The organism is Lactobacillus sp. CA30L, assembly GCF_059900845.1.
The window spans coordinates 230,686-286,465 of the sequence record NZ_JBWXGB010000002.1 but is presented as its reverse complement, the minus strand read 5'-3'; the positions used below and the strand labels follow the sequence as shown (position 1 = coordinate 286,465).

Genomic DNA, 55,780 nt, shown 5'->3' with positions numbered 1-55,780 from the left:
AAGTCGCCGTGAGACACAATCAGAACCCGCTGGTCATTTTGGGTCAGGCTGCGCAGAACCGCAATTGCCCGCACCATCCGCTCATCCAGCTCTTCCTTGTTCTCGGCTAAATGGCGAGGATCGGCCTCCTTGGTGGCCTCGCGGAATTCATAGATGCCAACCCGGTTGATAATCTTGGTGACGTCCCGCTCCGGGCCAACTCCAGCAGCCTGGGCCACCCGCTCCCAGGTGTCTTCAATGTCATCGCCCTCAAAAGAGCCAAAAAAGACCTCGCGAAACTCTGGCAATTTTTTGATTTTGCCGATTTCTGAAACGCGGTTAGCGTCCTTCATCAGGTGGACCGTGTCGATTGCCCGCTTCAAGTCGGAGGAATACATGTTGTCAAAGTGAATCTGGCTAAGTGCCAGTGCCGTCTTTTTCAGATCGTTTATGCCCTTGACGGTCAGCGGCGAATCGCACCACCCCTGAACCTTGTTCAACTGGTTAAACATCGTTTCGCCGTGCCTAATTAAGTAAACTTCTGTTGCCATTTGCATTCCCCTTTCTCGTCCATATCGTTGGTAAATGATAACATATCTCACCTGTAAAATAAACATTACGGCGCCCCGCAGACGGGCGTAATTTAGGACGGTGCAACCAGACAATCAGGAACAAGCGGCGCTGATTCTGCCAGGCACAAAAAAGCCAGCCGTGGTGCTGACCCATTGAATTCACAACAATCTTAGTTTAACCGCAGACCGCGTCCTTAATTGACCGCTTGTCTGATATCCGGCCATCGTCAAGTTCATAAAAGTCATCGGCAATCGACCTGATTACCCGGTCATCGTGGCTGGCAAGCAGAATCGTCCGTCCTTCTTGGCGCAATCTAAGCATCAATTTTTCAAAAACTGCAATCGATTCTTTGTCCAAGCCGTTGGTGGGTTCGTCCAGCACCAGCAATTCCTGCTTCTCCATAAAAGCCTGGACAATTGCCAGTTTTTGCCGCATGCCGAGGGAAAACTTTTTCACCCGCTTGTCCTTAACTTCGTCCAGACCAAAGACCCTCATGGCCGCCAGAATTTCCGTGGTCCCCACCAGGTTCTTGATGGCCGCGAGGTACTGCAGGTTCTTCAGTGCCGAATAGGAACTGATGAAGCCCGGCGTCTCAATGATTGCACCGACATTGGCCACCCGCGGACTGTTCAGACCCACCCTTTGCCCCTTGAGCGTGATTGTCCCGGCGTTGACTTTGACAAGGCCCAGAATGGTGCGAAACAGCATGGTCTTGCCCGAACCGTTCGTCCCGATGAAGCCCGTAATGCTGCCCCGCTCAACGGCAAAATTGACGTCTTGCAGCACGGTTTCATTTTTAATCGTCTTAGTTACATTGCTTAATTCTAAAAAGCTCATCGCTTATCTCCTTGTTTCCTTATTTCGTTTCAATCCCCTTGTTGAGCCAGCTCAACCCAAGTCCCGTGGCCAGCAGCCAGCCGCAACTGATCAGGTCCGCTCCCCAGCACAATTGCGTTGTCAACAGCGGCAGGCATCTTGTCTTCAGTGCCAAGGCGATTAGAACAAGCGCGATGCCCGCAAGCTCGCCCAGGACTGGTTCAAGCAGTGAGCACAGCAGCAAGAATGTGGTGAAGGCGGCAAGACTCAAACACAGGCTGCAAAGCAGGTGCAGGCTGGCTGCCCAGGTCATATTGCCGCCCCCGGCAAAGGCCGTGATTACGCCCAAGAACAAAAGGTTATACACAATCGCAAAGGCAATTGTCGTCAACAGGCAATTTTGTAAAATGGTCGTCCTTTTTTCATTCCTGACCACCACCAGGGGATTGGCAGCCAGCAGCTTGTCCTGCAGCGTGGGGAGCAGGTAAAATTCGCCGCCCAGATAATACAGCAGCCAGGCGAGGTTGCCCGTAATTCCGCCCGGGCCAACAAGCGGATAGGTAGTAAAAATATTGTGCTGCAGCGTGAAGCCCTCAATATTGCAGTACTGCCAGCAGAAGAGCAGCTGAAAAAAGAGTACAACCACCTTGCCGGTCCGGTTGGACGTCAGGATTTCATTCCCGTAAACGCGCCACTTCATAAGCGTTCACCCCGGGAAAACTGCCTGCTGCTGAGACCCCAAAAGACCAGCATGAGCCCCCACATGACGAGCGTCTGCAGGATAAGCCGGCGCACATCGCCCTGAAGCAGAAAGTCGCTGTTGATCAGGGCACTGAGTATTTTATTACGGATCAGCGTGGTGGTCAGCAGAACGACTAGTGCATAGACAAGGCCGTTCACAAAAAGATAATTCAGCATGGGCGCCAGCAGGTAAATCAGCAGGATAAGGCTCTGAAAGAAGAGAAGGTTCTCAAAGGCAACTGCCACGGTTAAAACGAGGGGCAGCCAGTAGATTTGGCTAATTGCCGGCTCCGCTAGCAGGAAGCCCTCAAGGACTGCGGCGGAAAGCACGCTGGTCCACAGGCTGCTGAGCAGCAGCCAGCCAATCACCGTCTTGAGCCAGTCTTCTTTTTGTCGCAGCCGAATCTGTTCCAAACTGCTGGGCAGCGGCTGGGCCACGGCAATAAACAGAACGTTAATGAAGGCAATCAGCGAGTAAAAGGAATTGGGCATTAGCAACTGATAGACCGCCGCCCTCTTGCCGAGTCCGCGGGCCAGTCCGGCCAGTGCGTAGAAAGCAACCAGCAATCCCAGTGCAACGAAGCTAATTAGCACAAGCCGGCGTGCATGTGCCTTTAACAAGCGCCTAATTGAAGACATCTTGCTTAACCTGCTTCCACGTTATCAGGGTGATTGCACCGACAATGACCACGAAGTAGCCCAGCAATATGTATATATTATAAAAATAATAATTGCTTGAGTTAGGTGAAAGAAGTGAGTTGAGTGAAGCCTCGACCTCACCAGTCAATCCGCCGAGCAAAACCGTTAAAAACACAAAGACAAAGGCGGTTACAATCTCAATGCCTTTATGAACATCGAAGTATGAAGTGGCTAAGCCCATCAGACCGAATAAGCCACTGAAAACGAAGACAATCACCATTGTGCACAACCAGAACAACAGGATGTGGTGCATGAACAAGTTGTAGCCCCAGCCACTTGGATCAATAATTTGAATATCACGACTTTGGGGAAGATTGGCGATATGATAGTTTAAAAAGAAGTATCCCGCCTCCAGCAGAAGGGGCAAAATGCCCACAAGTCCACCGACCACAAAGGAACTTGCACTAGTTGCCAAAAGATACCGTCTTTTACTTGTTCGGATCAGCAGCCCATCTAGTCGGTGGTTGAGCTTATCCTCTTGGAAAGTAGAGCTGGCGGCTAGACCGCACATTAATGGCAGCAAAAAATAATACATCGTCGAACCTACCCCGGTGAAGTCAAAGCCTGTTAGATGCAAGAAGGCATTGTTTACTACGCGGGTGGCATTCATCTGGTTGATGGTTTTGGCCTGCAGAAGAATAACCGTAAGGCCGATTGCCAGCGCCAGCCAGGTCTGCCAGCGCAGACACATTCTCTGTACCTGTTTTTTAAAAAGCATAATTGATTCCTAGTAATATTAAAAAAGAAAAATACCCAGATAAAGGACATTTTCCTTTTCATTGATAATATAGTTTAGATAGAATCTGGACTCCATTTACCACCTGCATGCACGGTGACAATCTCTAATCCAGCAGTTTTGACACCTAATTTAATGTTTGTTTTGCCATACATTTCATAAGCTCTATTGTATATTTTTGCACTCTGACCCTGCTTTAAGATATACTCACTTGTGTTGATATTTCCACCATTCGCTCTTTCAGTCCAGACTGCAATTTTTCCTTTACCAATGGCAGTTGCTTTTGCATAACTTCTGCTTTTATCCTTCTTCATTCTGCTATTAGTATACATATTTCCCTGCAACCTTGGTAAATTAAAATCCCAGTTACTATCTGTGTGATTGTTTCTCAACAATTCTGAAGTATCTTCTTCTAAGTTACCAGTATCTTCGTTTTCATCAGCTAATACTAAGCCCGAAGATCCTATTGACAGCATTACACCAGCTAAAGCCGATAATATAAATCTCTTTTTCATGATATGCTCTCCCATAACTACTTCTAATTCAGAGTATAGATTATAAATTTGATCAAAATCTCGTAATCTACTTCTCTTACACATTAATAATGAATGCAAAAATTTAGGATCCCTCTACTTTCATTCATTATGGACAGTTTATCATCGCAAACCACAATAAAAATAATATGTTCACTATAGTGAACATATTATTTATTTTTTCCGTAATAATAGTATCATTACAGTAGCTAGACTACTGAATCTGATATATCTGCTTTATTTGCAAAAAAATCTTTTTTGCAATTGTCCTAAAGTGGTTCATACCGAGGTAGTCTAACAGCGAAAAGTAATTGTTAACAATTTGCGTCTCATCTTTTGTATCAATGTAATGCAGCAATTCAAGGGCAAACTTTAAGCGCAGTCTTTCGAAGAAAAACTCATCTTTAATCTTGATTGCATCAATTAGGGGAAGGAGTCTTTGCGCATTCTGATAATCGTCATAGATCAAGGCAAAGGCCGCATTAAGGATGGTCATAAGAGCCGCGCGCTGCCACTTTTCATCGCTTTTATCCTGTTTGTCAATGAACTTAGCAATCAGCATTTTAGTAAACGCGACTACCTTTCGCCCCGGCAGGAGAGACAACGTGTTGCCAAAAATGAATATGTCTTCGTAGTACCACTCATTAGTATTCGACAATATTTCTTCGAGGTGCTCAACGTCACCGGGCAAAAATAAATTTTCCTCCGTGTCGGCCTTCAAGAATTGGCACGCAATCGCCGCACTCAACAGAAGATTTCTGCTGTATGGATTGCTTCTGCTTTGTGTGAGGTACTTAACCGCAATTTTCTTCAGCTTTCGGTCGTCATTATTAATATAAGCGGCATTGATAGCGTCAATATTCGTGTCATTGCCTATTGTATCGTCAACCAGTTCTGTCACTTTGATATTCATTCTTTTTAGCATCGCGACAACCTTGCCAAAGGGCATGTTGCCTTGACCCTTCTCCCAGTAATAAAGCGCCGTTTTGGATGCAACACCGCTCGCAGCAAAATCTAGGCTGTAATTTTTCCCTTCCCTTAATCGTTTAAATCTTTTACCGTATATTTTATCGTGCATGGAGGTACCCCAAATGAAAAAAATATTTATCTATTCTGTTATCGCAATCATTTTTGAAGGTGCTATGGTAACAATTCCCAGGTCGCTTGATCTGCTCAACAACATAATTGCCTGACCGTATCAACTGCAGTTTAACATTGTTGCAGTAAGCGCTGTCAAGCTTTTTTAAACAAAATAGCTTCTAGAGCGTATATGCGTCCTAGAAGCTATTATTTTTTGCAAATGCCATTATTACAACAAGCTTTTTATTCCTGGGCTAATTCCGCTTGTTTCAGTGCAACCCGTTCAGAAATCTTGATGAACGGAACGTAGAACAGCGTGCACACGATAAGAATGATGATCTGCACCAAGACGACCTTCCAATCGCCGGCACTAGCCAGGACGCCGCTTAAAATTGGCGGCGTCGTCCAGGGCACGAGCACACTCAGTGGCTTAACAAAACCGCTGGCCGTTGCGAAATAGCCGATCAGTGATCCAATCACCGGGCTCAAAACGAACGGGATAATCATCGGAACGTTGAAGACGATTGGGAAGCCAAAGATGATGGGCTCGTTAATCTCAAAAAGCCCCGGAACTGTTGCCAGTTTGACAACATCCCTGTACGGTTGATAACGCGAAACGAGCAGCCCCGCAATGATCAAAGCCAGGGTTAACCCCGTACCGCCCATCTGCGCATAAACGGTCACGAAGTCCGTATTGATGATATGCGTGGGCTGCTGACCCGATATTGCCTGGGCCATATTTTCAATCATTCCCACTAAGAGCACGGGGTCAAGAAAGGTGCCGTTGATGACTGTTTGGTGAGCGCCCAGCGTATATAAAAAGTTGCCGAGAGAATAAATAATTAAAAAGCCGGGTAGTGATGTGCCGATTGCCAGTAACGGTTGCTGAACAAAACACGACAGTAAAAAAATAACATCAAAATCAAAGTAAAAGCAGGTAGCTGCAACAAGGCCAAAAATGCTCAAAGCCAGCAGCACCGGGACTAAGGCCGCAAGATCCGCAAGAGCTGCTGGTGGTACTTGAGTCTTAGGGTTAACTGCCGGTTGCATTAATCGGGCTATTCTCATGTGAATTTCTGCTGCAATTAGGCCAATAATGAGCCCCGCAATGACTCCACTCGGGCCTACCTGTTCGAACAAACCAGGCTTTGTGCTAATAGCCGGGTAAGTGCGACTAGCAAACAGCATGATAAATAGTGCTGCACTTGCCGTCAATGCCACCGCAAGTGGATTGGCAAAAGCCTTATTTTGGGCTAAATGATACGCAGCCAGCGGTGCAATCAATATGCCAGCAACATTAATTGTCCCCTTGCAGAGGGCAAGTGCCCAAACGTGAAGCTGGGCTAAAGCTGCACCCTGTAAAATTGTGCTCAAAGCAGCAATAAGCAAAACGGCTAGCCCCGCGACTAGCAAAAAAGGCATCAACGCCGTAAAGGCTGCACGCATTGACCGCAAATGAACCTGGTTGCCAATTTTTACCAACTCTTTTGCATGCTTGTCTGACAAGCGGTGCAGCTTCAATTCCCCCGGGCTGTTTGTAGAACCATTCATCTTAAGTTTCTCCTCGCTGCTACGCCAAATCTTGGCCATCAGAGTGGATAACCTTTTTCAGCCAGTAATAGCTCTTCTTGGGCACCCGCCTCATATCACGCAGATCATGGTTGGTGCGATTCACGTACACCACGCCGTAGCGCTTTTCCATGTTCCCCTGCGAGCTCATAATATCGATCAGTCCCCAGCCTAAATAACCCAGAACTTCGACCCCATCCTGCCTTATTGCATCCTGCATCGCCTTGATGTGCTCCCTGTGGTAATCGATCCGATAATCATCCGCAATTGGGTGCTGACCATCCCAGCTTTCCCGCACGCCTATTCCGTTTTCAATTGGAAAAACCGGCAGATGGTAACGGTGGTAAATCTTGTTCAGAACATCCCTGAACCCCAAAGCATCAATCTGCCAGCCCCACTCCGTGGACTTTAGAAACGGATTGTCCTCCTTGCCAAAATCCAGGTATAAATTTGGCGCCGTACCAGCAGGGACGCGGCTTGCATCAATCGTACTGGAAGCATAGTAACTAAAACTCAAAAAGTCGCTTCTTAGTGCCGCAATTTCTGCTAGCTCCGCTTTCGTATGCGCAACCTTTATCTGCTTATTGCGCACAAAGGCTTTGACCATGGCGGAATATTTCCCGTACGCAAAGGCATCAAGCAGGTTATAATTCAAAAATTCAGCAATTTGGTGCGCGGCAAAAACATCTGCGGGGTTTGCCGTTGCCGGGTAAACCTGGCTGTAAGCCAGCATTCCGCCTACTTTAGCGGTGGTTGTGGCATGGAGATAATTGGCAACGGCCGCATGACAATACATCACGTTGTGGGCAATCTGGCATAAGACGGTCAATGAGTGGTCGCCCTTTACATAACCCGCAATCTTAAAGGCCTCTGAGGTATGGTAAAGGTTCTGCTCGTTAAAGGTAATCCAATACTTGACGCGGTCCTTGAAATGATCAACCACCACCTTGCCAAAACGGATAAAGGCCGCACAAACTTTCTTGCTGCTAAAACCGTTATATTCTTCTGCCAGATGCAAAGGCATATCAAAATGATAAAGGCAGATCATCGGTTCAATGTTGCGCGCAAGCAGGGCATCGACTAGTCTGTCATAATAACGCAAGCCCTCCTCGTTAACCTCACCGTCACCATTTTTCATTATCCGTGACCACGAAACCTGGAACCGGTACATGTTCATGCCCAAGTCTTGCATGTAGTCAAAATCCTCCTCAAAGTGGTGGTAGTTGTCGTTTGCAACGTGCCAATCGCTGGCATCGTTAGCAGCCTTTTTTACGTCATAAACCGATAGGCTCTTGCCGCCCTCGTTCCAGCCGCCTTCCGTTTGCATGCTTGAGGTCGAATTGCCCCAGAAAAATTTATTCATTTTATCTCATCCTTGTGTATTAAGTTTCTAATCGACGCATACTTGCTTTATGCAGTAAAAGAAGCGCAACAGTAGCAGTGAACACCGTTGCGCTTCTTGCGTATTCAACTATTTTGGCCTACTGCCTAGCTCAATGCCCGCAGTGCATTTTTGGCCAAGGCAAAGTTGCCAACGGTTGCCGAACCATTATCCGCAATTGCCGGCATTGTAATATAAGCGGTCAATTCCGGCACCTTTACGTACCCGCTCAGCAGATTTGCAAAATCTTGTCTGACCTTTTGCAAGAACGCTTCGCTGGTCACGCCGCCACCAAAAACAATTTTATCCGGTCTGAGAATCAAAGTGGCTTGCAGAGCCGCCTGGGCCACGTAATAACTCATAATATCCCAAACGTGGTCGGTTAGCGGCACTTCAGGTCCCGGACGCCCCACGCGTGCTTCAAAAGTTGGTCCGGACACCAACCCTTCCAAGCAATCACCGTGAAAAGGACAAATGCCCCTAAAATCGCCGTCATCTGGGTGACGCTTGACTAGTACGTGACCCATCTCGGGGTGCCCCAGTGAACCCACCAGCTTGCCATCAATAATGGCACCGCCGCCAACGCCTGTTCCAATGGTGTAGTAGACGAGCGTATCGACGTCTTCGTTTGACAGCCGTGACATCACGTACTCGCCGTATGCGGATCCGTTGACGTCGGTCGTAAAAAAGAGCGGCACGTTAATCCTTCTTTTGATCATCCCGACTATGTCCGTGTTTTGCCAGCCCTTCTTGGGCGTGGTTGTAATATAGCCGTAATTAGGCGCGGTCTTCCTAATCTCAATCGGACCAAATGATGCAATCCCGAGCGCATCAATCCGGTACTTTTGAAAGTACGCCGTAACTTTGGCCAGTGTCTCTTGGGGCGTGGTTGTCGGTATTATTACCCGGCTCTTCACCTGGTAGTTTTCATTGCTAACAGCACAGACGAATTTCGTGCCGCCCGCTTCAATAGATCCCAGTTGCATTCTTTTTCCTTCCTAATAACTCGTTTTAATCAACATGCTGATTGCCTGTTTAACTTCACCTGGCGAAGTACTTTTGTCAATGATTTTTCTGAAGGTTGAATTGGTCTGCAGGTCAACGATAAAATCAAACAATTTTTGAATGCTTAAGTAATCCTGACGCGCAATCGCCAGTAAAAAAACGTACTTAACTTCGTTTTTTTCATCCCATTGGATTGGTCTGTTCAACCGTGCAAAAGATACTTTTGACTTTTTCGTTGCATACCCTAAAGAGTGGGGGATGGCAATTTTGCCCCCAATTGCCGTGGAATACATTTTTTCACGCTCATAAACTTTCGCCATATAATCCTCGTTGACAACATTTTCAGCCTCCAAATTTTTGATCAGCCTGTTCAAAAGCTCATTCTTCGTCATCTTTTGATCCAACAAGTAGATATTTGCCTCATCAAACAGCTTATCAATCATCCTATAGGGATTGTTGAGGGATTTTAAATAATCAGACAACTGAATAATATCATTATGAAAATTGGCAAGATCGATTTGAATTACCGGAACAGCAGAATCAACAATGGGAACCATCGAAATCAGGAAATCGTTGCCCGCTACCTTGCCTTCCAGATACTCGTTGTAGGTATAAGTGCCCGTAATATCCAAAAAGGAACTAAACTGAGACTGCAGCTTGGCACGCACAAGTGCAGCTGTGGATACCCCTGTGCCACATATTAACGCAACCTTTTTCTTAGAAGTAAGCGTGTCTTGGCGTTCAATCGCGGCGCCGACGTGAAGCGTAATAAACGATAATTCATCATCGTTCAGCTTCAAGCTGAGCATGTGCTCCAGGATTGGGGCCGCATAGGCGGTGATTTCATACGCATACGGAAAGGTCGACAGTATAACCGTCAACAACGGATTTTTCCTGTGCCCGTTCACGGTTTTTATTTTCACCAGGTTGTCCAGGTGCTGGGTCAAATTGATCCGCAACTCCTGATCGTCTAACAAGTCCACCGCAAACTCCTTCTTGATGTTCTGCAAAAAAATAGCTACGGCGTTGGAAATGTCCTTCTTGATGACAACCTTGTTGTCTGACGTCATGCCTTCAGGATAATTCATCGCAAAGTGATAAACCAGGTCATCTTGTTCATGATTATTTAATACAACGTCAAATTCACGCTCGATTTTTTGAATTAACAACGTAATTGAATCAAAAACCGCTTGGTTGATTTTGATTACGCTGCCAGTGTCCAAGTGGTGTCCAAGCTTAATTCGTGAAATTGTCAGGGCAGCGTGCAAAATGATGTTTTTAATATTAATGTCAGCCAGTCGGTAGCTGTAGTGCCGCAGAAAGCCGTGAATAATACGCTTGAGCTTATTGAGGTCAACATTGGCAAAAATGGCCCTTTCTTGTTCGGTAAAGTCAATAATGTAGGCGTTGGTCTTTTTATTGATCAGCTTTGAAATGATGAAATTTCGTTTGGCTGATTCGGACCCCATGACAGAATAATCATCACCATTTTTTACTACTTTTAAGCCCAGTTCGCCAAATTCTTTTTTGATTGTCACCAGGTAGGTAAAAAAGGTGTTGTCACTTATATAAAGCTTCTCCGTAAGGTCAGCAAGACTCACCTTATTGTTGACCAACAAGTACTGTTCCACCTTCATGATGCGCTCACCGGAACTGGTGGCGGGCAGGTCGCTTTTGACTATCTGGCTTAACTTCTGGCGCGTTTCTTCCGTAAGATTTGCAAGGTAGAAGCCAGACCCACGTTTATTTTTGATTTCCACGTTAAAATCACGCAGCTCGCCATTTAATTCTTGAATGTCAGACCTGATTGTCCTCGTGCTCACATTGCACTTTTGCGCCAAAAAAGAAGCGGAAACAAAGTTATTAGCAGACTTATTTAATAAAAACATTAGTATATCACCCAACCGTTTATAAGAAAGTTTCATCTAATCACTTTGATCCTTTTAATTAGTCCGCCACCAGATTTTATATGTGCCTAATCACAGTGAGCATATCGTATGGCTTGATTTTAAAGTTCTGGTCGCACGTTTCTTCGAGCCCGTTAACCTGGGTATATCCTTCATCTTTAAGGTAGGAGACGTCCTTCTCCTTGTCAGTCATGTTGGATAAACGCAGGACCAAGCAGTCTTTAATTGTATATGCGGGGTACAGGGCGGATATTTCAACCTCATTGTTAATCTTTAGCCATGATTCACCCGGCTTAAGCTTAGGCAGCGATGATGAGAACTCAATGTCCCACAGCTTGTTATCCAGCCGATTGACAAACAGATTGTACTTTTGCATCTGGTAGCTGATCGATGGGGCATACCAATTCGACAATACGTGCGCAATATTGCCTTCATCGAGCTCCGTGCCGCTTGGCGCGTACAAGCCAAACTCAAACTCATTCTCACCCAGCTCCTGCGCCATCGGTGTCGGCATCATCACGTGGCCCACCGATGTTGTATCCCCGGATGCCCTTCCCGGACGCCACAACAAGTCGGACTTGCCCAGCTGACCGGTTGTCGACATGAGCGTGATGAAGAGTTCATCCTTGTCTTGTTCATATTCCTTCTGCCCCGTTCCGAAGAAATACAGCCCCCTGGTCGAATCATGCAGACCAACGCAGCGGTCAAAAATATAAATATTCACCGGCTTTTCTACAAATTCATCATTCCAATCCAGGGCAATCGCCTCGTTGCGGGTCTGCCTAAAGCCGCCCTGAATTTGTGCGTGCGCATATTCGGCACTGATGCCCGTTTTCATCCGCAGTCTTAGCCGATGCGATAAAGCCTGGTTATCTATCTTCAGTTTGGCTGCGACCACTTGAGAATTTGCACTCAGACCTAAAACCAACTGATACTTCACATCAACCAGTTGCCGGTCTTTTTCGTCTAGACGGTCCTTCAGAGAATAAGGCAATTGCCAGACGCCCGTCAGGGTTAACCGCTCAATTCCACCCGCACTAGTTTTTTCAAGCCTGCCGTTCCACGGGAGCCTGACTTCTGCATCCCCCCTTAATGGTGAAAAGTCATAGGTATCGCCATCGTTAGCCTGATCATAGAGACTGATAACATCGGCAAACGTCTTGCCGGGGGTAATTAAATCGAATTGGTTATCAGCAAAAACAACTTGAATCTTGTCATTAGCGATAGCGTTTCCCGCGGCCGGCTTTAATTTAGCAACCGGTTTGGCGCTATCCTCAAAGTGAACAACCTGGTAGCCCAGTCCCGCCATTTTTACGGCCAAGCTTACCTTTAGCTTGAAGTAGCCCGGCTCATCCTTAAACTCATATCCGTTCGGGGTTAACTGCATGATGTGCGGACGGGCCTTAGTCTCTTCTTGGGAAATTATTACAGCCCGGTACTCGGCGGGAAACTCAACCTGGTCAGTCCGACTAATGATTTCAACTATTTTGCGCCCGTTAAATTCATACGGATCCGTGTTAAAGACGATCACATCATGATCAGTCAGAGCCAGTCGCTGTGCCAAACGCTTTTTGACGTAGTTTTCTACACCTTCTGCTATTTCAAACGCCTGTTTGAAGCGGTTGTTCATGTCGACCGCCACGTTGTCGGTCACGCTGCCACCCAGTGTGTCATGCGGCTGCAATTTAAATAGCAATTTCCACAGCTTAATGGCTATGCCGTTAGAAATAGGTATTTGTGCAAATTTTGCAATCACCATCAGGGGTTCCAGCCGTCTGGTAATCATTTGTTCCAATTTAAAATTATTACGCTTATTGCGCGCTCTGACCGAAGCAATCGTTCTGTGAACCCGCGAGTACGTTGGGTACCTTAACTCGCCTTGATATTCAGGCAGCTTGCGTGCGCGTAACTTTGCCATGAACTCTGGGTAAGTGCTTATTACCACTTCATGTTTTGAGTACTCATTAACCTTTTTTAATGTTTTAGAAAGGTCATGGATGATATTCATCTGGTCAATTCCCGAGGGAATTAAGACTTCGGCGTTATCACCGTTTAGGGCCTCGAAGTCAATGCCCTTGTCCAGCCTGTTTTTGACAAAGTCCTGCAGGTTGCGCTTAGATTCGAGGTCAATCTGCCCCGTATAGTAGCCCAGTGGGAAGTTGGCCGCAAAAACAGCCTTTCCGCCCAGTGCCTTCCACTTGAAGTAGACCGAGTTGGTCTGGCGCTTGAAGTTAGTGCCACGCCATGATAAGAAATCATGGATATTCACTTGATCCAATATCATTGGCAAGTTGGCGTTGAAGCCGAAGGTGTCCGGCAGGTAGCCGAGCATCATTGGCTCACCGAAGTTTTCCTTAGCATCCAAAATTCCGATAACCAAATTACGCAAGAGCGATTCGGCATTGGGAATCAGCGCATCGGTTTGGGTATACCAGGGACCAATGAAAAGCTGTTTGCGGTTAACCAATTTCCGAATTCTTGCCTGGGCTTCCGGGTGTATTTCAACGTAATCGTCAACAATTGACATCTGTCCGTCTAACGTGAAGTTTGCTTCCGGATGTTCTTCAAGTTCATCAAGCACTTGGGTAAATAGTTGATCGCTTAACACTTGGGCATCTTGAGTCGTAAAATACCATTCTCGATCCCAGTGCGTATGATTGACAAAATATGCTTTAACCATGATTTCTCCTAAAATTCAAAGTAAACTGTTAAAAATTTAGCGTGCGTAACCTCTGGAAGAGTCACCGTTAAGTTCTTAACTTCTAATCGTTTGATACAATTTCCATTTAAGTCGTCTAATTCCACCAGCTTTGGCTTTTGGCCAAACGTAATTTCATCACTAACGGGGATGAATTTGGGGTTATACAACCGCACGTTATGACCAGGACGGTTTTGACTTTTTTCAACCGTGCTGATCGTCAAGTTGCCAGCAGTCTTAAAAAGGCTAAACGCTTCATTATATGAACGCGCAACTGGGTTAAACGGGAAGGTCAGCCGGCCATTTAGAAACTCCGCGTATTCATATATTTGAATGGGCGTCGCTAATTCTTTCACCTCATTAGCTATCTCCGTGTGGTCGTAATCCGCTTGCCCGGTGAGCAGTGCGCATTCAAAAGACAATTTTTGCATCAGCTGCGCCTTCGGAGTCGCAACGGTGTCATCACCGGAAGCTCTTCCCGGCCGATACAGCAGATCCTTTTTGCCTAGCATGCCGTAAGTCCTGAACAGGGTCAAACGAATGGTTGAGTGGTTTTCGCCAATGTTCTCATATTCCCTGACGCCCAGTGGTGCAACCGCCATACACCTGAATTTGTCAGACATTGCAACAAAACTCTGCATCGTATTGATTGCAATCGGTTTTTCCTGCCATTGGTGCGGATCTTTTTCCCATTGTGCCAGTTCTTTTTCCTTAACAAGCGGGCGCTTGATTGAACCAAACTGAATATCTGCAATGCTCTCTTCGCTGACAATCTGGCTGTCAAAATCAATGCATAAGCGGTGACTTTTTACCCTGGTATTGTCAACGTTGACTTTAAGCGCAATGGCTTTAGATAATTTGTCCAAAGTAACAACCAACCTGACCGGCATGCGGGCATCGGCAGTTTTGGCTGCGCGCTTGGTCAAGTCGCTTGGCACCCTAAACTCAAAATCAATCACCAATTTTTCCTGGAGCTTACCCCGGATAACCTGAACGCGGTGCTCCTGGTCTGTGGAATAAATAACCATGTCCTTCTTAGCCGGTGAATAATTGTAGGAGTCGCCCCCATCACCATTTTCTTCTAAAACAGCCTGATTCTGATATAAATAACCATTCTGTTTATCCAAGATGTTTAGGCTCGCATCATCATTAACCGAAATGCGGTAGAACTTGTTTTCGATCGTGTTTCCGGTCGCCAATTCTGCCAGCTTAGCGGGTACATCATGCGCGGGCAATAAGTACAGCTGCTTGAAGCCAAATGCGGGCACGCGGGCCAGTTCAACGTTCACCTTGATCTGGTAGACCTTGTCGGGACGATAGATTGCTTGCCCCGGATCCAGCTGAATAGTCGCGCCGGTTAGTCTTTCCGTTACGTCCTTAATTTCAGTGATTTCGTACGCCACGTTAGTGCCATCTTCATCAACCAACTTAAAGTGCCGACTAGGTGAATAGATTGTTTGCTTGACCACTTCATTTCTTTCAAGCGGCAGCGTGTTGAATACGGTAAGCGTAATTGGATGACCATTGTTTTTAACTTTGGTCGAAATCTGACGCAAGGTAACATCGGTCAAACTGGTGGCAATGTCGTGCACTTCTTTATAGCGCCGTTCAATGTCATCGTTAACTGCATCCGCCACGCAGTTGCCCATTGAATCATGTGCTGCATTCTCAAGCATATTTTTCCAAATATCCTTCACGGCTTGTTGAGGATAATCTAGGCCAAAAAAGCTGCCCAAAGCCAAAACTGGTTCCATGACATTGCTAAGGTAGTACTGCAGCTTGGTGTTTTGCTTTTTCAGGTCGGCACGCGAAGAATAGATTGACTTGTGGACGCGCATGTCCTTGCCTGAATCCTGTTCTCCCTCCACGCGCGTCAACTCAGGCTTGGCCCGCTTGACTGCATCGATGTATTTTGGCAATGATGATATTTCAAAAGTGAATCTATCCTTATTGTCCCTGTTTAACTTGGCAATGAATTCTGGCAAGTCAAACCGGATGGGCGCCATATCTGAGCCATTCGGAAACAAAATATTGGCAGTCGTAGCTTGGTCGACAATTGTCTTGAACGGCTCTTCTTGCATTAGCGTCCTGAGTTTTGTTTCATCAATCACTCCGCCCACGAAGTAGCCGCAGGCCATCCGAAACACGTTGACTTCAGACCCATCTTCGCCTTGCCAAACAAATTCAGACTTTTTGGTATCGGCAAGTGAAAAGCCGCGGTACAGCACCGCATCATTAATGCCAAAACTTTGGTAGATTTGGGGCATACTGGATTCCTGGCCGAAGGAATCCGGCACGTAAGCGATGTTCATGTATCCGCCCAATTTTTTGCTGTCTTCCATCCCAATCTGAAGATTTTTGATGATGCTCTCGCCGGAAACAACGAACTGGTCGGTTTGGGTATACCAGGGCCCCAGCAGCAGCTTTTGTGCTTTAACTAAGCTTTTTACCCGCTCCGTGTCCTGCGGCCGCCACTTCAAGTAATCGGTAATTAAGGACGATTGCCCGTCTAAAAGAAAAAACTGATAGTCATCGCCCTTTTCCAAGCAGTCGATTACATCTTTGATATCTTTTAAAAGGTAAACCTTTGCCTTAGACGACGTGAAGAACCATTCCCTGTCCCAATGCGTATGGGGTACAACATGTACTCGTTTAACCATTTTTTCTCCTAAGTTTTCTTCTAAAGTAAAAAACTATAGCCGGAAATTTTAAGTTTTCTTTCTAAACTATAGTTTTTTAGTTACGTATTATTGAATGTTTATTTCGATATCATCATCACTTAATGACTCTTCACCGGTTGAACTTTCATCGTTAAAGTTGGCAATTAACGGAGCAGCAACTGCAATGAAGACTGCACAAACAAAAATACCAGCAAGATAGGCAAAGATATTATCGGCGGTCAAAATACCTGGCAACCCACCCAAAGGCGGAATGTGTGACTTTACGCCTAAGAAAGCGCCTGTGGCTGATCCTAACGCACCACCAATAACATTCACAATAATCAACTGGGGTGCCTTCATCATGAATGGAATCGCCCCTTCGGTAATGCCAAAGGTCCCCATGATTAAGTTGTTGTGGCCCATTTCAAGCAATTCGGCTGAAAAACGTTTCTTTGGCCAAATAAAACTCATGAGTGCGTAACCCATCGGAATCGCACAGATTGCAATGTTGGTGTATAGACACGGCTGGTACACGCCTTCCAGGAAGAAGAAGTTCCCGACGCCCCAAGCGGCCTTATTAACTGGTCCACCGAGGTCGACACCGATCATTCCACCCATAATGGCAGCAAGCAGAACCGCATTGGTCTTTTGGTTAACCATGAACTTAACCCATGAGGTTAGCCCCGTGTTGATCCAGGCTAGTGGCGGCGTCAAAATCACGCCGACAAAAACTGCAACTGAACCGACCGTCAGCAGCGGCATAATTATTAACTCAATAGCAGAATTCCATTTATCGGGAACCTTGATCTTTCTGCACCAGCGAGCAACGTAACCAGCAATTAAGCCCGCAACGATTGCGCCGATAAAGCCCAATTGGTTATTAGTAGCAAGCTGCCCACCGATAAAGCCGGCGCCTAATGCGGGTTTATCCCCGAGGGCATAAGCAATATAACCACCAATGACAAGGTTAACCAGGCCGATGCCAATCCAACCAACGGAATTGACCTGATACAGCATATGGAAAAAGCCCGTTGACTTAGCAAATTTGGATAAGTCGCCGTAGCCGAAGCACATCCCGATCAGCTGTGGAACACCGACAACGAGGGCACCACCAATAACGGTTGGAATCATGTAAGAGATCCCGCTCATTATGGCTCCTTCCCATTCCTTCAAAAGCTTTTTCATTTTAGTCCTCCTTCTTGACTGCGGCTGCACACTTCTTCAACACGGCCTTCGGTGCCTTGATGCAGGTATTGATGTCGACCCTAATTACAGGCTTGTTGGCGAACCTCTCCATGCTCGTGATTTTTTGGTCCGAGGCAATCAACACAAAGTCAGCGGCATCTGCTTCCTCCTGGGTAATGGCATTGACTGGTCCCATCATCCCCTGTTGTTCCATTTTGACATTCCAGTTCAATTCTTTGCCCGCTTTTTCTAATGCCTTCGCTGCCATTGGCGTGTGTGCTAGTCCGGCAGGACAAGCGGAAATTCCGACTACGTTCATAATTGTTATTCTCCAATCTTTTCATTAATAAAATCAGCAATGTCTTCCTTTGCAGTTAGACCTCTGAGCTTCACTTTAAAATCATCTTCAAGTAAGGCTGTTGACAGGTTAGCCAGCATCTTCAAGTGGTCGTTGCCAGCATTTTCAGGTGGAACCATCAGCGAGAACACGTCCGTCACCGGCTTATCATCATAGGTCTGCCAAGCAAGCGGCTTGCTCAGCCTAAAATAGAGAAAGCCCGGTCTTTTAACAACCACGGTTTTAGCATGCGGAATGGCAAAGCCATCCTCAAGCCCCGTTGAAAATTCTCTTTCTCTTTCCAAAAAGCTCTTGTCCAATTCAGCAGTGTCCTCTGTATAACCTGCGTCAAAAGCGGCTTGAGAAGCATACTTCAAGAATGAATCAACACTCGACTCATTAACGTTTAAAAAAACATCATTTGCAGTGAATTTCATCTTTCCTCCTTCACTTTTGTTCTTTGAAACCCTTTACAAAAAACATAATAACTTTAATCGCAATCTTTGTAATTACGGGAAATTTCCATTTAAGGTGGAAATTTTATATAGCGGTGAATATCAACAAAGTGGAGAATCTTAAATCCAGATATTTTTACAAAACAAAAAGCCTGCTTCCCTCGTGGAAAACAAGCTTTCAGTTAACATCTTTTAAACGGCTGGCATCATCAGCTAGCTACATATTCCGTTGATCGGGCAGGTGGTTCAGTGACCCCAGCAATCCTAAAATTCCTCCCGCTCGCTGCATACTTGCCGGGTAAATCCAGCTACACGTTTATTCAGTTCCAAGACCAATGTTGGCAACAGGCTGCCAACCAGAACCACGAGCCAACCACTAAGTGGCAGCGCGGCCAGTTCCAGGAAGCTGCGCAGCCCCGGTAGAAGGGCAAGAGCCAGAACCAACAGGATTCCTGCTATCAATCCCCGGTTGAGCAAGGGATTGCTCTTAAGCGTGGCCTGGCTTAGCGGGCGCGTATCTTTGATGGCATAGATATCAATCATCGAACCCAGGGCCAGGACCAGGAAGACCAGCGTCATCCCAACCTGCGCCTGGTCGGCCGCAAGGGCGAAGCGGCCCCAGGCGTAAACGCCCAGCGTCAAACACGTGAAGGTAACAGCACGCACAACCATCCTCTGCAAAAGACCGCGGCCCAGTATACTTTCACTGTTAGCACTCGGATTCTGGTTCATTAGGTGGGGCTCGGCCGGTTCCTGGCTAATGAAGAAGCCCGGAATACCGTCGGCCAACACGTTAATAATCAGTAGCTGTTCGGCAAGCAGCGCGGGCCCCCAACCCAGCATTGCAGTGATGATCATCAGGAAAATCTGGGCAAAATTGACGCCAACCAAAAACTCAACGGCCTTGATAACATTTTGGTAGACCGACCGGCCTTCCTCGACCGCCACAATGATTGTGGCAAAATTATCGTCCGTCAAAATCATATCGGCGGCTTCCTTGGCCACTTCCGTGCCGGTAATGCCCATCGCGACGCCAACATCCGCGGCCTTCAGTGCCGGTGCATCATTGACGCCGTCGCCCGTCATCGCAACGGTCTTATCCAGATTCTGCCAGGCCTGGACAATCCTAATTTTATCGCTAGGCGACACCCGGGCATAAACAGCAATTTCCTGAATCTGCTCCTTTAACTCGGCATCGTTCATTTCTTGCAGCTCACTGCCAGTAACTACGCGATCGCCATCTTCCAAAATGCCAATTTCGTGCGCAATTGCCTTGGCGGTTTCCAGGTGGTCCCCGGTAATCATGATGGTCTTGATCCCCGCCTGCTTGGCCTCATCCACAGCGGCAAAAACTTCCGGACGTGGTGGGTCGATCAAGCCAATCAGACCTGCCAGTTCGAAGTCCGTGTTGATTGTTGCCCAGTCTTCTGTATTTGCATCGGCCGGCATGACCTTGTAGCCAACCGCCAGGATGCGCAGGGCAGCTGCGGCCAGCTCATCGTGCGCCCGTTGGCCGTCTGCAAGGGCCGCATCTTTTTTCAGGGGCAGGCGGTCCCACGCGCCCTTGGCAATTGCCAACTTGCGCCCATCTTCTAACTGATGAATTGTAGTCATCATCTTCTTAGTAGAATTAAAGGGATCCTCCGCAATTCGGGGTGCAGTCTCTTCCAATTCTTCACGGCTGGTTCCGAGTGCCTCGAGCCAGTTCACAATCGCTATTTCGGTTGCATCCCCCATCACGTGAGTTTCGCCGTTATTTTCACTTACCTTGGCGTTGGTAGCCAGTCCCAGGTAGCGCGCCAGGTTCTGCTCGGCGGTCGGCACGCCGCTATTCGTGCGCATAATCCCCGTGGTCGGCGTCCAGTACTTGGTGATAGTCATCTTGTTCTGGGTCAGCGTGCCCGTCTTATCTGTCGCAATGACATCAACGTTGCCGATTGTCTCAACGGCACCGACTCGCCGCATGATTGCCCCCCGCTCAGCCATGCGCTGCACGCCATGCGACAGGCTAATGGTCACGATAATTGGTAGGGTCTCCGGCACCGCGGCTACAGCCAGTGACAGGCCAACCATGAGGCTGTCGGCGATGCCCTTATGCTGAATCCTAATGCTCAGGATAAAAATTATTAACCCACCACAGGCCGCAAAAAAGGTCATCCACTTCGACAAGTGGTCGAGCTTGCCCTGCAACGGCGTATTCCGCTTTTCGGTCTGGTTCAATAAACCGGCAATCTTGCCCAGTTCCGTTGCCATACCGGTTTGGGTGACCTGCACGAGTGCACGGCCGTCCACCACCGCTGTTCCGGAATAAACCTTTTGCCTAGCCGTTAATTTTTCTCCGGTGCGGTACGATGTTTTGGTCACTGCTTCGCTCTCCCCGGTGAGGATGGCCTCATCGGCGGCAAAGCCGGATTCATCTATCACCACGGCATCCGCCGGCACCTGGTCGCCCACCTTCAAGTGCACCAGGTCGCCCGGCACCAATTCTGTGACTGCGACGGCCATGTCTTGACCAGAGCGCCGGACGTTTGCCTGGGGCAAGCTCATTGACTTCAAAGCGGCGAGTGACTTCTCCGCTGAGGCCTCCTGGTACAGGCCGATGGCCACGTTAATCACCAGAATTGCACCAATCACAATCGTTTTGGTCCAGCCGCCTTCCTGAAAAATCGCCATGTACGTTGACAGGGCGACCGCAAACAATAAGACCAGCGACGAAATGTCGCTGAGGTGATGCCATATTTTCTGGTACAGGGGTACAAGGGGCTTGGCAATAAGCTCATTTTGGCCGTATTTAGCCCGTTGCTGCCGAACCGCAGCGTCAGTCAAACCGGACTTGGGGGTTAGTTTTGATAGTAGTTCTGTTTTTTGAGACATGCTATTCCTCCATTATTTGATTATTTTTTACAAAAATTCTGCTTACGACAGTATCAAGTTCCAGCATCACAATGTAAAATTTCATCTGTTTATGAACAATTTATTCACAATACCATCTTTTCAATTTGAAGCAATCTGTATTGCCAGTCAATTACTATTTCTGTAAAAAGCGTACCACAATTATAACCAAGCATACCTTTTATAGCAAAGATAATGCCTAACCATACTAGATATAGTATTTAATAGTTCTTGGTGGTCTTTATAAAATCTTAAAATTGCGGATTGATAATTTTTCTGCACGCACCCGTGTACAAGTCAGATGCAGTAGCGGAAAAAGCATAAATACAGCGTTCACAGTGGGTGTTTAATGCGCTTAACAAATCCTCAAGCAGATGGCATCCGTAGCAACCTCACTAGTGCTATTGAAGCAGTTGCACCAAAAATGCTATATTGAGGAGAAAATAATTTAAATTACCAAAGACGCTGCCCGCGTTTTTAGTTGAAAGGAAGATAATCCATGCTAACCGACGCCCACTGCCACCTAGAAAATAATGCTGAACTCGCTCAGCTGCAAATCAGCGAACAAATCAAATCCATTATTAACTGCCAAACGCCAGCGGAGTGGACGCTTAACGAGCGCCTGACCCAGCACTGCCAGCCACTCAGCTTTGGCATCCATCCCTGGGACGTGGATAAGTTCTCCTTCACGGACGCCCTGCCCTACTTGGAACGTGCAGATGTGGTCGGCGAGATTGGCCTTGACGGCGTCTGGACGGATAATGACATGCAGCACCAAGTCCAGACGTTTAACGCGCAAATGAGCTGGGCACAGCGGAATCATAAGCCGGTCATTCTCCACACCAAAGGCTGCGAGGAGGCTATTCTGCAAACAATCCGCCGCTACTCCAATCGCTACCTGATCCACTGGTACGACTGTCCGGATTATCAGCAAGAATACATCGACGAGGGCTGCTATTTCAGTTTTTGCCTTGAAGTAGAACATAATTCCAGCATTATCACGTTAGCACAGCAGGTCCCCCTTGAGCGCCTGCTGGTCGAGACCGACGGACTAGGATCAGTTGCGTGGCTTGAAGGCCACCCCGTCGCACTTCAGGACTACCCGCACGTTCTTGAAAAAACAATTCTCGCATTGGCCCGGCTGCGCCAAATGGATGCCGCCGTCTTGACCAAGCAGCTTGAAGCTAACTTTGGGCACTTTATGGGATAAAATTTAAACAACAATTTCTAATCACAAAAAGACGTGCTTCACAGCAGAGGCGCGTCTTTTGCTTGATTATTTTTTAATAGCCCTTCTTGCTGAGTGCGTAAGAGTAGCACGTTGGAATTAAAATAACGATAAAAACAACGGCAATAACAAGCACAAAAAGGTGCAAGAAGGAAGTTAGTAGCAAAACGACCCCACCGAACATAAAGGTCCAACCCGCCAAGTGGTGCGTCTTTTGCCAGTTCGCTTTATTGCTCAGCGTCCACGGAATCCTGATGCCAACGGTGTGGTTGGGCCTGATCTTGGGCAAGTAGTTGCCCAAGATCATCAAAAACAACCCCAGAAAGATACTCAGCACGACGGATATCCGCAGCTTGTAGCCCAGTGCAAAGGCGTAAAGCGCAAGGTTGATGACGTTGATCAGCACCGGCAGCAGCCAGAACGTGATGCCCACCACCTTATAATTAAGGTTCTTAGTTTTTGCTTCGTGCATGAATGATAAGAGCATTATTCCTTGAAGCAGAAGCATGATAAGGGGCATTCCCAGGATAACCCACAGCTTGCTGCTGAAACCATTCGGCACGTCCGCCAGTCCAAAGTGCATTGCCATTCGTTCAGGGAGCCACTTATAAAGCAGCAGACCCACCACCGTTGGCAGTAATATTAGCAGGGTCGACACTAGGGTCGTCCACCGAAAATTAGTCTTGTTCATCTTGATTTCCTTTCAGGTCAACAAACCACGTCATAATTTCTTCCAGAATAGACGTATTTAATGAATAGTAAATAAAGTTCTTGGCACGTTCTTCGTCAATCAAATCAGCCTTTTTAAGAATGCTGAGATGGTAAGAAACGGTGGCTGGCGTCATGTCAAAGTGACTGGCAATTTCGCCTGCCGACATCTGTCCGCCCTTCAGCAGCCGCAAAATCTTGCGCCGCCCCGGATCCGCTAAGGCCTTAAAGCTAGTTTCAAAACTCACATTGTCCCCTTCCATTTAGATGATATTCTAATTAGATATTTATCTAAATAATATCACGATTATGCCAAAAAGCAATATTTAATTAGCAATATTTGTTAAACGGATAATCGTTGACGACACGGAGGGCTCCAATTGCGCTTGATACCCTAACTTTTAACCACTTGTCGCTTTGATTTGGACCTACAACCCGCTATAATGCAGTTATAAAAATAGGAAGAGGGGCAAGCAACGTGGCAAAATTTGAAACATTAATATTTATTCCCGAGGGCAGCCTGTTGAATGAAAAAGTCGCTGAAGAAAATGCACTCCGGCAGACATTGAAGTTAATGGGCCGTGATTTTGGTCCCGCTGAGCGGCTAAAGTACACGGCGTTGCAGGAACAAGCAAAGATGCTCAGTTTGAGTGACCGCATTACACTGATTTTACAGACTTTCTGGAAAGACGCCTGGCAGGCGGTGCAAGGTACATTTAAGGAAGAACTTCAAAAGCAGGGATGCCTGGTCAAAGAAGCCATTCCCTTCCTGGACGAAGTCAAGGACCAAGTCAACCTAATCCTGCTGGCCAAGGAAGACAAGGCGGCAGCCCGAGCCCGCATGTGGGAGACGGAACTGATGAATTACTTTTCTGCATGCTACTTTCAGGGCGAAATGGCAGCCAGGCTGCCGGACAAGAAGGTACTCACAACTATTGTAGCGGAGCAGCAGGTGATGCCGACAACCTGCCTAGTAATCGGAACCGACTTAACGGAAGAAATTCTGGGCGCAGAGAATGCCCACCTGCAGTCTTTATGGTTGGCCCCTAAACGGGTCAAAATGCCAATCAGTCCGCGCCCCACGCTCCACCTGAACAAGCTAAGCGATTTATTGTTTTACCTGGAGCTAAATTAGCTTGTATAATGAAAGAAAAGATTGTGAGGTACAAAGATGACAAAAGTTGCAGTAGTGTTTGCGAATGGTTGTGAAGAGGTCGAGGGCCTTAGTATTATCGATGTCTTGCGCCGCCTGAAGATCCAGGCAGACATGGTTGGTCTGACCGCTAAGACAGTCACAGGTGATCATATGATTAAATTGACCTGCGATCAGGTAGTCGACGATGGGCTGCTGGAATACGACCTCGTAGCCTTCCCCGGTGGCAAAACAGGCGCCGAAAATCTGCGTGACAACGCCAAGTTACGTGAACTGATGATTAAAAGAAGCGAGGCGGGCAAGTGGGATGCCGCAATGTGTGCTGCTCCCATCGCCTTAGCACGTTATGGCGTTCTGAAAGAGGCAAACTACACCTGTTACCCCGGCTTTGAGACACAGACCAAGCTAGATGCGCCTGATGGCCACTACCAACAACAAATCACGGTAACTGATAAAGACCACAAAATAATTACTAGCCGTGGACCCGCAACTGCTTGGGCCTTTGCCTATGCCATCGCCGAGGCCTTAGGCATCAATACGTCTGCCTTGAAGCAAGGCATGCTCTACAATTACCTGGCAGACAACATTAAGAATAATTAATCTTTCGTGATAGAGTACTAGATACAACTTAATGCCAAAAAATAATAAATTAGCAAAGTAAAAAGCTGAGCTATTTCTTATAAGTTGTATGCTTGGTTATTTTAATTCAAACGTTATATAATATAACTGTATAGAAATATACCAGGAGAGTTAAAATTATGAACAATTTCAAAAATTATAATGGCAAGAAGGTATTGCTTACTAGCGCAGCAGCCGCTACTCTCAGTGTCTTGCTCCTTACCAGTCAAAAACCCGCTAAGGCCGCAACTATTGCACGTAGTATGCAACGAACCACAAATATAAATTCTGCAGTTGTGCATCATTCATCTAATTCTGCTGCAAGTAATCAAGCTGCAGCAAGCACCAAGGTCTCTGCTGAACCAGAAACTACCGAAGATGATGATAGCAAGCTGATTAAAGTCACTGCCCACTATCTGGACCAGGACGGCAAGCCAATTGCTGCTGCTCCAGACGAAATTATCAAGGGTAAGATCGGTGACAACTATCCGGACAAGCAAATCCCAGGTTACACTTTTGTCAGCAAGTCGAGTGCAGCATTTTCTGGTCAAGAAAGCACAGTTACATACACCTACAAGGCACAAAAATCTGGACACCTTAAAGCAAGGGACACAAAGTCGATTGAAGACTTGATGCCAGATGAAAATCTGCGAAAATCGATTGCCCTATATTTGGGGAAGCCCGTTAACCAGTTGGTTAAAGATGATATTGTCAATTTAACTGAACTTAGTATGCCGCAACAAATTTGGAACAGTAAGGATGTCTACCTTACTGCCCTTAAGGTTAAGAGTCTGAAGGGGCTCGAAGTGGCTAAGAATCTGACTAATATCAACTGGGCGCAAGACACCAACCTGAATTTGCAATACTTTAGTACTCCACTAGTACAATCCGCTTTGACTGATATCAGCGCCCTCCAGGGATTAGATAAACTAAAAGAAGTTAACTTCCACGGTCAGGATATTTATGATATCTCCGCTTTGGCTGATAAAAAACAGCTCTCTAACTTAGATATTGGTTACAACCATATCACTGACTTTACTCCCTTAAAGACAGATACAGCTCTACAAACTTCTACAGCTGCTTACTATCAAACCTTCGTCTCACCAACACTTAAACTTGCTCTTGGCACAACTACATATACAACTGGCCCTTTTAATCTTCTAGATATCGACGGCGCTAATATGCTGTTACGGGTAGCTAATACTGATGACGCTAAACATGATCGCTATGTTAGATACTACCTCAGTACGCAGCCTGGCCAACTTAGCGGAGATGGTAAGAGCATTGAATGGGATTTGTCGGGTAAGTCTGCAGGCTTCAAAGGCTACATGACCATCAACTATAAAGGAAAATTTTTAGGTGGATCTGGCTGGCCTTCAGGTGGTTGGATAATTATTCCATTTGAAATTACCAACTCTTCTGTCAATATTCACTATCTTGACCATGATACCGGCGCAATGATTGCCCCTGATGGGTCTTTAACAGGCAGTATCGGTGATAATATTCCGCTTAATGATGCCATCATCAATATTCCCAATTACACTTTTACCAATCAAATTGGCGTTGATGATCCAGGCAGTTACACTGGTAAATTTACTAATAAGGTCCAGAACATCACCTTCTATTACACCCATAACCATGCCGGCAACATCATTGCTCACTATGTCGATGAAGCAGGCAATCAGTTAGCAAATGACGACATAATCACGGGTAATTACGCCGGAGATCCATTTACGCCGCAGCCAAAGAGTATTCCTGGTTACGCTTACAAGGGCACCATGGGTGCGACACCGACGGAGTTTACTAAGGACCAGCAAGAAGTCACCTATGTTTATTCCAACCAAGTTTCTGTAACTGCCCACTATGTTGACCAAAACAACCAGCCAATTGCTTCAGCACCAGATGAAACAATCACGGGCAAGATCGGTGACAACTATCCGGACAAGCAAATTCCAGGTTACACTTTTGTCAGCAAGTCGAGTGACAAATTCTCTGATACGGAGACTGAAGTTACCTACACCTATAAAAAGGCCTCGAGCAATGTCCCGACCAACCCAACTAACCCAACTAACCCAACTAACCCAACTAATCCGACTAATCCGGTCAGTCCGGCAGTTCCAGCAGGTAATGGAAGCAATGGCACAGATAATGCTATTGTCGATCAAGTTACAGCTAAAAAAGTCATCTTAATGCACAATGGTTATCTGTATAATCATGAAGGCAAGCGAGCCAATAAGGTTGTGCTCAAAGCCGGTTCTGTTTTAAATGTTTATGGTCATGCGACTATTGCAGACCGAGCCTACTATGTCCTGATTGACCATGGTGCTGATGATAAAAAATACTATGTGGCGACGGGCAACATTGACGCCACTATGCGTACCCTGAAGCACAATGCCTTTATCTACAACCGGTATGGCAAACGCGTGAAGCACTCTAAAGTCCTCAAAAAGGGGCAGTTAGTTGATACTTATGGCGATCCCATCAAGATTCGCGGTCATAAGTACTACATCGTTGCACACAACCGTTTTGTAAAGGTCGCTAACTTCCCAGCAGCAACCGCAAAGGCAAAGAAACTAATTCAGGGTGCTAACGAGGGTAATTCGGTTAACTTAATCGAAAAGAACATTATGCACAATGCCTACCTCTACAACAAACAGGGCAAGCGCGACAACGGCGTAATTATCGCAGCGGGCTCAAAAGTCAAGACAACGGGCAAGGACAAAATCAACGGCAAAACTTACTATGCATTGCCTGATGGCCTGTACATTGCAGCCGGCAACATCGATGGCAAGAAGTTGAGGCTCAAGCACAACGCCTATATTTACAACCAATACGGCAATCGTCATGGCAGAAAGGTGCTGAAGAAACGGCGCTCGGTTAGAACTTACGGCAGCGCAGTATCAATTAAGCATAAGCAATACTACATTGTTGCCCTGAATCGCTACGTCAAAAAAGCAAATTTTAAATAGTCAAACATCATAATACATTATCAATATAACAAGTACTCCTAACTGCCGAAATAGCTGTGGGGAGCACTTTTTCTTTTCTGCTGCGCAAGCCTAATGATTAAATTGACTTCAGCTTTTCAGCAGAATACAATTAGTCATTAATATACTGGTTAAGGTGCTCTAATTTCGAATAATGGCCGGCACTACTTAAGAAAGGAATGTAATCATGCTTGCAAAACCTCCTTCCCTAAAAGCAGGTGACAAAATCGCAATTGTCAGTCTTTCGCGCGGCGTACTAGGCGAAAATTTTGCTGCTCATCAACGCCGGCTGGGCGAACAGCGTCTTAAAGAATTGGGACTTATCCCTGTGTATATGCCTAATAGCCTCCGCGGCATTGCTTATTTGGATGCTCATCCAGAGGCACGCGCTGCTGACCTCAAGGAAGCCTTCCTCAATCCCGCGATCAAGGGTATCTTTGCGGCAATTGGTGGTGATGACACCTACCGGCTTCTGCCCTATTTAATGGCAGATACTGAATTTACCACTACCGTACGCAATCACCCCAGACTTTTTACCGGCTTCTCGGACACCACCAACAACCATTTGATGTTTTACCGTTTAGGAATGCAAAGTTTCTATTGTCCTAGTTTTCTGAACGACCTGGCCGAGCTCGATAACAAGCTGCTTCCCTATACCCAAAAAACGCTGGAACACTTTTTTGACAATTCACCAACCACTGCCATCACAGCCAGTGAAACTTGGTATGAAGAACGCACCGACTTTTCGCCTGCTGCACTGGGAACGCCTCGGGTCAGTCACCCCGACACAGGGTATCAGGTCTTGCGTGGCCGGGGGCAAATACAGGGGCGCCTGTGGGGCGGCTGCATTGATACGTTGTACGATGACCTGACCACGACCCGCTATGCTGATGAGGCAGAGATTATTCGGCGTTACCACTTGATACTATCGCAAGAAGAAGCTAGGACAGCGGTGCTTTTTATTGAAAGCAGCGAAGAATGTCCCCCACCCGCGCTTTACCGCAAGATGCTCGCGAAATTAGACAAGGCCGGCATATTGGCGGCGGTTCGGGGCATCATTGTGGGCAAGCCTCAGAACAAGAAGTACTACGAGGAGTACCAGCAAGAATTGCTTAGGGCAACACAGGAATACGGAACGCCCATTCTTTACAACCTTAACTTTGGTCATGCATACCCGCACGCTGCCCTGCCATACGGAATTCAGGTGCAGCTCGATTTCGACCAGCGCCGGGTCACTATTCTTGAGCCTTATTTTTCTAATTAGCTTATTGATCGCAAAGAAGCAGCTGTCAAGCTGCTTTTTTTATTGCTTTTTAGTTTAATCGTGGTAATATTTAGAAAAATATCTAAATAGTTTTATGAAGATTACAAGGGTGCCTGTGCAATATTTTTTAAAAAAATATTGTCATTCGTCAAAATTGGTGTATTATATTTGTATAACACTAATACAAAAGGGGAGTAACAAATGAGTTTACTAGAAACACGCGCAGTAACGCGGACATATGGCAAGGGCGCAACGAAATTCGACGCGTTGCGCGGAATCAGCTTACAGATCAACAAGGGTGAGTCAATTGCCATCATTGGTAAAAGTGGCTCGGGCAAAACAACCTTGATGCATATTATGGCACTGCTTGACCACCCTACTTCGGGGAGCGTGCTGCTCAACGATGAGCCGACCAGCAAGTTCAAGGCACGGGCCTTAAACAAATTGCGCAACCAAACCTTCGGCTTCGTCTTTCAGCAGTTTTTTCTAAACGCACAAGACAGTGTGCTGGAAAATGTTATGCTGCCCCTAAAAATTGCCGGCATCACCGGTAAAAGGCGTCGTGAACTGGCGCTTGAGGCTATCAAAAGCGTTGACCTGGAGAGCAAGGCCCAAAACAAGGCCAGTGCCCTGTCGGGCGGACAGAAGCAGCGGGTCTGCATCGCCCGCGCACTGGTCAACAACCCCCAGATTATTTTTGCCGATGAACCGACGGGCAATTTGGATTCAACAACGGGAAAAATGGTTGAGGACACGCTGTTCAAACTGAAACAGGAAAAAGGAATTACGCTGATTATCGTCACCCACGATCCCGACCTTGCGCAAAAGTGCGAACGCCAAATTCAAATTAAAGACGGTCAAGTTGTCGAAGGAGGCCAACAATGAAATTTCACGATCTTTTAAACTCAGCAGCAACCAACCTGTGGCACAACAAGGGCAGGACATTGCTAACAATTATCGCGGTGCTGATCGGCTCGCTCACAATCAGTTTTACGATGGGCATCAACAACGGCGTTAACGATTATTTGAAAAAACAAATCGGTAACGTTGGCAATACCGAGCAAATGTTGATTTCGCCCGCAGCTTCCGGCGGCGGCAATAGCAACACGCCGGAAAAATATGATCCCAATAAGAGCAGTCAAAATACCGATAGAATGATGACCAATAAGGATGTCAAGAAGATCAAAACGGTTAAAGGCGTCAAGGACGTCAAGGCCTTAAAAGACAGCAGCGTCCAGTACGTTCAGGGGCCCAACAAGACCAAGTATGTTTTGGACGCCCAGGTGACTCTTGGCGTTGACTACGACCTAAAGGCTGGCCGGCAGGTTGCAACTTCAGGAAAGAGCCAGGAAATTCTCCTCACCAAGCAGATGGCCAAGGCATTTGGCTACAAGAGTGCACAAAAGGCCTTGGGCCAGAAACTTAAACTCGTCACGGTTTCGCCAATAACCAAAAAGACCACTACGATTAACCCCACGGTTGTTGGCGTGCGCAACGACAGCATGGTCAATAGCGGCCAGGGCGTATACAGCCAGGGCTTAAACGAAAAGATTGTCGCCGCCAACCAGGCGGGCATGCCTAAAGCACTGCGCGAGCGTTACGTTGAAGTTTTAGCAACGCCAACCAGCAAAGATCCTGACAAAATTGCAGCCATCGAGGATAAGTTTACCAAAAAAGGCTACAGTGCAATGACGCTGAAAGATGCCGTCAAGCAATTGTTTACCACCTTCAACGCGGCCACCGGCATCCTGATTGTCTTTGGTGCCATCGCGTTGGTCGCCGCCAGTTTCGGCGTAATCAACACCCTGTTCATGTCGGTGCGGGACCGGACCCGGGAAATTGGTCTTATGAAGGCACTTGGATTGAGTCGCGGCAAGGTCTTCTCGATCTTTAGCTACGAAGCTATACTAATCGGCCTGGTTGGCTCTGTCTTAGGCTTATTAGCCGCAATGGGGCTGGGACAGCTTTTGAACCGGGTAGCCAGCCAAACCTTCCTTAAGGGAATTGACGGTTTCACTTTAGTTCAGTTTAACTGGGGCGGCAGCCTGATCATCATCGGCGTTATCTGCCTGATTACCTTCCTAGCCGGTACCTTGCCGGCGAAACGTGCGGCTAGGCTTGATCCCATCACCGCTTTACGGTACGAATAAACCCAATTTTATTCAAAGAATGCGTCGAATGCGTGCAGCCCACAAGCTCACGCATTCTTCATTGCCAGCAAACGCTTGTCGTGGCCGTGCCGGTTTCACTTTTACCTTGCTTCAAACGCAGCAGATACAACCCGGGCAAATTTAAAATTGCCCATACGACCAAATTAACGAAGGAGAAAAAATATCATGTTTTCAGAACACGCACTCAAAAAATTCCACCTCGTGCAGACCAGTGGACAGCTCATTGTCTTGTTGCTTTGCGGCGTGCTGGGTCTTGTTAATACAGGACTTTTCAAGCAGTCGCAGATGCTTGTGCTATTAGCCTGCTTAGCGTTGACACTCCTGGAGTTTACCCTGCTTGTGCCGGAAGAGGTGCAGCCCCCAAAATGGCGGTCAGTTAGCCACTACCTGGAGACAATCGTGATTTGCTACGCGCTGCCGCAGAGTTTATTCTTTCTGACGCAAGTGTTGAACCATTATCACTTGGTCAACATGACCTTGTGGATGGTCCTGATTACCCTCTACTCTCTTGTCATGTACATTCCAATGGCCGCGTTGGCGCTCAGAAAAGTCAAGAACAACTGGGGCAGGATTATCCTTTTGGGCTGGTTCATTTTTGATTCAGCCATTGGCACACCCAGCATTATCGCTGGTTCCCTGCCCTATGCCAAAATTCTCATGCAGCTGAACAATTCGGGCTTCTCCGGCACCTTCGTTTTAATCATTGTGACGTTAATCGTTATGTCCGACTGGAAAATCCAAAGGCCGCACTTTACGTTTAGTCGCCACAGTTCTTTTTGGGTCAGCAGCTTGATCGTGCTGCTTCTGGCCGCACATTTATGTTTTATACTTCTTCCTACCTTGGTTGATGCGCTCCATTCAGGTTCCGTTTTAAACTATTACCTGGGAAAAATCAGCGGTGGCATTGTATTCACCAGCTTTGAGGCCGGCATTGCGGAGGAGTGGCTGATGCGCTTCATCGTGATAGCGCTTCTGGCCCAGATTTTTGCCCACAACCGCTACCGGATCTACCTCATTGTGTTATTCGATGGTCTCCTCTTTGGCCTATGGCATTTGTCGAACGTCCGTTACCAAACGCTTTCGGCCACCCTCATGCAGGTAGTCGCCATTGGCGGGTGGACGCTGGTTATCAGCGCCGTCTACCTCTACACGCACGCGCTGCTGTTGACGATGGTTTACCATGGCCTATATGATTTCATCCTGTTTTTCAGGAATAGTGGAATCGACAGTACGGGCAATGCGGTGCGCAGCACCACGTCCCCCACCGCCTACCAGTGGCAAGTCACCTTGATTATGGTGGCAATCTACTTCGTCATTGCTTTAATTATTATTAGCGGCAAGCGAAAACATCAGGCAATCGAGGACAACCTCGCAAGCATGTAGTTGCCGTTTCCACAAATCAAAGGCCTGGAGCAAGTTATTCCAGCCTGCAAAAAAAAGACGTTGAGCAGTCAAGCCCAACGCCTTTTTGCATATTCACATTATCCCTATCTTGCTGGTACCGCCGCACGTATTACGGGCAGAGGTAAGGCCCAAAAGCTGACGTCCCGCAGCGCACGCAAGACATCAAACTGGCGCCCCGGGGCTAACGCTGATCGTTGTCCGGTGTCTTGGCAATCGCCTTCTCAATCTCAGGCGCCAGCAGGTTCTGTTCCAGAATCATGTCAACGGGACGGTAGCTCTCATCGATGCAGGCGTTCCAGTACTCCAGGTGCTTCTGGTCAATGTAGCTGGTCGATTCCTCCACGGCACTGCCGCCGTCGCCCTGAATTGAATACCAGTAGAAGTAAGTATAGCCGTCGCCATTCTCCTCTTTGAACACAGACTCAACGTACATGCGCTCGCCCGCCATCGTGGCGACAGTATCGTCATGGTGGTCATTGAGAAAGTCCATCCATTCCTGGGCCTCAGTTTCCTTGCCCCTTTTAATCCTGAACCTGGTTAACTCAACCCTCGTCATTGCGCTCCCTCTCCTAAACTCCGACTTTAATTATTATTTTTACAGCTTATACAAAAAGCACCAACTTATGCTGGTGCTTTAAAGTTAACTTAAACGTTAAGATCCAGCCTAAGGCTGAGCAAAAATTAACGCTTACTGAATTGTGAAGCTTTACGGGCCTTCTTGAGACCTGGCTTCTTACGTTCAACCATTCTCGGGTCACGGGTCAAGAATCCGGCCTTCTTGAGTGGTCCACGGAAGTCTGGGTCCACTTCAAGGAGTGCTCTTGCAACACCCAAACGGATTGCACCGGCTTGACCGGCGAATCCACCACCGTTGACGTTAACCATAACGTCGTATTGGCTTTCAGTTTCGGTCAGTGTCAGCGGTTGCTTCAAGTCCTTAACCAGGTTAGGGAACGGAATGTATTGGTCAACATCCTTGTTATTAACAGTAATTTTTCCAGTGCCTGGTACTAAACGGACACGCGCAACTGAATTCTTGCGCCGACCAGTACCTGCATATGCAACTTGTTGTGCCATTGTTTAACCTCCTAGATTAACTTGTTAATGTCTAATTTTTCGGGTTGTTGTGCTTCATGCTTGTGCTCAGCATCAGCATATACGTGCATCTTCAAGAATTCTTGGTGACCCAGAGTGTTCTTCGGAAGCATCCCTTTAACTGACAATTCAACTAATCTAACCGGGTTGTTGGCAAGCAGCTTGCCAGCTGGAGTAGCCTTGATGCCGCCAAGTGTACCAGAGTGGTGGTAATAAATCTTGTCGGTGGCCTTTTTGCCAGTCAACTTGATTTTACCAGCATTGACAACAATAACGTTGTCGCCAGTGTCAACATTAGGCGTGTACTGTGGCTTGTTCTTGCCCCTTAAAATAGTTGCTACTGCGGTAGACAGACGGCCTAAAGGCACATCGGTTGCGTCAATAACATACCATTTACGGTCAATTTCATTAGGTTTTGCTAACTGTGTAGTACGCAATTTAATTTCCTCCGTTTATACGTTGTTCGTAAACAATAAGATTCCGGGGCCTATCGTGGACAAACATACTTAACTATGATACTTCCTTTAGACAAAATTGTCAATATTATTAGCAATCCAGCCGGTATTTTTCGGGAATGTCATCGTAAAAAACATGATACAAAAACAACCCGCTGGCCTGTGCTGTTTCTCTAACCTGTTCACGATCACGTGCCATTATTACCCGGGGAATATCATCAACCGGTCTCTTGCCCCGGCCAATTTCAAGCAGCAACGCCACTAAAATGCGCACCATGTTGTATAAAAAGCCCGAGCAGATAAAGTCAAAAATTACTTCATTAGCATCGTCAGCCCTTTCAACGTTAACGTAGTACATTGTCCGAACCTTGTTTTTGATCTGTCCGCCACTTGCGGCAAAGCTGGTAAAATCATGCGTCCCGAGCAGATCACGCGCTGCCCTCCTCATCTTCTCGACGTCAACCGGATAATGATAATGGCCCGTATAGAAGCGCTTGAAGGGATCGACGAACCGGTCCAAGCTTACCCGGTAGCGGTACCACTTCCCCTTTGCGCTGTAGCGCACGTGAAAATTTTCGTTCACGATTTCGCTGTCCTTAAAGACGACGTCAAGTGGCATGATTGAATTAAGTGCATATAGCATTCTTTCGGGGGGCAGTGGATTCCCGAGGTAATCAAAATGGATAACCTGGCCCAGGGCGTGCACGCCCGCATCGGTTCTTCCCGAGCCCTCTACGGGGATAAATGTACCCTTGGTCATCTTGGTCAGGGCCGCTTCAACTGTGCCCTGAACAGTTCGCTGGTGGGGCTGGGACTGAAAGCCGTGAAAGAGGTGCCCATCATATGCAAGCGTCATTTTGTATCTTGTCTTCATTACCGTGTCCTAAAAATCAATAGCAGTATGACTAAAAGTGCAAAGTATGCCAGGTTGTATAGGTCCGCACTCGACCAGTGCAGCACCCGAAACTTGGACCTCCCCCGATCTCCCTTGTAACCGCGTGATTCCATTGCCGTTGACAAATCCACCGCCGTCTGCAGCGAGTTGATGAATAACGGAATCAGGAGGGGCGTTATCGCCTTAGCACGGGTAACCAGCCCGCCGTTGTTGAAGTCGGCGCCGCGAGACCGCTGAGCATTCATAATTTTAAACGTTTGGTCAAACAGCGTGGGCACAAAACGGAGGGCAATTGACATCACGAGGGCAATTTTGTCAACGGGCACCCGGAACAACCTCAGCGGTTTTAGCATCCATTCGATTGCATCCGCAATTTCTAGCGGCATCGTCGTCACCGTCATCACCGTCGAAACCAGGATAATCACGGTGAAACGGATAAAGATAAAAATGGCATTGGTTATGCCGTAACTGGTGATGGCAAATATGCCCCACTGCCAGTAAACCTTTCCCCCCACCGTGAAAAACAGCTGCAAAAAAGACGTGAAGAGAATCAGCCAAATCAGCGGTTTGACGCCATCCCAGAAAACCCTGGGCTTCAATCTGGTGGCTGCAACCGCAATGAAGCTAAAGGCCGTGATGATTGCGTAAGTTGCCGCGTTATTGGCCATAAAAATGACTAAAATGAAGAGGATAGTTGCCAGCAGCTTGCCCCGCGGGTCCATCTTGTAAACGAGCGTATCGCCAGCGATGTAACGTCCTATTAAAATTTTGCTCACAAGTGCTCACCTCCCTAAGTTCTTGGTAATGCCCTGAATCAGCGCGCCCACCGTCAGTGGTGGATTGACAAAGTCATAATTGGTCAACTTCGATGCGAACAGCGAAGCCTTGGGTTCCTCCAAGTGGTGAACCCTAAGCCAGTCACGGTCTTTGAAGACCTCACCCGGGCCCGCGTGCTTAATTAGCCGGCCGTGTTCCATCACCAAGACATCATCGGCATAGTTGGCCACGTCGTCCATGTTGTGCGTTACCAAAATGACCGTGTGCCCCTCCTTTCGATATTGTGAAAAGAGGGTCATCATTTGCTCACGCGCCCGGGGATCAAGGCCGGCGGCCGGCTCATCGAGGCAAAGGATGTCCGGCTCGTACGCCAAAACGCCCGCAATCGCCACGCGGCGCATTTGGCCACCAGAAAGTTCAAACGGCGACCTTTGGCCTATTTCCGGAGGCAGCCCGACCTTCTCAAGCCAGTTCGCAGCGCTCTTCTTAGCCTGCTCAGCAGTATAGCCAAAGTTCTTGGGACCAAAGGCAATATCATCAAGAACCGTATTTTCAAACAACTGCGTTTCCGGAAATTGAAACACGAGGCTAACATGCTGACGCAGTGCCTTAAGGTGCTTATTGGTCGTATCCGGTGTAATATGCGTGCCCGCAATTTCAATATGACCGCTTGTCGGTTTTAACAGGGCGTTGAAGTGCTGCATCAGAGTCGACTTGCCGCTGCCCGTATGGCCAATTATTGCAGTGAACGAGCCCTCGTTCAGTTCAAAGCTGACGTCTTCCAGGCCCTTCTTCTCAAGCGGGGAATCGGGCGAGTACGTGTAGCTTACTTTTTCGAATTTAATTGACATAAGTATTTGATCAACTCTTTTTCTGTATCAAGGCCACCGGAAAGCGCAATGCCCCTATCCTCCAGTGCCTCCTTAATTTGGGCAAAGAAGGGTACGTCAAGTCCCAGCTTTTTTAAAAGCTTAGACTGGCTGAAAACATCAGTGGTGAACCCTTGCGTAATTAGCCGGCCATCGCTCATTACCAGCACCTGGTCCGCCAAGTTGGCCTCATCAATGTCGTGCGTGATGGAAATAACCGTCAGGTCATACTCTTCCTTCATTTGACTGACTATTTGCAAAATATTGTCCCGACCTTCCGGATCAAGCATTGACGTTGCCTCGTCAAGAATAATTATCCGGGGCCTGATAGCTAAGATTCCGGCGATTGCCACACGCTGTTTTTGCCCGCCCGACAGACTGGCCGGCTCTGCATTGGCATAGTCAGACATTCCGACTGCCGCAATTGCCGCAGGAACAATCTTGATCATTTGCTCGCGGGGCACCCCCCTGTTCTCCAGGCCAAAGGCAACATCGTCGGCAACCGTGGCTCCGACAAACTGGTTATCGGGATTTTGAAATACCACTCCAACTTTATCACGAATGCTCCACACTGTCTCATCATTGAGTTCGGTGCCGTCGACCTCAATCGCCGGCTTGCCCTTCTCGTCCGGTACCAGCAGCCCGTTGATCAACCTGATAATCGTCGACTTGCCGCTGCCGTTATGACCAATGATGGCGGTCCAGGACCCCCGCTTAACATCAAAGCTGATGTTATCAATCGCCGGGGTATCTGCCTCGGGGTAAGTAAAACTTACATTGCGAATTCTTATAATATTATCTGCATTATCTGCCGCCATACTCTCACCATCCTAAAAAGTCTGACTCAATTGTAACAAAAAAAACCAAAAAAAATCACCCATGAAGAGGGATAATGAGTAATTATCTAAGCTAGACTAAACTTTCGTCATCATCTTAACGCTTATTCTCACTTTCAAGGGTAATTCTTAATAGCTATTAAGTTCGGTTGTCTTAAATTAAACTAATTCAAGGATAACCATTGGGGCAGCATCACCCTTGCGGGCATTTGCTAACTTCATAATTCTGGTGTATCCACCATTGCGTTCTTTGTAACGCGGTGCGACATCGCTAAAGAGCTTTTGCAGGGCAGACTTAACTACTACTGCATCTCCTTCTTCTTTGATATCAGCAACTTCATTGCGGACAAAAGCAGCAGCCTTTCTCCTAGCGGCTAAATCTCCCCGCTTGCCCAAAGTAATCATTCTTTCGGCAGTTTTGCGTACTTCTTTGGCACGGGTTTCAGTCGTAACAATGCGTTCCTTCATGATCAATTGCGTGGTCATTTCTCTCAGCATTGCTTTTCTATGAGCACTGTCGACCCCTAATTTACGGTATGCCATCAGTTTACCTCCTTTTATTTTCAATTAATCTTCTTGACGAAGTGAAAGTCCTAAGTCAGCTAATTTGTTTTTAACTTCTTCCAATGATTTTCTGCCCAAGTTGCGTACCCGCATCATATCCGCTTCGGTCTTGTCAGTTAACTCCTGCAGGGTATTAATTCCGGCTCGCTTGAGGCAGTTGTATGAACGAACGGACAAATCGAGCTCTTCAATCGTCATTTCGAGCTTCTTCTCGACTTTGTCGTCCTCTTTTTCAACCATTACATCATTGAATTTAGTCTTTGCATCAGCAGTTTCAAACACCTTAAAGTGTTCCACCAAAATCTTGGCGGCAAAACTCAGGGCGTCACTAGGCTTGATTGAACCATCAGTCCAAATCTCTAAAGTGAGCTTGTCAAAATCGTCTCTTTTACCAACACGCGTTGATTCAACCTGGTAATTGACTTTTTCAATTGGTGAAAAAAGGGAATCAACTGGAATGACGCCAATTGGCATGTCATCACTCTTGTTGTCGCTTGCAGCTACGTAGCCGCGACCATTAGTGACCGCGATCTGCATGTGCAGGTGACCACCGTCAGCGATGGTACAAATATACTGGTCAGGATTCAAGATTTGAATGTCCGCGTCAGCCTTGAGGTCGTCAGCCGTAACGGTTGTCGGTCCCTCAACGTCCAACTCAATAATTTTTTGTTCATCAGAAAAAGACTTTAATTCAAGTTTCTTCAGGTTCAAGATAATCTTAGCAACGTCTTCTTTTACGCCAGGAATGGTTGAGAATTCGTGTAAGACATCGTCAATTTGAATATAAACAAGTCCTGTACCCGGGATAGATGTCAGTAAAACTCTACGTAATGAATTACCTAAAGTAGTACCAAAGCCTCGTTCAAGTGGTTCAATAACAAATTTACCATAAGACTTCTCTTGGTCCACAACGGTAATATTTGGTTTTTCAAATTCAATCATTACTAGGCCCCTCTCAAAACGCAACGTCCTTCATTAAGAACAAAATTAAACACGACGACGTTTTGGTGGTCTAGAACCATTGTGGGGAACTGGGGTAACGTCACGGATTGCAGTAATCTCAAGACCTGTGGCTTGAAGTGATCTGATAGCAGATTCACGACCTGAGCCGGGACCCTTAACTGAAACTTCTACATGCTTCATGCCCTGATCCATTGCGCTCTTAGCCGCTGCTTCAGCTGCCATCTGGGCTGCAAACGGAGTAGACTTACGGCTACCCTTAAAGCCCAGCGCACCGGCTGAAGACCAAGCAATTGCGTTGCCTTGAACGTCAGTAATCATGACTAAAGTATTATTAAACGTAGAATGAATGTGCGCAACGCCTTTTTCAACGTGCTTCTTCACACGACGCTTACGTGCTGTTTTAGGCATCAATAAACCTCCTTATAATTTTTATTTATTCTTCTTACTACCCTTACGAGTACGGGCATTATTCTTGGTATTCTGACCGCGAACCGGGAGTCCACGGCGGTGACGCATACCACGGTAAGAACCAATGTCAATAAGCCGCTTGATGTTCATGCTGATTTCTCTACGCAAGTCACCTTCAACGCGGTATTTATCAACTTCTGCGCGAAGCTTTTCCTGGTCGTCTGGAGTCAAATCTTTTGAACGTATGTCTTCAGAAACACCAGCATCCGCACAAATTTTCTGAGCTGTTGGTTCACCAATACCATAAATATATGTTAATGCAACAACTATTCTTTTATCTCTTGGTAAGTCAACACCAGCAATACGTGCCATAAATTGCACCTCCTATTTTATTTTAACCTTGACGCTGCTTGTGTTTTGGATTTGCAGAACAAATAACCATCACACGACCATGTCTTTTAATTATCTTACAATGTTCACACATTGGTTTAACAGATGGTCTAACCTTCATGTTTCCCTCCGTTATTACTTTATAAACCGATAAGTAATTCTACCTTTTGTTAAATCATAAGGAGAAAGTTCGACAGTAACACGGTCTCCAGGCAGGATCCGGATGTAGTGCATCCTAATTTTGCCGGAAACATGTGCTAAAATCACAGCTCCATTTTCCAATTCAACTTTAAACATAGCGTTAGGCAAGGTATCGACTACCTTACCCTTTACTTCAATGACATCATCTTTTGCCAAAGCTGTTCCTCCGCATTTAAACAGTCACACTTTGAAATTATAACACGGAAAAGTAAAGATACCAATTATTACTTTTTACTTAAAACCGCATCGACACTTTCAAAGACCTTTTCTGGCGTTTGTTCACCATCAACAACAGTCAACAACCCATTTTTCTGGTAATAGTCTTTCAAGGGCGTATTCATCTTTTCGTTAACTTCTAAACGATTCTTAACTACTTCAGGCTTGTCATCATCACGCTGGTAAAATTCGTGGCTACCACACCGGTCACAGGTGTCCTTTACTTTGGGCATCTTAGTGATCTTATTATAAGTGGCACCGCAATTCTTGCACATAAAGCGTGCCGATAAGCGCTTGATCAGGGTTTCTTCCTTAACTTCAAGCGAAATTGTGCTCGTTAGGGGTTTGCCCAGCCGCTTTGTGATACCTTCGAGGAGTTCAGCCTGAACTATTGTGCGCGGAAAGCCATCCAAAATGTAGCCTTCCTTAATATCCGGCTCACTTAAGCGTTCCTCAACCAGTCTGGCAGTAACCTCGTCCGGTACCAAATCGCCCTTGTCAATATAATTCTTAGCCTCAAGACCAACTTTGGTCTTGTTAGCCATTGCTTCTCTAAACATATCCCCAGTTGAGATGTGAGTTAGATGGTATTTATCGACAATCTGCTCCGATACAGTGCCCTTGCCGGCACCCGGCAATCCTAAAATAAATAAGTTAATCATATATCCGTTCCTATCTGATGAATCCGACGTACTCTCTCTTCATTAGCAAACCGTTAACTTGGCGCGATAATTCCAAGACAACCCCGATAACGATCAATAGGCTAGTTCCGCCTAAACCAATCGAACTCGGCAAATTCCAAATATTAGTTGCAAGCTGCGGCAGTAAAGCCACTAGGCCCAAGAACACAGAACCAACAGTTGATAATCTAATCAATAGTTTAGAAACATAGTTCTGCGTGTCCTTGCCCGGCCATACGCTAGGGATATAGGCACCCTGTTTTTGCAGGTTCTTGGCCAGCTTCTCAGGATTAACCTGAACAAAAGCATAGAAGAACGTAAACAAAATAATCAGAACGGTGTAAATTATTACCCCCGGCGTGGTCTGCATGCTAAAAATCTCGGTCATTACCTTGTACCATTGCTGATCGCCCTGGCTTCGTTGAAAGGCCATTAAAATTGTTGCTGGTGTAATAATAAACGAACTGGCGAAAATTACGGGAATAACACCTGAAACATTAACTTTCAATGGTAAAAAGCTCTCAGAGCCACTGATAGTTGCTCGTCTTGTATATTGGATTGGAATACGGCGATCTGCCTGTTCAACCCACGTAACGATCTGCGTCACGATGAGTATTGCAATGATAATCGCGATGAAGAACAAAATACCTTGCCAACGATCACTCGCACTGTTGTTAATGACGCTTTCCTTATAAAGCTGCCACAATCCGCGCGGAAGTCGCGCAATAATACCGGCAAAAATAATTACCGAAACGCCGTTGCCGAGACCCTTGTCGGTGATCTCATCACCGAGCCAGGTCAACAGCATCGTTCCCGCCGTCATCACCATGGCGATTTCGGCGTAGGTCTGCGGCGTTTGCGTCTTAACCAAACCCATCTGCGTCAACGCATTGAAGCCGAGCGTGATGCCCAGGCTTTGAACAAATGCGACGACCAAAGAGAGCCACCGCGTGACTTGGTTAGTCTTACGACGTCCTACTTCACCTTGCTTTCCCCATTCCACTAACGTTGGAACAATGTCCATCTGCAATAGTTGAATAACAATCTGTGCAGTAATGTAGGGAGAAACACCCAGTGAAAAGATCGAATAAGTATCTAGTCCACCACCAGAAACGGTATCCAGCATCGGGACTAAGCCAGTTTGTGCGACTTGAGTAATCGCTTTTGCATTAACACCTGGAACCGTAATATTAGCCCCAATACGGTATAGCAAAAGAATAAAGAGCGTGAAATAAATCTTATTTCTAATTTCTTTATCCTTAAAGGCGTTCTTCAAGGTCGAAAACATTAGATCACCTCAACAGATCCACCGGCTGCTTCGACAGCTTTTTGAGCAGCGGCGGAAACTTTGTTAACCTTTACGTTTAACTTAACTTTTAACTCGCCTTTAGCAAGCAACTTGACGCCGTCTAATTCTTTCTTAACCAAGCCCTTTTCCTTAAGACTGGCAACAGTAACTTCGCTGCCGTCTGCAAACTTGTTTAAGTCTTGCAAATTAACAATGGCGTAATCTTTACGGTTAACGTTCTTAAATCCACGCTTAGGCATCGTTCTGAACAATGGCATTTGGCCACCTTCAAATCCCAAACGGGTGTGGCCGCCTTGACGGGCTAATTGCCCCTTTTGTCCACGACCAGAAGTCTTTCCGTGACCGCTTGATGTACCACGACCAACACGTTTTCTCGTGTTGCGTGAGCCTTCAGCGGCATGTAATTCATGAAGCTTCATTAATTTGAGCACCTCCTCAATTAGTTATTGATCTCTTCAACAGAGATTAAGTGAGCAATTTTCAGCAATGCGCCGCGGCTAGCAGCGTTGTCTGGTAGAGTAGCTGAACTGTTGATCCTACCCAAGCCAAGAGCTTTAACAATTTTCTTTTGTTCAGGCAGACGGTGCGCAGCACTTCTAATTAAAGTAACTTTTAATTCAGTCATTTATCTAGTCTCCCTAATCTAAATTTGCGTGGCGCAGTTTTTCAATGTCTTCGCTAGTTCTCAGCTTCTTCAAACCATCCATCGCAGCACGTACGACGTTGATTGGCGTGTTTGAACCAAGGGACTTGGAAGTAACATCCGCGATGCCAGCCATATCCATAACGATACGAACGGCACCACCGGCTGCAACACCGGAACCGGCTGGAGCAGGCTTAAACAGGATGCTGCCTGAGCCGTAGTGGCCAATTACTTCGTGCGGAATGGTTGAACCAACAATCGGAACGTTAATCATGTTCTTCTTGCCGGCTTCAACAGCCTTACGGATTGCTTCTGGAACTTCTTGAGCTTTACCAGTACCAAAGCCTACACGACCTTTTTTGTCGCCAACGATTACCAGAGCAGCAAATCTCATTCGTTGACCACCCTTGACAACCTTGGTGACGCGATTAATTGCTACTAACTGATCTTCGATGTCGTCTTTATTTCTGCGATTATTGCGAGAATCGTTGCGGTTTGCCATGTATTTAATCTCCTTTCCTAGAAATCTAATCCGTTTTCACGAGCGGCATCTGCCAAAGCTGAAATACGGCCGTGGTATAGGTAACCACTTCTATCAAACACAACGTTTGATATGTTCTTTGCCTTGGCTGCTTCGGCAATTGCCTTGCCTACAGCCTGGGCCTGTTCTACCTTAGTTGAATCCTTCGAAACAGAATCGTCTAAAGTTGAGGCACTTGCTAGCGTTACACCCGCTACGTCATCAATTAATTGAGCGTAGATGTTTTTATTCGAACGGAAAACACTTAAGCGTGGGCGCTCAGCAGTACCAGAAATCTTGCTACGAATACGTTTATGACGCTTTAAGCGCAATTTATTCTTATCTGGTTTTGAAATCACAATTTCACCTCAAAATTTATCTATTACTTACCTGTCTTACCTTCCTTACGACGTACGTATTCGTCAACATAACGAATACCTTTGCCCTTGTAAGGTTCTGGTGGACGTACAGCACGGATCTCAGCAGCAAACTGTCCAACATTTTGCTTTGAAATTCCTTCCACTTCAATGTCAGTGTTTGAAGTGGCATTTACGCTAACACCTTCCGGTGCCGTCATCTCAACCGGGTGCGAGTAGCCAACGTTCAAGGTCAGCTTATTGCCCTGCGTAGTTGCACGGTAACCAACACCGATCAACTTCAAAGTCTTCTTGTAGCCGTTAACCACGCCTTCAACCATTGAAGCCAAGTTTGCTCTTTCAGTTCCGTGAAGTGCTTTGTCGCTTTCACTTGAACGAGAAAAGTTAATCTTGCCATCTTCCTGCTTAAAGGTAATTTTCGGATTGAAGTATCTAGTTAATTCACCCTTTGGTCCCTTGACGGTGATGTCGTTGCCATTCTTGGTAACAGTAACACTGTCCGGGACGTCAATTGTTTTTAAACCTATACGGCTCATTGATTATGCTCCTTTCTGTCAGAATTACCAAACGTAAGCAACAACTTCGCCGCCAACGTTCTTCTGTCTTGCTTCCTTGTCGGTAATCACGCCGGCAGAAGTAGAAACGATGGCGATGCCCAAGCCGTTAAGTACCTTAGGCAGGTTTTCAGCACTAACGTAATTTCTCAAACCTGGTTTGGAAATACGCTTTAAGCCTGAAATAACACGTTCACCGTCTGGTCCATATTTCAAGAAAACCTTGATAATGCCTTGTTTATTGTCATCTGCAACTTCGTAATCACGGATGAAGCCTTCGCGTTTCAGAATTTCTGAAATAGATTTTTTAATGTTTGATGCAGGAATTTCAACTGAACTATGCTTTGCCATGTTGGCATTTCTAATTCTAGTCAAGTAATCTGCGATCGGATCTGTCATGACCATTTATGCTATCCTCCTAACCGTATTACCAACTGGCCTTTTTAAGACCGGGGATTTGACCCTTGTGAGCTAAATCCTTCAGACAAATACGGCATAAGCCAAATTTACGGTAAACGGAGTGTGGGCGACCACATCTCTCGCAACGAGTATATTCACGTGAAGAAAATTTAGCAGGACGATGATTTCTAATTTTTTGTGATGTTTTAGCCATTAATGTCCTCCATTATCTTGCTATTTTGCAAACGGCATGCCGAACTGGCTGAGCAGCGCATGGGCTTCCTCATCAGTGTTGGCAGTAGTAACGATAACAATATCTAATCCCCTGGTCCGGTTAACCTTGTCGAAATCGATTTCCGGGAAGATCAGCTGTTCTTTAATACCTAAAGTGTAGTTGCCCCGGCCATCAAACGAACGGCTTGAGACACCACGGAAGTCACGAACACGAGGAAGTGAAACATTGACTAACTTGTACAAGAAATCGTACATTCTATCTCCTCTAAGAGTTACCTTAGCACCGATAGACATGCCTTCACGCAAGCGGAAGTTGGCGATTGATTTCTTAGCCTTAGTGACTAACGGCTTTTGTCCCGAAATCAAAGTCAATTCTTCAACTGCTTCGTCCAAGTTCTTGGCGTTTGAAACAGCGTCACCAACACCCATGTTCAGAACAATCTTATCAATCTTTGGTACTTGCATTACTGACTTGTAGTCAAATTTTTCTTGCAGTGCAGGAACGATTTTTTCTTTGTATTCTTGAGCTAAATAATTTGCCATTTGTGTCCTCCCTTCTACTTCTTAGTTTCTTCTTTTTTGCTTTCAGACTTAGCAATCACCTTGACGTTTGATGCGTGGATTGAACCATTTGACTCAACCACGCCACCATTTGCGTTGGTTTGTGAAGGCTTTTCGTGTTTCTTAATCGTGTTAACGCCCTTGACAACCACACGGTTTTTCTTGGTGTCAACGGAAAGAACGATACCTTCTTTGCCCTTGTCTTTTCCGGCAATTACTTTTACTTTGTCACCAGTTTTAACAAACATCAGTGCACCTCACTTATTATAAGACTTCAGGAGCAAGAGAGACGATCTTCATAAAGTCGTGCTCACGCAACTCACGCGCAACAGGCCCAAAGATACGGGTACCCCGGGGGCTCTTGTCTGCATTAATAACTACGCCAGCATTCTCATCAAACCTAATGTATGAGCCATCTTCACGACGCGCGCCTGATTTTGTTCTAACGATGACCGCCTTGACAACGTCACCTTTTTTGACAACGCCACCTGGTGTTGCTTGTTTAACGGTTGCAACCACGATGTCACCAATGTTACCGGTCTTACGCTTTGAACCACCCAAGACCCTAATAACCAAAAGTTCTCTGGCACCTGAGTTATCAGCAACCTTCAAACGGGATTCATTTTGAATCACTATATAATCCTCCCCTCACTAAATCCGCAAGTTAAACAGATTTCTTAACAATTTCAACTAAACGAAAGCGCTTTGTACGAGATAATGGACGAGTTTCCATGATACGAACAGTATCGCCAACTTTAGCTTCATTATTTTCGTCTTGTGCGTAGTATTTCTTGGAATATTTAATCCGCTTCTTGTATACAGGGTGATTCTTGTAAGTGTCGACAACAACTGTGATCGTCTTGTCGTTCTTATCAGAAATTACTCGACCTTGATATACGTGACGATGATTTCTTTCGATTGATTCGCTCAAGTTAATAACTCCCTTCCACTAATCGTTCTTCAATGCTTTTTCGCTCAGAATTGTCTTAATCCTAGCGATATTCTTGCGGACCTTGCCGAGGCGAGCGGTATTTTCTAATTGACCCGTTGCTTGTTGGAAGCGCAAATTAAAGAGTTCTTCTTTGTATTGCTTTTCCTTGTCTAACATTTGATCAGTGGTTAGTGCTCTGATTTCCTTAGCCTTCATTAGAATTGCCACCTACTTCCGAACTTTTCATCACGAACTTGCATTTGATTGGCAGCTTGGTTGAGGCAAGACGGAGAGCTTCGCGCGCAACTTCTTCGCTAACGCCGCCAATTTCAAACATAATTTTTTCCCGCTTGACTACGGCTACCCAGCCTGCTGGTGCACCTTTACCGGAACCCATCCGGACACCAACACCCTTAGCAGTGTATGACTTTTGCGGGAAAATTCTAATCCAAACTTTACCGCCACGCTTCATGTAACGTGTCATCGCAACACGGGCAGCCTCGATTTGTTGAGAGGTAATCCAGTGCGACTCAAGCGCTTGGAGGCCGTATTCGCCAAAGGCAATGGTTTTGCCGCCCTTAGCGGCGCCACGCATCTTGCCACGGAACTCACGACGGTGTTTTACTCGTTTTGGTACTAGAGGCATTATTTGTTTCCTCCCTTCACGTTTTCGGGCTTCTTACTTCTTGAAGGTAAGATTTCACCCCGGTTGATCCATACTTGAACGCCAATTTCGCCATAAGTGGTGTAGGCATTTACCCAAGCATAGTCAATATCCGCTCTTAAAGTTTGCAGTGGAACCCGGCCCTCTGTGTGCCATTCTCTTCTTGCCATGTCGGCACCGTTCAAACGACCAGAAGTCTGCACTCTGATGCCCTTGGCACCGGCGCGCATTGTTCTTTGCGTAGCCTGACGGGTAGCACGCCTAAACGCAATACGCGCTTCAAGCTGGCTGGCGATACTCTCAGCAACTAACTGGGCATCGAGGTCTGGTTTCTTGATTTCAACAATGTTAACGTGAACCTGCTTGTTAGTCAAAGCATTCAGGTCTTTTCTCAATGCTTCAACTTCAGCTCCGCCCTTACCAATTACCATACCTGGTTTTGAGGTATTGATTGATACGTTGATTCGGTTGGCTGCACGTTCAATTTCAACAGTAGAAACAGAGGCGTCCTTTAATCTCTTCGAGATGAATTTTCTAATCTTCAGGTCCTCAGTTAAGGTTTCTTTGTATCCTCTGTCAGCATACCATTTTGATTCCCAGTCACGAATTACGCCGAGACGAAAACCATTTGGGTTAATCTTCTGACCCATTAATATACCTCCCTTAATCGTTCTTTTCTGAAACTACTACAACTACATGACTAGTTCTCTTGTTAATCGGAGAAGCCATACCTTTGGCACGTGGTCTGAATCTCTTTAAGGTTGCACCCTCATTGACATATGCTTCAGATACGTACAGGTTAGCACTTTCAAGATCATAGTTGTGTTCTGCGTTTGCAATTGCTGAGCGCAAAACCTTTTCAACGATTGGGGAAGCAGCTCTAGGCGTGAATTGCAAGATTGCCAATGCTTCAGCAACGTCCTTGCCGCGAATCAAATCAACGACTAGGCGCGCTTTTCTTGCAGCGATCCGGACAGTTCTTGCTTCAGCCCTAGCTGAACTAATTTGTTCTGCCATTTAGTGTTTCTCCTTCCTCTATTTTGCAGTAGCCTTGTCACTAGATGTCTTGTGTCCACGGAAAGTTCTCGTTGGAACAAATTCACCTAGCTTATGGCCAACCATGTCTTCAGTCACATAAACCGGGACATGCTTTCTACCATCGTAAACAGCTATAGTCAATCCAACGAAGGAAGGGAAAATAGTTGAACGACGCGACCAAGTCTTAATAACCTGTTTTTTGTCTGTGTCCGCTTGAGCATCAACTTTCTTTAACAATGATGCATCGGCAAAAGGCCCTTTTTTTATACTACGGCTCATTAATTAACCCTCCTTCTATTACCTGCTGCCCTTACGGTGACGAATAATTAAGCGCTCGCTGGCTCTCTTCTTGTTTCTGGTCTTAACACCACGGGCCTTCTTGCCCCAAGGAGTCATCGGTTGTGGACGGCCAACTGGGGCCTTGCCTTCACCACCACCATGCGGGTGATCGTTAGGGTTCATTACGGAACCACGAGATTGCGGACGTCTGCCCAACCAGCGGCTACGACCAGCCTTGCCCAGTTGAATCAGTGAGTGCTGCTCGTTGCCAACAACGCCGATAGTTGCGCGGCAAACGGACAAAATCTTGCGTACTTCGCCACTCTGCAGTCTAACCAGCGTGTATTTGCCATCGTTGCCCAAAACTTGTGCGCTGGTTCCGGCACTTCTCACGAGTTGTCCACCCTTGCCTGGTCTTAATTCAATGTTGTGAATTGAGGTACCAGTAGGAATATCCTTTAATTGCAGGGCGTTGCCCGGCTTGATGTCGGCGTTTGAACCTGATTCGACAATATCGCCCACCTTTAGTCCCTTTGGAGCTAAAATGTAGGCCTTGATACCATCTGTGTAGTGCAGAAGCGCGATGTTAGCAGTTCTGTTAGGATCGTATTCGATAGCCTTAACAACTGCCTTTGCATTGTCCTTGTTGCGCTTAAAATCGATAATACGGTATTTTTGCTTGTGACCACCGCCACGGTGTCTGCTAGTAATATGACCATATGAGTTGCGACCTGCAGTGTGTGATTGCGCTTCAAGCAAGGTGCGTTCTGGCTTGCTCTTGGTAATCTCAGCAAAGTCGGAAGAAGTCATATTACGGCGACCGTTTGTGGTTGGCTTATATACTTTAATAGCCAATTGACTGACCTCCTATTACTTACTTTCTTCTGTGTTTTCGTCTTTGAAAATCTTGATGTCGTTTGAATCGTTAGTCAAGGTAACAATCGCCTTGCGGCTGCGAGCAGTCTTGCCGCTGTAACGGCCAACCCGCTTGTCCTTGCCCCGAACATTCATAATGTTAACTTTCTTAACCTTAACATCGAAGATCTCTTCAACAGCATCACGAACCTGAGTCTTGGTTGCAGTTAAAAGCACGTTGAAAGTGTACTTCTTATCATCCATTAAGTTCGTTGACTTTTCAGTAATGACAGGTCTTAAAATGATATCGTGTGCACTCATTTCTCAGAAGCCCCCTCAACATTCTTTTCAATCTTCTCAATGGCGTCTTTAGTCAAGATTAACTTGTCAAAATTGACAACATCTTCAACGTTTACGCCGTTGATCGTAACAACCTTAACGTTCGGCAAGTTCTTTGCTGACAGCTGGACGTTTCTGTCCTCTGAGACAACCAGCACCTTGCCTTCAACCTTTAAGCCGTCCAGTATTGACTTGAATTCCTTAGTCTTAGGAGCAGCCATTGTCAACTGGTCTAAAACGATTAAATCTTGATCAAGCAATTTTTGTGAAAGAACCGACTTGATAGCCAAACGACGTTGCTTTCTTGGCATTGAATATGCGTATGAACGTGGAGTTGGTCCGAAGACTACACCACCGCCGCGCCATTGTGGTGACCTGATGGAACCTTGACGAGCACGTCCAGTACCCTTTTGCTTCCAAGGCTTCTTGCCACCGCCGCGAACAGCAGATCTGTTTTTAACCTTCGAGGTACCCTGACGCCTGCCGGCCCTTTGTCTGATGATAGCATCAAAAACGACGCTTTCGTTCGGTTCAATTGCGAACACTTCATCTTTTAAAGTGACTTCACCAGCATCTTTGCCCTTTTGATCGATAACTTTTATATTAGCCATTCTAGTCCTCCTTCCTAATCGTTACTCTTAACAGCAGATCTAACGGTAATCAATGAGTTCTTAGCACCTGGAACATTGCCCTTAATTAAAAGCACGTTCTTGTCTGCTACAACTTTCTCAATTACCAAGTTTTCAATGGTAACCTTCTTAGTACCCATGTGCCCTGGCAAACGCTTGCCCTTTGGCACACGGTTGATGATGGAACCCATTGAACCAGGAATTCTGTGGTATCTTGAACCGTGAGTTTCTGGTCCACGTGATTGGCCCCAACGCTTAATGTTACCCTGGTATCCATGACCTCTTGTAATTCCGGTAACGTCAACAACGTCGCCTTCCTTAAATGTGTCCACAGTAATTTCTGAGCCGACTTCGTAGTCCTTAAGCTCAACTCCGCGGATTTCACGTATGAAGCGCTTAGGCGAAGTCTTTGCTTTTGCAGCATGACCTTTTTCTGGTTTGTTGCTCAAAACTTCACGCTTGTCCTGGTAGCCTACTTGAATTGCCTCGTAGCCGTCTGATTCAACAGTCTTAACTTGCATAACAACGTTAGGAGCTGCTTCAACAACAGTTACAGGAACAAGGATACCATCTTTGGTGAAGATTTGAGTCATACCGACTTTTCTTCCTAAGATTCCTTTGGTCATGATCACACCTCTTTCTTTTTTTAAAATTATAACTTGATTTCGATGTCAACGCCGCTTGGTAGATCAAGCTTCATTAGGGAATCAACAGTCTTAGGTGTTGGGTTCAAAATATCGATCAGACGTTTGTGCGTCCGCATTTCAAACTGTTCACGCGAGTCCTTGTTCTTATGTGGTGAACGCAGAACCGTGAATAAAACCCTCTCTGTTGGCAATGGAACTGGTCCTGAAATTTCGGCACCAGTTCTCTGCGCAGTAGCTACAATTTTAGCAGCTGATTCATCGAGAATACCATGTTCGTAAGACTTAAGTCTGATACGAATTGATTGACTTGCCATTAAATTACCTCCTCAACGTCTTCTTTAAAAGATGACTGGCTTCCGCAAAAATTCCCGGCGCCACCACTGTGGCAATGCATCCTGGTGTGCCGCAACCTTTTGCATCAACGCTTTACAACAAACATGTGCATGAGAGCAGAGTACGCCCTAAAAGCACAAAGACTATTGTACCGATTCTAAGCCGAAATATCAAGGGTTTAGCGGGATTTTCTTTGCTTTTTTGCAAAAGTTGATCGTCCTTTCCCCCTTTTTTCGCCAAGCAAAAAAATGCAGCTTTATTCAACTGACTCTTTTGGCCTATTCCGATTTCGCTGCCCGCTTGGGTCAGGCACAACAGGCTCAGCTAACTCTTGGCCCATATCGGATTGCGGAGCACAAGATATTAATGTGATAGTTGTATTGGTACACGTTGACTTGGGACACGTTTATTTTTGTCCGCAAAAAAGAGACGCTGGCTCTACCAACGTCTCGATTTTAACTTTAAGTTTTATCTGCTAATAAGTTTATTCAGCGTGACCGCCGCGACTCTTAATAATTTCTTCTTGGATTGACTTAGGGGTAACCGCATAATGGTCAAATACCATTGTAAAGGTTCCGCGTCCCTGGGTCGATGACCGCAAAGTAGTTGCGTAACCGAACATTTCGGCAAGTGGCACCATTGAGTTCAAAACTTTGGCACCGGCACGGTCTTGCATGTTGTCCATTGTACCACGACGGGCAGTGATTGACCCCATAACATCACCGAGATATTCTTCTGGCGTAATTACTTGTACCTTCATAATCGGCTCTAAGATTACGGCACCGGCTTTGGGAGCAGCATTTCTCAGTGCTAAGGAAGCAGCAACCTTGAAGGCAGCTTCAGAGGAGTCGACTTCGTGGTAGCTACCATCGTAAAGCTTAGCCTTGACATCAATCAACGGGTAGCCGGCAAGAATGCCGTTCTTCATTGACTCCTGCAGACCAGCATCAACGGATGGGATAAATTCACGCGGAACAACCCCACCGACAATGGCATCTTCAAATTCGTAGCCCTTACCGCGCTCGTTTGGCGTAAATTCAATCCAAACATCACCGTATTGACCCTTACCACCGGATTGACGAACGAACTTACCCTGTGCCTTAGTTGGCTTAGTGAAGGTTTCACGGTAGGCAACCTGCGGATTACCAATCTTGGCCTCAACGTGGAACTCGCGTTTCATACGTTCAACCATGATTTGCAAGTGCAGTTCACCCATTCCGGAAATCAGCGTCTGGCCAGTTTCAGCATTGGTTTCAGCCCTGAAAGTTGGGTCTTCTTCAGTCAATTTTTGCAGGGCAACGTCAAGCTTGTCCCGGTCAGCCTTTGATTCTGGCTCGATGGAAACTTGAATAACTGGATCTGGAACTTCCAAACTTTCCAAAATAAGCGGGTGGTCTGGATCGGTCAGCGAGTCACCGGTAGTGGTGTTCTTCAGGCCGATTGCACCAGCGATATCGCCTGAGAATACTTCAGGAATCTCGTTTCTGGAGTTGGCGTGCATCTGGAGCAGACGTCCAACACGTTCACGACTATTCTTAGAAGCGTTCAGCACGTATGAACCAGATTCAAGTGAACCAGTGTAAACCCGGATGTAAGTCAAACGTCCAACGAACGGGTCAGTAGCAATCTTGAATGCAAGTGCAGCAAATGGCTTGTCGTCACCAGCCATTAATTCGCTCTCCTCACCGGTCTTAGGGTCGTGAGCAATATAAGGCTTAACGTCTACTGGTGATGGCAGGTAGTCAACAACACCGTCCAGCATCATCTGCACGCCCTTGTTCTTGAATGCTGAACCAGCGAAAACAGGGAAAATCTTTAATTCCAAAGTAGCCTTACGGATGGCTGCCTTCAACTCGTCGATGGAAATTTCCTCACCATTAAGGTACTTTTCCATGATGTCGTCGTCGACGTCGGCAACCTGCTCGATTAACTCGCTGCGGCGCTTTTCGGCTTCGTCCTTGTACTCGTCAGGAACCGGAATAGTGTCCCAGTTGGAACCAAGCTTGTCCTCGTCGTAAACGTCGGCGTTCATGTTGATCAGGTCGATAACGCCTTCGAAGGTCTCGGCTGAACCGATTGGCATCTGCACGGCTAATGCATTGGCGTTTAAACGTTCGTGCAGCGACTTGACGGAATTGTCGAAGTCAGCACCGATTTTGTCCATCTTGTTAACAAAAACAATTCGAGGAACACCGTAAGTTTCAGCCTGGCGCCAAACATTTTCAGTCTGGGGCTCAACACCGGCCTGAGCGTCAAGAACAGTTACCGCACCGTCGAGCACACGCAGGGAACGCTCAACTTCGATGGTGAAGTCAACGTGTCCTGGGGTGTCGATGATGTTGATCCGGTAGTCATGCCACTGCGCAGTCGTTGCGGCTGACGTAATGGTGATACCACGTTCTTTTTCTTCGTCCATCCAGTCCATCTGTGAGTCACCCTCGTGGGTCTCACCGATCTTGTGGATTTTACCAGTATAGTAAAGAATACGCTCTGTAGTGGTAGTCTTACCCGCATCAATGTGGGCCATGATACCAATATTACGTGTTTTTTCTAATGGAAATTCACGCTTATTAGCCATAAATTTTTCTCTCCTTAATAATTAGAAACGATAGTGGGCAAACGCACGGTTTGCTTCAGCCATTCTGTGTACGTCTTCGCGCTTCTTAACTGCTGAACCGGTGTTGTTGGAAGCGTCGATGATTTCATTGGCCAGGCGCTCATCCATCGTGTGTTCGTTACGCAGGCGAGCGTAAGAAACGAGCCATCTCAAGCCCAAAGTCGTTCTTCTCTCGGGACGAACTTCAACGGGGATCTGGTAGTTGGAACCACCGATACGGCGTGCTCTAACTTCCAAAACGGGCATAATGTTGTTCATTGCTTCCTCAAAAACATCAAGTGGCTCCTTGCCGGTCTTGTCTTTAACAATGTTGAAAGCATCATAAAGGATTGAAGACGCCTTAGCTCTCTTACCATCAAGCATCAAGTGGTTGATCAACTTAGTAACGAGCTTTGAGTTGTACACTGGATCCGCTAAAATATCTCTTTTAGTAACATGTCCTTTTCTAGGCATTATTTAACTCCTCCTTAATCTTTCTTGGCACCGTACTTAGAACGGCCTTGCTTTCTGCCGTCAACGCCGGCAGTATCGAGGGCACCACGAATGATGTGGTAACGAACACCAGGAAGGTCCTTAACACGGCCACCACGGATCAAAACAACCGAGTGCTCCTGCAAGTTGTGACCTTCACCGGGAATATAAGCGGTAACTTCGATCAGATTAGAAAGACGCACACGCGCGTACTTACGCAGCGCTGAGTTTGGCTTCTTTGGCGTCATAGTGCCGACACGAGTGGCAACTCCACGCATTTGGGGTGCTGGATTGTTTACCAGTTCCTTTTTCATACTGTTGTAGCCGTAGCTCAAAGCTGGCGATTTTGATTTAGTCGTCTTGGTGTGACGGCCTTTTCTTACCAATTGGTTAATGGTTGGCATTAATTTTTCCTCCTAAAATCGATTATTCTGTTCACACACCCAGGAGTTTCTTTTTTACCCCTGATGTATACTTCAAAATGCACAATGACTATTGTACGCGTTTTTAGGCAAAAAGCAATCCTTAATTAAATAAAAAAGATGAAAAACTCCTTTTCTGGCGTAGTTACTGGTGAGGTGAACGAAATGACGCAACTCTATTGTCTGACCAACTTTTTTATTGGTGCCTGCCTTGCATCCCACGCAGCTGTGATTGCCGCACGCATCGACCGGGAAGACTTTATCTTCTCGCGCTCGCACTGCCAAGCGTGCAGAACGGAACTCAGCCTGCTGGATGAACTGCCCATCGTTTCTTACTTCTGGCTGCACGGCAGGTGTCGCTACTGCCACGCACCCATTCCGGCCACGCTGCCGGTCATTGAAACTGTTGGCGGATTTGCGTACGCCCGCGTCGACTTCAGCGGCCGTGACGGAATTGCGCTGGCAATTCTGCTCTTCAGCCTGCTCATAACCGCTATCTCCGACCATGAACACAGGGAATTTCACGTTAGCATGCTGCTGCCGGCCGCTGGGCTTGCGCTCTCCCGCAGCAGCAAGGTCTTACGCTACCAGCTGCTGGACCTGTTCGAATTGCTGCCTGTTGTGGTTATCCTCGTTTGCTACGTTTGCCGCGGCAAGATGGGGACTGGCGATTTGATTATCTATTTGATTTTGGCTATTTACTTCAGCCCCGCGTTTGCCAACCGTATTTTTCTCTTGGCAGCGCTTTTTTTGCTGGTTCACTTCCTGCTGGAACGGAAAAACCGGCGGGCGCAGGATGAGATTGCCTTCGTTCCGTACATTTTTTTGGG

At 46.6% G+C, this 55,780-nt stretch carries 67 protein-coding genes (2 of these 67 running past the window's edge); 9 read left to right on the top strand and 58 right to left on the bottom strand.

Features of this window, described 5'->3' with window-relative positions; genetic code table 11:
• The 17 genes from AC2JF8_RS03900 to AC2JF8_RS03820 all read right to left on the bottom strand — a co-directional run.
• Nucleotides 1-530, bottom strand: partial view of a histidine phosphatase family protein gene (locus AC2JF8_RS03900; protein WP_500729137.1) — the 5' portion only. It extends 151 nt beyond the left edge of the window; only the first 530 of its 681 coding nucleotides appear in the window; its start codon is at nucleotides 528-530; its stop codon lies off the left edge, out of view.
• A gap of 196 nt (nucleotides 531-726) precedes the next feature.
• Entirely contained in the window at nucleotides 727-1,389 is a 663-nt protein-coding gene (locus tag AC2JF8_RS03895) for an ATP-binding cassette domain-containing protein (protein ID WP_500761231.1), read from the bottom strand.
• Between the two features lie 19 nt (nucleotides 1,390-1,408).
• Nucleotides 1,409-2,068 carry a hypothetical protein gene (locus AC2JF8_RS03890; protein ID WP_500729139.1) on the bottom strand — a complete coding sequence of 220 codons (660 nt, stop codon included), beginning with the start codon at nucleotides 2,066-2,068 and terminating at the stop codon, nucleotides 1,409-1,411.
• On the bottom strand, nucleotides 2,065-2,748 hold the full coding sequence (locus tag AC2JF8_RS03885) for a hypothetical protein (protein WP_500761229.1): 684 nt from the start codon (nucleotides 2,746-2,748) through the stop codon (nucleotides 2,065-2,067). The genes AC2JF8_RS03890 and AC2JF8_RS03885 overlap by 4 nt, the downstream gene beginning before the upstream one ends.
• Nucleotides 2,735-3,526 (bottom strand): hypothetical protein, encoded by a 792-nt coding sequence (locus tag AC2JF8_RS03880; protein WP_500761227.1) that lies wholly within the window; start codon nucleotides 3,524-3,526, stop codon nucleotides 2,735-2,737. The genes AC2JF8_RS03885 and AC2JF8_RS03880 overlap by 14 nt, the downstream gene beginning before the upstream one ends.
• Before the next feature lie 74 nt (nucleotides 3,527-3,600).
• Complete coding sequence (locus AC2JF8_RS03875; protein WP_500729142.1) at nucleotides 3,601-4,059, bottom strand: DUF2712 domain-containing protein; 459 nt, start codon at nucleotides 4,057-4,059, stop codon at nucleotides 3,601-3,603.
• 232 nt (nucleotides 4,060-4,291) lie between these two features.
• Nucleotides 4,292-5,155 (bottom strand): helix-turn-helix domain-containing protein, encoded by an 864-nt coding sequence (locus AC2JF8_RS03870; RefSeq protein ID WP_500729143.1) that lies wholly within the window; start codon nucleotides 5,153-5,155, stop codon nucleotides 4,292-4,294.
• 245 nt (nucleotides 5,156-5,400) lie between these two features.
• On the bottom strand, nucleotides 5,401-6,708 hold the full coding sequence (locus AC2JF8_RS03865) for a PTS sugar transporter subunit IIC (RefSeq protein WP_500729144.1): 1,308 nt from the start codon (nucleotides 6,706-6,708) through the stop codon (nucleotides 5,401-5,403).
• A 19-nt stretch (nucleotides 6,709-6,727) separates the two neighbouring features.
• The gene (locus AC2JF8_RS03860; RefSeq protein ID WP_500761225.1) at nucleotides 6,728-8,089 is read right to left on the bottom strand and encodes a glycoside hydrolase family 1 protein; all 1,362 of its coding nucleotides are present in this window, start codon (nucleotides 8,087-8,089) and stop codon (nucleotides 6,728-6,730) included.
• A gap of 125 nt (nucleotides 8,090-8,214) precedes the next feature.
• Nucleotides 8,215-9,093, bottom strand: coding sequence for a fructokinase ScrK (gene scrK, locus AC2JF8_RS03855; RefSeq protein WP_500761223.1), 879 nt, complete (start codon nucleotides 9,091-9,093; stop codon nucleotides 8,215-8,217).
• 12 nt (nucleotides 9,094-9,105) lie between these two features.
• Nucleotides 9,106-11,001: a BglG family transcription antiterminator gene (locus AC2JF8_RS03850; RefSeq protein ID WP_500761221.1), complete on the bottom strand. Its 1,896-nt coding sequence runs from the start codon at nucleotides 10,999-11,001 to the stop codon at nucleotides 9,106-9,108.
• 76 nt (nucleotides 11,002-11,077) lie between these two features.
• Nucleotides 11,078-13,699 carry an alpha-mannosidase gene (locus AC2JF8_RS03845; RefSeq protein ID WP_500761219.1) on the bottom strand — a complete coding sequence of 874 codons (2,622 nt, stop codon included), beginning with the start codon at nucleotides 13,697-13,699 and terminating at the stop codon, nucleotides 11,078-11,080.
• Between the two features lie 8 nt (nucleotides 13,700-13,707).
• A complete protein-coding gene (locus AC2JF8_RS03840) occupies nucleotides 13,708-16,377 on the bottom strand; it encodes a glycoside hydrolase family 38 N-terminal domain-containing protein (RefSeq protein ID WP_500761217.1) in 2,670 nt (889 codons plus the stop codon).
• Nucleotides 16,378-16,464: 87 nt separating this feature from the next.
• On the bottom strand, nucleotides 16,465-17,562 hold the full coding sequence (locus AC2JF8_RS03835) for a PTS fructose transporter subunit IIC (protein ID WP_500761215.1): 1,098 nt from the start codon (nucleotides 17,560-17,562) through the stop codon (nucleotides 16,465-16,467).
• Nucleotide 17,563: 1 nt separating this feature from the next.
• Nucleotides 17,564-17,881, bottom strand: coding sequence for a PTS fructose transporter subunit IIB (locus AC2JF8_RS03830; protein WP_500761213.1), 318 nt, complete (start codon nucleotides 17,879-17,881; stop codon nucleotides 17,564-17,566).
• Nucleotides 17,882-17,886: 5 nt separating this feature from the next.
• Complete coding sequence (locus AC2JF8_RS03825) at nucleotides 17,887-18,336, bottom strand: PTS sugar transporter subunit IIA (protein WP_500761211.1); 450 nt, start codon at nucleotides 18,334-18,336, stop codon at nucleotides 17,887-17,889.
• A 282-nt stretch (nucleotides 18,337-18,618) separates the two neighbouring features.
• A complete protein-coding gene (locus tag AC2JF8_RS03820) occupies nucleotides 18,619-21,228 on the bottom strand; it encodes a cation-translocating P-type ATPase (protein ID WP_500761209.1) in 2,610 nt (869 codons plus the stop codon).
• A gap of 517 nt (nucleotides 21,229-21,745) precedes the next feature.
• On the opposite strand from AC2JF8_RS03820, the gene AC2JF8_RS03815 reads away from it, so the two are divergent.
• Nucleotides 21,746-22,456, top strand: coding sequence for a TatD family hydrolase (locus AC2JF8_RS03815; RefSeq protein ID WP_500761207.1), 711 nt, complete (start codon nucleotides 21,746-21,748; stop codon nucleotides 22,454-22,456).
• A 73-nt stretch (nucleotides 22,457-22,529) separates the two neighbouring features.
• On the opposite strand, the gene AC2JF8_RS03810 is transcribed toward AC2JF8_RS03815, so the two are convergent.
• A complete protein-coding gene (locus AC2JF8_RS03810; protein WP_500761205.1) occupies nucleotides 22,530-23,165 on the bottom strand; it encodes an SdpI family protein in 636 nt (211 codons plus the stop codon).
• Entirely contained in the window at nucleotides 23,152-23,445 is a 294-nt protein-coding gene (locus AC2JF8_RS03805; RefSeq protein WP_500761203.1) for an autorepressor SdpR family transcription factor, read from the bottom strand. The genes AC2JF8_RS03810 and AC2JF8_RS03805 overlap by 14 nt, the downstream gene beginning before the upstream one ends.
• A gap of 215 nt (nucleotides 23,446-23,660) precedes the next feature.
• Here AC2JF8_RS03805 and AC2JF8_RS03800 point away from each other — a divergent pair, with 215 nt between their 5' ends.
• From AC2JF8_RS03800 to AC2JF8_RS03770, 7 genes are all read left to right on the top strand, one after another.
• Nucleotides 23,661-24,317, top strand: a complete 657-nt coding sequence (locus AC2JF8_RS03800; RefSeq protein ID WP_500761202.1) for an HAD family hydrolase — start codon at nucleotides 23,661-23,663, stop codon at nucleotides 24,315-24,317.
• 36 nt (nucleotides 24,318-24,353) lie between these two features.
• Complete coding sequence (locus AC2JF8_RS03795; RefSeq protein WP_500761200.1) at nucleotides 24,354-24,935, top strand: DJ-1 family glyoxalase III; 582 nt, start codon at nucleotides 24,354-24,356, stop codon at nucleotides 24,933-24,935.
• 158 nt (nucleotides 24,936-25,093) lie between these two features.
• A complete protein-coding gene (locus AC2JF8_RS03790) occupies nucleotides 25,094-27,922 on the top strand; it encodes an SLAP domain-containing protein (protein ID WP_500761198.1) in 2,829 nt (942 codons plus the stop codon).
• Nucleotides 27,923-28,127: 205 nt separating this feature from the next.
• Entirely contained in the window at nucleotides 28,128-29,204 is a 1,077-nt protein-coding gene (locus AC2JF8_RS03785; protein ID WP_500761196.1) for a S66 family peptidase, read from the top strand.
• A 201-nt stretch (nucleotides 29,205-29,405) separates the two neighbouring features.
• Nucleotides 29,406-30,089 carry an ABC transporter ATP-binding protein gene (locus tag AC2JF8_RS03780; protein WP_500729155.1) on the top strand — a complete coding sequence of 228 codons (684 nt, stop codon included), beginning with the start codon at nucleotides 29,406-29,408 and terminating at the stop codon, nucleotides 30,087-30,089.
• Nucleotides 30,086-31,354 (top strand): ABC transporter permease, encoded by a 1,269-nt coding sequence (locus AC2JF8_RS03775; protein WP_500761194.1) that lies wholly within the window; start codon nucleotides 30,086-30,088, stop codon nucleotides 31,352-31,354. Before AC2JF8_RS03780 ends, AC2JF8_RS03775 begins: the two co-directional genes overlap by 4 nt.
• A 186-nt stretch (nucleotides 31,355-31,540) precedes the next feature.
• The gene (locus tag AC2JF8_RS03770; protein ID WP_500729157.1) at nucleotides 31,541-32,758 is read left to right on the top strand and encodes a CPBP family intramembrane glutamic endopeptidase; all 1,218 of its coding nucleotides are present in this window, start codon (nucleotides 31,541-31,543) and stop codon (nucleotides 32,756-32,758) included.
• 202 nt (nucleotides 32,759-32,960) lie between these two features.
• Here AC2JF8_RS03770 and AC2JF8_RS03765 read toward each other — a convergent pair whose 3' ends face one another.
• From AC2JF8_RS03765 to rpsL, 39 genes are all read right to left on the bottom strand, one after another.
• Nucleotides 32,961-33,335, bottom strand: coding sequence for a DUF6176 family protein (locus tag AC2JF8_RS03765; RefSeq protein ID WP_500729158.1), 375 nt, complete (start codon nucleotides 33,333-33,335; stop codon nucleotides 32,961-32,963).
• 125 nt (nucleotides 33,336-33,460) lie between these two features.
• On the bottom strand, nucleotides 33,461-33,856 hold the full coding sequence (gene rpsI, locus AC2JF8_RS03760) for a 30S ribosomal protein S9 (RefSeq protein ID WP_500729159.1): 396 nt from the start codon (nucleotides 33,854-33,856) through the stop codon (nucleotides 33,461-33,463).
• Between the two features lie 11 nt (nucleotides 33,857-33,867).
• Nucleotides 33,868-34,311: a 50S ribosomal protein L13 gene (rplM, locus tag AC2JF8_RS03755; RefSeq protein WP_500729160.1), complete on the bottom strand. Its 444-nt coding sequence runs from the start codon at nucleotides 34,309-34,311 to the stop codon at nucleotides 33,868-33,870.
• A gap of 109 nt (nucleotides 34,312-34,420) precedes the next feature.
• Complete coding sequence (gene truA, locus AC2JF8_RS03750) at nucleotides 34,421-35,203, bottom strand: tRNA pseudouridine(38-40) synthase TruA (protein ID WP_500761192.1); 783 nt, start codon at nucleotides 35,201-35,203, stop codon at nucleotides 34,421-34,423.
• Nucleotides 35,203-36,000 carry an energy-coupling factor transporter transmembrane component T family protein gene (locus tag AC2JF8_RS03745; RefSeq protein WP_500729162.1) on the bottom strand — a complete coding sequence of 266 codons (798 nt, stop codon included), beginning with the start codon at nucleotides 35,998-36,000 and terminating at the stop codon, nucleotides 35,203-35,205. The genes truA and AC2JF8_RS03745 overlap by 1 nt, the downstream gene beginning before the upstream one ends.
• Nucleotides 36,001-36,006: 6 nt before the next feature.
• Nucleotides 36,007-36,852 carry an energy-coupling factor transporter ATPase gene (locus tag AC2JF8_RS03740; protein WP_500729164.1) on the bottom strand — a complete coding sequence of 282 codons (846 nt, stop codon included), beginning with the start codon at nucleotides 36,850-36,852 and terminating at the stop codon, nucleotides 36,007-36,009.
• A complete protein-coding gene (locus AC2JF8_RS03735; protein ID WP_500761189.1) occupies nucleotides 36,828-37,688 on the bottom strand; it encodes an energy-coupling factor ABC transporter ATP-binding protein in 861 nt (286 codons plus the stop codon). The genes AC2JF8_RS03740 and AC2JF8_RS03735 overlap by 25 nt, the downstream gene beginning before the upstream one ends.
• 177 nt (nucleotides 37,689-37,865) lie before the next feature.
• On the bottom strand, nucleotides 37,866-38,249 hold the full coding sequence (gene rplQ / locus AC2JF8_RS03730; RefSeq protein WP_500729166.1) for a 50S ribosomal protein L17: 384 nt from the start codon (nucleotides 38,247-38,249) through the stop codon (nucleotides 37,866-37,868).
• A 24-nt stretch (nucleotides 38,250-38,273) separates the two neighbouring features.
• Complete coding sequence (locus AC2JF8_RS03725) at nucleotides 38,274-39,212, bottom strand: DNA-directed RNA polymerase subunit alpha (RefSeq protein ID WP_500729167.1); 939 nt, start codon at nucleotides 39,210-39,212, stop codon at nucleotides 38,274-38,276.
• Between the two features lie 45 nt (nucleotides 39,213-39,257).
• On the bottom strand, nucleotides 39,258-39,641 hold the full coding sequence (gene rpsK, locus AC2JF8_RS03720) for a 30S ribosomal protein S11 (protein ID WP_500727720.1): 384 nt from the start codon (nucleotides 39,639-39,641) through the stop codon (nucleotides 39,258-39,260).
• A gap of 21 nt (nucleotides 39,642-39,662) precedes the next feature.
• Nucleotides 39,663-40,013 carry a 30S ribosomal protein S13 gene (gene rpsM, locus AC2JF8_RS03715; RefSeq protein WP_500729168.1) on the bottom strand — a complete coding sequence of 117 codons (351 nt, stop codon included), beginning with the start codon at nucleotides 40,011-40,013 and terminating at the stop codon, nucleotides 39,663-39,665.
• A 22-nt stretch (nucleotides 40,014-40,035) separates the two neighbouring features.
• Nucleotides 40,036-40,152, bottom strand: a complete 117-nt coding sequence (gene rpmJ / locus AC2JF8_RS03710; protein WP_003647815.1) for a 50S ribosomal protein L36 — start codon at nucleotides 40,150-40,152, stop codon at nucleotides 40,036-40,038.
• A gap of 14 nt (nucleotides 40,153-40,166) precedes the next feature.
• Nucleotides 40,167-40,388, bottom strand: coding sequence for a translation initiation factor IF-1 (gene infA, locus AC2JF8_RS03705; protein ID WP_034980408.1), 222 nt, complete (start codon nucleotides 40,386-40,388; stop codon nucleotides 40,167-40,169).
• Nucleotides 40,389-40,456: 68 nt separating this feature from the next.
• The gene (locus AC2JF8_RS03700; protein WP_500729169.1) at nucleotides 40,457-41,110 is read right to left on the bottom strand and encodes an adenylate kinase; all 654 of its coding nucleotides are present in this window, start codon (nucleotides 41,108-41,110) and stop codon (nucleotides 40,457-40,459) included.
• 10 nt (nucleotides 41,111-41,120) lie between these two features.
• Nucleotides 41,121-42,416 (bottom strand): preprotein translocase subunit SecY, encoded by a 1,296-nt coding sequence (gene secY, locus AC2JF8_RS03695; protein ID WP_500729170.1) that lies wholly within the window; start codon nucleotides 42,414-42,416, stop codon nucleotides 41,121-41,123.
• Nucleotides 42,416-42,856 (bottom strand): 50S ribosomal protein L15, encoded by a 441-nt coding sequence (gene rplO, locus AC2JF8_RS03690; protein WP_500761187.1) that lies wholly within the window; start codon nucleotides 42,854-42,856, stop codon nucleotides 42,416-42,418. Before rplO ends, secY begins: the two co-directional genes overlap by 1 nt.
• A gap of 20 nt (nucleotides 42,857-42,876) precedes the next feature.
• Nucleotides 42,877-43,062: a 50S ribosomal protein L30 gene (rpmD, locus tag AC2JF8_RS03685; protein ID WP_500729172.1), complete on the bottom strand. Its 186-nt coding sequence runs from the start codon at nucleotides 43,060-43,062 to the stop codon at nucleotides 42,877-42,879.
• Nucleotides 43,063-43,075: 13 nt separating this feature from the next.
• A complete protein-coding gene (gene rpsE, locus AC2JF8_RS03680) occupies nucleotides 43,076-43,582 on the bottom strand; it encodes a 30S ribosomal protein S5 (RefSeq protein WP_500729173.1) in 507 nt (168 codons plus the stop codon).
• Nucleotides 43,583-43,599: 17 nt separating this feature from the next.
• Nucleotides 43,600-43,959, bottom strand: a complete 360-nt coding sequence (gene rplR / locus AC2JF8_RS03675) for a 50S ribosomal protein L18 (RefSeq protein ID WP_500729174.1) — start codon at nucleotides 43,957-43,959, stop codon at nucleotides 43,600-43,602.
• Between the two features lie 23 nt (nucleotides 43,960-43,982).
• Nucleotides 43,983-44,513 carry a 50S ribosomal protein L6 gene (gene rplF / locus AC2JF8_RS03670; protein ID WP_500761185.1) on the bottom strand — a complete coding sequence of 177 codons (531 nt, stop codon included), beginning with the start codon at nucleotides 44,511-44,513 and terminating at the stop codon, nucleotides 43,983-43,985.
• A gap of 24 nt (nucleotides 44,514-44,537) precedes the next feature.
• A complete protein-coding gene (rpsH, locus tag AC2JF8_RS03665; protein WP_500729176.1) occupies nucleotides 44,538-44,936 on the bottom strand; it encodes a 30S ribosomal protein S8 in 399 nt (132 codons plus the stop codon).
• Nucleotides 44,937-44,958: 22 nt separating this feature from the next.
• Nucleotides 44,959-45,144 carry a type Z 30S ribosomal protein S14 gene (locus AC2JF8_RS03660; RefSeq protein WP_046307561.1) on the bottom strand — a complete coding sequence of 62 codons (186 nt, stop codon included), beginning with the start codon at nucleotides 45,142-45,144 and terminating at the stop codon, nucleotides 44,959-44,961.
• A 20-nt stretch (nucleotides 45,145-45,164) separates the two neighbouring features.
• Entirely contained in the window at nucleotides 45,165-45,707 is a 543-nt protein-coding gene (gene rplE / locus AC2JF8_RS03655) for a 50S ribosomal protein L5 (protein ID WP_500729177.1), read from the bottom strand.
• Nucleotides 45,708-45,721: 14 nt separating this feature from the next.
• Nucleotides 45,722-45,973: a 50S ribosomal protein L24 gene (gene rplX / locus AC2JF8_RS03650; RefSeq protein ID WP_500729178.1), complete on the bottom strand. Its 252-nt coding sequence runs from the start codon at nucleotides 45,971-45,973 to the stop codon at nucleotides 45,722-45,724.
• 16 nt (nucleotides 45,974-45,989) lie between these two features.
• Nucleotides 45,990-46,358 (bottom strand): 50S ribosomal protein L14, encoded by a 369-nt coding sequence (rplN, locus tag AC2JF8_RS03645; protein WP_500729179.1) that lies wholly within the window; start codon nucleotides 46,356-46,358, stop codon nucleotides 45,990-45,992.
• Between the two features lie 31 nt (nucleotides 46,359-46,389).
• A complete protein-coding gene (gene rpsQ / locus AC2JF8_RS03640) occupies nucleotides 46,390-46,656 on the bottom strand; it encodes a 30S ribosomal protein S17 (protein WP_317637139.1) in 267 nt (88 codons plus the stop codon).
• Between the two features lie 18 nt (nucleotides 46,657-46,674).
• Nucleotides 46,675-46,872: a 50S ribosomal protein L29 gene (gene rpmC / locus AC2JF8_RS03635; RefSeq protein WP_500729180.1), complete on the bottom strand. Its 198-nt coding sequence runs from the start codon at nucleotides 46,870-46,872 to the stop codon at nucleotides 46,675-46,677.
• The gene (rplP, locus tag AC2JF8_RS03630; protein WP_500729181.1) at nucleotides 46,862-47,302 is read right to left on the bottom strand and encodes a 50S ribosomal protein L16; all 441 of its coding nucleotides are present in this window, start codon (nucleotides 47,300-47,302) and stop codon (nucleotides 46,862-46,864) included. The genes rpmC and rplP overlap by 11 nt, the downstream gene beginning before the upstream one ends.
• Nucleotides 47,302-47,970 carry a 30S ribosomal protein S3 gene (gene rpsC, locus AC2JF8_RS03625; protein ID WP_500729182.1) on the bottom strand — a complete coding sequence of 223 codons (669 nt, stop codon included), beginning with the start codon at nucleotides 47,968-47,970 and terminating at the stop codon, nucleotides 47,302-47,304. The genes rplP and rpsC overlap by 1 nt, the downstream gene beginning before the upstream one ends.
• A gap of 13 nt (nucleotides 47,971-47,983) precedes the next feature.
• Nucleotides 47,984-48,337, bottom strand: coding sequence for a 50S ribosomal protein L22 (rplV, locus tag AC2JF8_RS03620; protein WP_122018831.1), 354 nt, complete (start codon nucleotides 48,335-48,337; stop codon nucleotides 47,984-47,986).
• A gap of 18 nt (nucleotides 48,338-48,355) precedes the next feature.
• Complete coding sequence (gene rpsS / locus AC2JF8_RS03615) at nucleotides 48,356-48,637, bottom strand: 30S ribosomal protein S19 (RefSeq protein ID WP_500729183.1); 282 nt, start codon at nucleotides 48,635-48,637, stop codon at nucleotides 48,356-48,358.
• A gap of 18 nt (nucleotides 48,638-48,655) precedes the next feature.
• Nucleotides 48,656-49,492, bottom strand: a complete 837-nt coding sequence (gene rplB, locus AC2JF8_RS03610) for a 50S ribosomal protein L2 (protein ID WP_500729184.1) — start codon at nucleotides 49,490-49,492, stop codon at nucleotides 48,656-48,658.
• Nucleotides 49,493-49,507: 15 nt separating this feature from the next.
• Nucleotides 49,508-49,813 (bottom strand): 50S ribosomal protein L23, encoded by a 306-nt coding sequence (rplW, locus tag AC2JF8_RS03605; protein ID WP_500729185.1) that lies wholly within the window; start codon nucleotides 49,811-49,813, stop codon nucleotides 49,508-49,510.
• Nucleotides 49,810-50,442 carry a 50S ribosomal protein L4 gene (gene rplD / locus AC2JF8_RS03600; RefSeq protein WP_500729186.1) on the bottom strand — a complete coding sequence of 211 codons (633 nt, stop codon included), beginning with the start codon at nucleotides 50,440-50,442 and terminating at the stop codon, nucleotides 49,810-49,812. The genes rplW and rplD overlap by 4 nt, the downstream gene beginning before the upstream one ends.
• 14 nt (nucleotides 50,443-50,456) lie before the next feature.
• Nucleotides 50,457-51,086, bottom strand: coding sequence for a 50S ribosomal protein L3 (rplC, locus tag AC2JF8_RS03595; protein ID WP_500729187.1), 630 nt, complete (start codon nucleotides 51,084-51,086; stop codon nucleotides 50,457-50,459).
• Between the two features lie 26 nt (nucleotides 51,087-51,112).
• A complete protein-coding gene (gene rpsJ / locus AC2JF8_RS03590; protein WP_317637148.1) occupies nucleotides 51,113-51,421 on the bottom strand; it encodes a 30S ribosomal protein S10 in 309 nt (102 codons plus the stop codon).
• Nucleotides 51,422-51,924: 503 nt separating this feature from the next.
• Entirely contained in the window at nucleotides 51,925-54,018 is a 2,094-nt protein-coding gene (gene fusA, locus AC2JF8_RS03585) for an elongation factor G (protein ID WP_500729188.1), read from the bottom strand.
• A 21-nt stretch (nucleotides 54,019-54,039) separates the two neighbouring features.
• Complete coding sequence (gene rpsG, locus AC2JF8_RS03580; RefSeq protein WP_317637151.1) at nucleotides 54,040-54,510, bottom strand: 30S ribosomal protein S7; 471 nt, start codon at nucleotides 54,508-54,510, stop codon at nucleotides 54,040-54,042.
• A gap of 14 nt (nucleotides 54,511-54,524) precedes the next feature.
• Entirely contained in the window at nucleotides 54,525-54,932 is a 408-nt protein-coding gene (gene rpsL / locus AC2JF8_RS03575; RefSeq protein WP_500729189.1) for a 30S ribosomal protein S12, read from the bottom strand.
• Between the two features lie 183 nt (nucleotides 54,933-55,115).
• On the opposite strand from rpsL, the gene AC2JF8_RS03570 reads away from it, so the two are divergent.
• Nucleotides 55,116-55,780: the 5' portion of a prepilin peptidase gene (locus tag AC2JF8_RS03570; protein WP_500761182.1), read on the top strand. The gene runs 25 nt beyond the window's last position; the window shows 665 of its 690 coding nt (coding positions 1-665); it begins with the start codon at nucleotides 55,116-55,118; its stop codon lies off the right edge, out of view.

Coding starts and splice junctions, on each gene's coding strand:
- AC2JF8_RS03895 (WP_500761231.1), bottom strand. CDS start 1,389: ATGAGCTTTTTAGAATTAAGCAATGTAACTAAGACGATTAAAAATGAA.
- AC2JF8_RS03890 (WP_500729139.1), bottom strand. CDS start 2,068: ATGAAGTGGCGCGTTTACGGGAATGAAATCCTGACGTCCAACCGGACC.
- AC2JF8_RS03885 (WP_500761229.1), bottom strand. CDS start 2,748: ATGTCTTCAATTAGGCGCTTGTTAAAGGCACATGCACGCCGGCTTGTG.
- AC2JF8_RS03880 (WP_500761227.1), bottom strand. CDS start 3,526: ATGCTTTTTAAAAAACAGGTACAGAGAATGTGTCTGCGCTGGCAGACC.
- AC2JF8_RS03875 (WP_500729142.1), bottom strand. CDS start 4,059: ATGAAAAAGAGATTTATATTATCGGCTTTAGCTGGTGTAATGCTGTCA.
- AC2JF8_RS03870 (WP_500729143.1), bottom strand. CDS start 5,155: ATGCACGATAAAATATACGGTAAAAGATTTAAACGATTAAGGGAAGGG.
- AC2JF8_RS03865 (WP_500729144.1), bottom strand. CDS start 6,708: ATGAATGGTTCTACAAACAGCCCGGGGGAATTGAAGCTGCACCGCTTG.
- AC2JF8_RS03860 (WP_500761225.1), bottom strand. CDS start 8,089: ATGAATAAATTTTTCTGGGGCAATTCGACCTCAAGCATGCAAACGGAA.
- scrK (WP_500761223.1), bottom strand. CDS start 9,093: ATGCAACTGGGATCTATTGAAGCGGGCGGCACGAAATTCGTCTGTGCT.
- AC2JF8_RS03850 (WP_500761221.1), bottom strand. CDS start 11,001: ATGTTTTTATTAAATAAGTCTGCTAATAACTTTGTTTCCGCTTCTTTT.
- AC2JF8_RS03845 (WP_500761219.1), bottom strand. CDS start 13,699: ATGGTTAAAGCATATTTTGTCAATCATACGCACTGGGATCGAGAATGG.
- AC2JF8_RS03840 (WP_500761217.1), bottom strand. CDS start 16,377: ATGGTTAAACGAGTACATGTTGTACCCCATACGCATTGGGACAGGGAA.
- AC2JF8_RS03835 (WP_500761215.1), bottom strand. CDS start 17,562: ATGAAAAAGCTTTTGAAGGAATGGGAAGGAGCCATAATGAGCGGGATC.
- AC2JF8_RS03830 (WP_500761213.1), bottom strand. CDS start 17,881: ATGAACGTAGTCGGAATTTCCGCTTGTCCTGCCGGACTAGCACACACG.
- AC2JF8_RS03825 (WP_500761211.1), bottom strand. CDS start 18,336: ATGAAATTCACTGCAAATGATGTTTTTTTAAACGTTAATGAGTCGAGT.
- AC2JF8_RS03820 (WP_500761209.1), bottom strand. CDS start 21,228: ATGTCTCAAAAAACAGAACTACTATCAAAACTAACCCCCAAGTCCGGT.
- AC2JF8_RS03815 (WP_500761207.1), top strand. CDS start 21,746: ATGCTAACCGACGCCCACTGCCACCTAGAAAATAATGCTGAACTCGCT.
- AC2JF8_RS03810 (WP_500761205.1), bottom strand. CDS start 23,165: ATGAACAAGACTAATTTTCGGTGGACGACCCTAGTGTCGACCCTGCTA.
- AC2JF8_RS03805 (WP_500761203.1), bottom strand. CDS start 23,445: ATGGAAGGGGACAATGTGAGTTTTGAAACTAGCTTTAAGGCCTTAGCG.
- AC2JF8_RS03795 (WP_500761200.1), top strand. CDS start 24,354: ATGACAAAAGTTGCAGTAGTGTTTGCGAATGGTTGTGAAGAGGTCGAG.
- AC2JF8_RS03790 (WP_500761198.1), top strand. CDS start 25,094: ATGAACAATTTCAAAAATTATAATGGCAAGAAGGTATTGCTTACTAGC.
- AC2JF8_RS03785 (WP_500761196.1), top strand. CDS start 28,128: ATGCTTGCAAAACCTCCTTCCCTAAAAGCAGGTGACAAAATCGCAATT.
- AC2JF8_RS03780 (WP_500729155.1), top strand. CDS start 29,406: ATGAGTTTACTAGAAACACGCGCAGTAACGCGGACATATGGCAAGGGC.
- AC2JF8_RS03775 (WP_500761194.1), top strand. CDS start 30,086: ATGAAATTTCACGATCTTTTAAACTCAGCAGCAACCAACCTGTGGCAC.
- AC2JF8_RS03770 (WP_500729157.1), top strand. CDS start 31,541: ATGTTTTCAGAACACGCACTCAAAAAATTCCACCTCGTGCAGACCAGT.
- AC2JF8_RS03765 (WP_500729158.1), bottom strand. CDS start 33,335: ATGACGAGGGTTGAGTTAACCAGGTTCAGGATTAAAAGGGGCAAGGAA.
- rpsI (WP_500729159.1), bottom strand. CDS start 33,856: ATGGCACAACAAGTTGCATATGCAGGTACTGGTCGGCGCAAGAATTCA.
- truA (WP_500761192.1), bottom strand. CDS start 35,203: ATGAAGACAAGATACAAAATGACGCTTGCATATGATGGGCACCTCTTT.
- AC2JF8_RS03740 (WP_500729164.1), bottom strand. CDS start 36,852: ATGTCAATTAAATTCGAAAAAGTAAGCTACACGTACTCGCCCGATTCC.
- AC2JF8_RS03735 (WP_500761189.1), bottom strand. CDS start 37,688: ATGGCGGCAGATAATGCAGATAATATTATAAGAATTCGCAATGTAAGT.
- rplQ (WP_500729166.1), bottom strand. CDS start 38,249: ATGGCATACCGTAAATTAGGGGTCGACAGTGCTCATAGAAAAGCAATG.
- AC2JF8_RS03725 (WP_500729167.1), bottom strand. CDS start 39,212: ATGATTGAATTTGAAAAACCAAATATTACCGTTGTGGACCAAGAGAAG.
- rpsK (WP_500727720.1), bottom strand. CDS start 39,641: ATGCCTAAAACAGCACGTAAGCGTCGTGTGAAGAAGCACGTTGAAAAA.
- rpsM (WP_500729168.1), bottom strand. CDS start 40,013: ATGGCACGTATTGCTGGTGTTGACTTACCAAGAGATAAAAGAATAGTT.
- rpmJ (WP_003647815.1), bottom strand. CDS start 40,152: ATGAAGGTTAGACCATCTGTTAAACCAATGTGTGAACATTGTAAGATA.
- AC2JF8_RS03700 (WP_500729169.1), bottom strand. CDS start 41,110: ATGATTAACTTATTTATTTTAGGATTGCCGGGTGCCGGCAAGGGCACT.
- secY (WP_500729170.1), bottom strand. CDS start 42,416: ATGTTTTCGACCTTGAAGAACGCCTTTAAGGATAAAGAAATTAGAAAT.
- rplO (WP_500761187.1), bottom strand. CDS start 42,856: ATGAAGCTTCATGAATTACATGCCGCTGAAGGCTCACGCAACACGAGA.
- rpmD (WP_500729172.1), bottom strand. CDS start 43,062: ATGACTGAATTAAAAGTTACTTTAATTAGAAGTGCTGCGCACCGTCTG.
- rpsE (WP_500729173.1), bottom strand. CDS start 43,582: ATGGCAAACCGCAACGATTCTCGCAATAATCGCAGAAATAAAGACGAC.
- rplF (WP_500761185.1), bottom strand. CDS start 44,513: ATGAGCCGTATAGGTTTAAAAACAATTGACGTCCCGGACAGTGTTACT.
- rpsH (WP_500729176.1), bottom strand. CDS start 44,936: ATGGTCATGACAGATCCGATCGCAGATTACTTGACTAGAATTAGAAAT.
- AC2JF8_RS03660 (WP_046307561.1), bottom strand. CDS start 45,144: ATGGCTAAAACATCACAAAAAATTAGAAATCATCGTCCTGCTAAATTT.
- rplE (WP_500729177.1), bottom strand. CDS start 45,707: ATGGCAAATTATTTAGCTCAAGAATACAAAGAAAAAATCGTTCCTGCA.
- rplX (WP_500729178.1), bottom strand. CDS start 45,973: ATGTTTGTTAAAACTGGTGACAAAGTAAAAGTAATTGCCGGAAAAGAC.
- rpmC (WP_500729180.1), bottom strand. CDS start 46,872: ATGAAGGCTAAGGAAATCAGAGCACTAACCACTGATCAAATGTTAGAC.
- rplP (WP_500729181.1), bottom strand. CDS start 47,302: ATGCCTCTAGTACCAAAACGAGTAAAACACCGTCGTGAGTTCCGTGGC.
- rpsC (WP_500729182.1), bottom strand. CDS start 47,970: ATGGGTCAGAAGATTAACCCAAATGGTTTTCGTCTCGGCGTAATTCGT.
- rplV (WP_122018831.1), bottom strand. CDS start 48,337: ATGGCAGAACAAATTAGTTCAGCTAGGGCTGAAGCAAGAACTGTCCGG.
- rpsS (WP_500729183.1), bottom strand. CDS start 48,637: ATGAGCCGTAGTATAAAAAAAGGGCCTTTTGCCGATGCATCATTGTTA.
- rplW (WP_500729185.1), bottom strand. CDS start 49,813: ATGAGTGCACACGATATCATTTTAAGACCTGTCATTACTGAAAAGTCA.
- rplD (WP_500729186.1), bottom strand. CDS start 50,442: ATGGCTAATATAAAAGTTATCGATCAAAAGGGCAAAGATGCTGGTGAA.
- rplC (WP_500729187.1), bottom strand. CDS start 51,086: ATGACCAAAGGAATCTTAGGAAGAAAAGTCGGTATGACTCAAATCTTC.
- rpsJ (WP_317637148.1), bottom strand. CDS start 51,421: ATGGCAAGTCAATCAATTCGTATCAGACTTAAGTCTTACGAACATGGT.
- fusA (WP_500729188.1), bottom strand. CDS start 54,018: ATGGCTAATAAGCGTGAATTTCCATTAGAAAAAACACGTAATATTGGT.
- rpsG (WP_317637151.1), bottom strand. CDS start 54,510: ATGCCTAGAAAAGGACATGTTACTAAAAGAGATATTTTAGCGGATCCA.
- rpsL (WP_500729189.1), bottom strand. CDS start 54,932: ATGCCAACCATTAACCAATTGGTAAGAAAAGGCCGTCACACCAAGACG.